The 57,671-nt window shown below is 56.9% G+C and carries 42 protein-coding genes (1 of these 42 running past the window's edge); 26 read left to right on the top strand and 16 right to left on the bottom strand.

Annotation, left to right across the window (positions count from 1 at the left end; translation table 11 throughout):
* Positions 1 to 3,007: the 3' portion of an FHA domain-containing protein gene (locus NHH03_RS02185; protein ID WP_253154097.1), read on the top strand. 704 nt of this gene lie to the left of the window's left edge; only the last 3,007 of its 3,711 coding nucleotides appear in the window; the start codon falls outside the window, past its left edge; the stop codon is at positions 3,005 to 3,007.
* Positions 3,008 to 3,021: 14 nt separating this feature from the next.
* Here the strand turns inward: NHH03_RS02185 and NHH03_RS02180 are convergent, their stop codons facing one another.
* Positions 3,022 to 3,471, bottom strand: a complete 450-nt coding sequence (locus NHH03_RS02180; protein ID WP_253154096.1) for a response regulator — start codon at positions 3,469 to 3,471, stop codon at positions 3,022 to 3,024.
* A 71-nt stretch (positions 3,472 to 3,542) separates the two neighbouring features.
* Complete coding sequence (locus NHH03_RS02175) at positions 3,543 to 4,805, bottom strand: serine hydroxymethyltransferase (RefSeq protein WP_253154095.1); 1,263 nt, start codon at positions 4,803 to 4,805, stop codon at positions 3,543 to 3,545.
* 482 nt (positions 4,806 to 5,287) lie between these two features.
* On the opposite strand from NHH03_RS02175, the gene NHH03_RS02170 reads away from it, so the two are divergent.
* The 3 genes from NHH03_RS02170 to NHH03_RS02160 all read left to right on the top strand — a co-directional run bounded on the left by NHH03_RS02170 (position 5,288) and on the right by NHH03_RS02160 (position 11,392).
* Entirely contained in the window at positions 5,288 to 8,266 is a 2,979-nt protein-coding gene (locus NHH03_RS02170) for a zinc-dependent metalloprotease (RefSeq protein ID WP_253154094.1), read from the top strand.
* 60 nt (positions 8,267 to 8,326) lie between these two features.
* On the top strand, positions 8,327 to 8,614 hold the full coding sequence (locus tag NHH03_RS02165) for an acyl carrier protein (protein WP_253154093.1): 288 nt from the start codon (positions 8,327 to 8,329) through the stop codon (positions 8,612 to 8,614).
* A gap of 198 nt (positions 8,615 to 8,812) precedes the next feature.
* Complete coding sequence (locus NHH03_RS02160) at positions 8,813 to 11,392, top strand: sulfatase-like hydrolase/transferase (RefSeq protein ID WP_253154092.1); 2,580 nt, start codon at positions 8,813 to 8,815, stop codon at positions 11,390 to 11,392.
* Between the two features lie 12 nt (positions 11,393 to 11,404).
* On the opposite strand, the gene NHH03_RS02155 is transcribed toward NHH03_RS02160, so the two are convergent.
* Complete coding sequence (locus tag NHH03_RS02155) at positions 11,405 to 12,979, bottom strand: sulfatase family protein (RefSeq protein WP_253154091.1); 1,575 nt, start codon at positions 12,977 to 12,979, stop codon at positions 11,405 to 11,407.
* A gap of 352 nt (positions 12,980 to 13,331) precedes the next feature.
* On the opposite strand from NHH03_RS02155, the gene NHH03_RS02150 reads away from it, so the two are divergent.
* Positions 13,332 to 14,237: an alpha/beta hydrolase gene (locus NHH03_RS02150; RefSeq protein ID WP_253154090.1), complete on the top strand. Its 906-nt coding sequence runs from the start codon at positions 13,332 to 13,334 to the stop codon at positions 14,235 to 14,237.
* A gap of 13 nt (positions 14,238 to 14,250) precedes the next feature.
* Positions 14,251 to 15,291 (top strand): nucleoside hydrolase, encoded by a 1,041-nt coding sequence (locus NHH03_RS02145; protein ID WP_253154089.1) that lies wholly within the window; start codon positions 14,251 to 14,253, stop codon positions 15,289 to 15,291.
* 14 nt (positions 15,292 to 15,305) lie between these two features.
* On the opposite strand, the gene NHH03_RS02140 is transcribed toward NHH03_RS02145, so the two are convergent.
* Together NHH03_RS02140 and NHH03_RS02135 are read right to left on the bottom strand one after the other, a co-directional pair.
* Positions 15,306 to 15,518: a hypothetical protein gene (locus NHH03_RS02140; RefSeq protein ID WP_253154088.1), complete on the bottom strand. Its 213-nt coding sequence runs from the start codon at positions 15,516 to 15,518 to the stop codon at positions 15,306 to 15,308.
* A 171-nt stretch (positions 15,519 to 15,689) separates the two neighbouring features.
* On the bottom strand, positions 15,690 to 16,877 hold the full coding sequence (locus NHH03_RS02135; protein WP_253154087.1) for a DUF1559 domain-containing protein: 1,188 nt from the start codon (positions 16,875 to 16,877) through the stop codon (positions 15,690 to 15,692).
* A 384-nt stretch (positions 16,878 to 17,261) separates the two neighbouring features.
* Between NHH03_RS02135 and NHH03_RS02130 the strand changes: the two genes are divergently transcribed.
* Positions 17,262 to 18,434: a helix-turn-helix domain-containing protein gene (locus NHH03_RS02130; protein WP_253154086.1), complete on the top strand. Its 1,173-nt coding sequence runs from the start codon at positions 17,262 to 17,264 to the stop codon at positions 18,432 to 18,434.
* A gap of 253 nt (positions 18,435 to 18,687) precedes the next feature.
* Positions 18,688 to 19,713, top strand: coding sequence for a hypothetical protein (locus NHH03_RS02125; protein WP_253154085.1), 1,026 nt, complete (start codon positions 18,688 to 18,690; stop codon positions 19,711 to 19,713).
* Between the two features lie 112 nt (positions 19,714 to 19,825).
* On the opposite strand, the gene NHH03_RS02120 is transcribed toward NHH03_RS02125, so the two are convergent.
* Positions 19,826 to 20,572 (bottom strand): AraC family transcriptional regulator, encoded by a 747-nt coding sequence (locus NHH03_RS02120; protein WP_253154084.1) that lies wholly within the window; start codon positions 20,570 to 20,572, stop codon positions 19,826 to 19,828.
* Between the two features lie 78 nt (positions 20,573 to 20,650).
* On the bottom strand, positions 20,651 to 22,276 hold the full coding sequence (gene pgi, locus NHH03_RS02115; RefSeq protein WP_253154083.1) for a glucose-6-phosphate isomerase: 1,626 nt from the start codon (positions 22,274 to 22,276) through the stop codon (positions 20,651 to 20,653).
* Between the two features lie 348 nt (positions 22,277 to 22,624).
* Between pgi and rplU the strand changes: the two genes are divergently transcribed.
* Entirely contained in the window at positions 22,625 to 22,939 is a 315-nt protein-coding gene (gene rplU, locus NHH03_RS02110) for a 50S ribosomal protein L21 (RefSeq protein WP_253154100.1), read from the top strand.
* Positions 22,939 to 23,955: a serine/threonine protein kinase gene (locus tag NHH03_RS02105; protein WP_253154082.1), complete on the top strand. Its 1,017-nt coding sequence runs from the start codon at positions 22,939 to 22,941 to the stop codon at positions 23,953 to 23,955. Before rplU ends, NHH03_RS02105 begins: the two co-directional genes overlap by 1 nt.
* On the opposite strand, the gene NHH03_RS02100 is transcribed toward NHH03_RS02105, so the two are convergent.
* Positions 23,952 to 24,383, bottom strand: a complete 432-nt coding sequence (locus NHH03_RS02100) for a 6-pyruvoyl trahydropterin synthase family protein (RefSeq protein WP_253154081.1) — start codon at positions 24,381 to 24,383, stop codon at positions 23,952 to 23,954. The genes NHH03_RS02105 and NHH03_RS02100 overlap by 4 nt on opposite strands.
* A gap of 233 nt (positions 24,384 to 24,616) precedes the next feature.
* Between NHH03_RS02100 and NHH03_RS02095 the strand changes: the two genes are divergently transcribed.
* The 3 genes from NHH03_RS02095 (at position 24,617) to NHH03_RS02085 (ending at position 28,249) form a co-directional block, all read left to right on the top strand.
* Positions 24,617 to 26,128 (top strand): APC family permease, encoded by a 1,512-nt coding sequence (locus NHH03_RS02095; protein WP_253154080.1) that lies wholly within the window; start codon positions 24,617 to 24,619, stop codon positions 26,126 to 26,128.
* A gap of 129 nt (positions 26,129 to 26,257) precedes the next feature.
* Positions 26,258 to 27,397 (top strand): helix-turn-helix domain-containing protein, encoded by a 1,140-nt coding sequence (locus NHH03_RS02090; protein ID WP_253154079.1) that lies wholly within the window; start codon positions 26,258 to 26,260, stop codon positions 27,395 to 27,397.
* A gap of 12 nt (positions 27,398 to 27,409) precedes the next feature.
* Positions 27,410 to 28,249 carry a hypothetical protein gene (locus NHH03_RS02085; RefSeq protein ID WP_253154078.1) on the top strand — a complete coding sequence of 280 codons (840 nt, stop codon included), beginning with the start codon at positions 27,410 to 27,412 and terminating at the stop codon, positions 28,247 to 28,249.
* Between the two features lie 310 nt (positions 28,250 to 28,559).
* Here the strand turns inward: NHH03_RS02085 and NHH03_RS02080 are convergent, their stop codons facing one another.
* Positions 28,560 to 29,375 (bottom strand): TlpA family protein disulfide reductase, encoded by an 816-nt coding sequence (locus tag NHH03_RS02080; RefSeq protein WP_253154077.1) that lies wholly within the window; start codon positions 29,373 to 29,375, stop codon positions 28,560 to 28,562.
* Positions 29,376 to 29,525: 150 nt separating this feature from the next.
* Here NHH03_RS02080 and NHH03_RS02075 point away from each other — a divergent pair, with 150 nt between their 5' ends.
* The 4 genes from NHH03_RS02075 to NHH03_RS02060 all read left to right on the top strand — a co-directional run bounded on the left by NHH03_RS02075 (position 29,526) and on the right by NHH03_RS02060 (position 36,938).
* A complete protein-coding gene (locus tag NHH03_RS02075; protein WP_253154076.1) occupies positions 29,526 to 30,161 on the top strand; it encodes a sigma-70 family RNA polymerase sigma factor in 636 nt (211 codons plus the stop codon).
* A gap of 91 nt (positions 30,162 to 30,252) precedes the next feature.
* On the top strand, positions 30,253 to 32,487 hold the full coding sequence (locus NHH03_RS02070; protein ID WP_253154075.1) for a serine/threonine-protein kinase: 2,235 nt from the start codon (positions 30,253 to 30,255) through the stop codon (positions 32,485 to 32,487).
* 156 nt (positions 32,488 to 32,643) lie between these two features.
* Positions 32,644 to 34,911, top strand: coding sequence for a sensor histidine kinase (locus NHH03_RS02065; protein WP_253154074.1), 2,268 nt, complete (start codon positions 32,644 to 32,646; stop codon positions 34,909 to 34,911).
* Positions 34,908 to 36,938 (top strand): EAL domain-containing protein, encoded by a 2,031-nt coding sequence (locus tag NHH03_RS02060; protein ID WP_253154073.1) that lies wholly within the window; start codon positions 34,908 to 34,910, stop codon positions 36,936 to 36,938. The genes NHH03_RS02065 and NHH03_RS02060 overlap by 4 nt, the downstream gene beginning before the upstream one ends.
* An 18-nt stretch (positions 36,939 to 36,956) precedes the next feature.
* Here NHH03_RS02060 and NHH03_RS02055 read toward each other — a convergent pair whose 3' ends face one another.
* Both NHH03_RS02055 and NHH03_RS02050 read right to left on the bottom strand, forming a co-directional pair.
* The gene (locus NHH03_RS02055) at positions 36,957 to 37,991 is read right to left on the bottom strand and encodes a hypothetical protein (protein ID WP_253154072.1); all 1,035 of its coding nucleotides are present in this window, start codon (positions 37,989 to 37,991) and stop codon (positions 36,957 to 36,959) included.
* Between the two features lie 99 nt (positions 37,992 to 38,090).
* Positions 38,091 to 39,599, bottom strand: coding sequence for a hypothetical protein (locus NHH03_RS02050; protein WP_253154071.1), 1,509 nt, complete (start codon positions 39,597 to 39,599; stop codon positions 38,091 to 38,093).
* A gap of 828 nt (positions 39,600 to 40,427) precedes the next feature.
* Here NHH03_RS02050 and NHH03_RS02045 point away from each other — a divergent pair.
* On the top strand, positions 40,428 to 42,098 hold the full coding sequence (locus NHH03_RS02045) for a sigma-70 family RNA polymerase sigma factor (RefSeq protein ID WP_253154070.1): 1,671 nt from the start codon (positions 40,428 to 40,430) through the stop codon (positions 42,096 to 42,098).
* A gap of 34 nt (positions 42,099 to 42,132) precedes the next feature.
* Here the strand turns inward: NHH03_RS02045 and cmoB are convergent, their stop codons facing one another.
* From cmoB to NHH03_RS02030, 3 genes are read right to left on the bottom strand one after another with little or no spacing between them, the layout of a single operon-like run.
* The gene (gene cmoB, locus NHH03_RS02040; protein ID WP_253154069.1) at positions 42,133 to 43,116 is read right to left on the bottom strand and encodes a tRNA 5-methoxyuridine(34)/uridine 5-oxyacetic acid(34) synthase CmoB; all 984 of its coding nucleotides are present in this window, start codon (positions 43,114 to 43,116) and stop codon (positions 42,133 to 42,135) included.
* On the bottom strand, positions 43,113 to 43,853 hold the full coding sequence (gene cmoA, locus NHH03_RS02035; protein WP_253154068.1) for a carboxy-S-adenosyl-L-methionine synthase CmoA: 741 nt from the start codon (positions 43,851 to 43,853) through the stop codon (positions 43,113 to 43,115). The genes cmoB and cmoA overlap by 4 nt, the downstream gene beginning before the upstream one ends.
* Positions 43,853 to 44,803 carry a DNA integrity scanning protein DisA nucleotide-binding domain protein gene (locus NHH03_RS02030; RefSeq protein WP_253154067.1) on the bottom strand — a complete coding sequence of 317 codons (951 nt, stop codon included), beginning with the start codon at positions 44,801 to 44,803 and terminating at the stop codon, positions 43,853 to 43,855. The genes cmoA and NHH03_RS02030 overlap by 1 nt, the downstream gene beginning before the upstream one ends.
* A 320-nt stretch (positions 44,804 to 45,123) precedes the next feature.
* On the opposite strand from NHH03_RS02030, the gene NHH03_RS02025 reads away from it, so the two are divergent.
* From NHH03_RS02025 to NHH03_RS01990, 8 genes are all read left to right on the top strand, one after another.
* Positions 45,124 to 45,858: a hypothetical protein gene (locus tag NHH03_RS02025; RefSeq protein ID WP_253154066.1), complete on the top strand. Its 735-nt coding sequence runs from the start codon at positions 45,124 to 45,126 to the stop codon at positions 45,856 to 45,858.
* Entirely contained in the window at positions 45,855 to 46,940 is a 1,086-nt protein-coding gene (locus tag NHH03_RS02020) for a M24 family metallopeptidase (protein ID WP_253154065.1), read from the top strand. Before NHH03_RS02025 ends, NHH03_RS02020 begins: the two co-directional genes overlap by 4 nt.
* Positions 46,941 to 46,979: 39 nt before the next feature.
* The gene (gene accB, locus NHH03_RS02015; RefSeq protein ID WP_253154064.1) at positions 46,980 to 47,462 is read left to right on the top strand and encodes an acetyl-CoA carboxylase biotin carboxyl carrier protein; all 483 of its coding nucleotides are present in this window, start codon (positions 46,980 to 46,982) and stop codon (positions 47,460 to 47,462) included.
* Between the two features lie 89 nt (positions 47,463 to 47,551).
* Positions 47,552 to 48,898 carry an acetyl-CoA carboxylase biotin carboxylase subunit gene (accC, locus tag NHH03_RS02010; RefSeq protein ID WP_253154099.1) on the top strand — a complete coding sequence of 449 codons (1,347 nt, stop codon included), beginning with the start codon at positions 47,552 to 47,554 and terminating at the stop codon, positions 48,896 to 48,898.
* Between the two features lie 4 nt (positions 48,899 to 48,902).
* Positions 48,903 to 50,033: an MraY family glycosyltransferase gene (locus NHH03_RS02005; protein WP_253154063.1), complete on the top strand. Its 1,131-nt coding sequence runs from the start codon at positions 48,903 to 48,905 to the stop codon at positions 50,031 to 50,033.
* Positions 50,009 to 52,510, top strand: a complete 2,502-nt coding sequence (locus tag NHH03_RS02000) for an O-antigen ligase family protein (RefSeq protein ID WP_253154062.1) — start codon at positions 50,009 to 50,011, stop codon at positions 52,508 to 52,510. The genes NHH03_RS02005 and NHH03_RS02000 overlap by 25 nt, the downstream gene beginning before the upstream one ends.
* A 73-nt stretch (positions 52,511 to 52,583) precedes the next feature.
* Positions 52,584 to 53,789, top strand: a complete 1,206-nt coding sequence (locus NHH03_RS01995; protein ID WP_253154061.1) for a DUF1573 domain-containing protein — start codon at positions 52,584 to 52,586, stop codon at positions 53,787 to 53,789.
* A 45-nt stretch (positions 53,790 to 53,834) separates the two neighbouring features.
* Positions 53,835 to 55,796, top strand: a complete 1,962-nt coding sequence (locus NHH03_RS01990; protein ID WP_253154060.1) for a multiheme c-type cytochrome — start codon at positions 53,835 to 53,837, stop codon at positions 55,794 to 55,796.
* 541 nt (positions 55,797 to 56,337) lie between these two features.
* On the opposite strand, the gene NHH03_RS01985 is transcribed toward NHH03_RS01990, so the two are convergent.
* Both NHH03_RS01985 and NHH03_RS01980 read right to left on the bottom strand, forming a co-directional pair.
* Complete coding sequence (locus NHH03_RS01985; RefSeq protein ID WP_253154059.1) at positions 56,338 to 56,664, bottom strand: type II toxin-antitoxin system RelE/ParE family toxin; 327 nt, start codon at positions 56,662 to 56,664, stop codon at positions 56,338 to 56,340.
* Positions 56,665 to 56,907, bottom strand: coding sequence for a ribbon-helix-helix domain-containing protein (locus NHH03_RS01980; protein WP_253154058.1), 243 nt, complete (start codon positions 56,905 to 56,907; stop codon positions 56,665 to 56,667).
* Between the last annotated feature and the right edge of the window lie 764 nt (positions 56,908 to 57,671).

Genomic DNA, 57,671 nt, shown 5'->3' with positions numbered 1-57,671 from the left:
ATCAGAACTATGGACCCGAGCGGAATTTTTGCAGCAGCGTGAAGGCGTCTTGATCGGACAAGAAGCCGCGGCCAAAGAGATCCAAGCGACTTATGCGGAAACGCAAGAAGAGTTGAAAGCGTTGCGGCAGCGGCAACAAGCGGCTGCCGAAGAGTTGCTGGAAAAAGAGGCCGAACTGGAGCAGAAGAATGAACTCCTGCGCGAACGGCAATTGGAACTGCAACAACGCCAAGCGGAATGGCAGGATCGCGAACAACAGTACTCCGAACGTTTCGCCGATGCCAACGAGGAACTCGAGAAAACGCAGCAACAAGCCAAATCGGCCAGCGCGGCTGTGCAGCGAATGCGAGCGGATTTTTCCGCGCTCAACGAACAATTGACTGAATTGCGTGAGCGTCATAGCAAACTGCAACAGCGTGAAAAACGTGAGCAGCAGGAACACGAGCAACTGCGGCAAAAATTGGAAACCGAACGTGACGCGGCGATCGACGGCCGTGCCAGTAGCGAAGCCGAACGCTCGACCATTGCGACAGAACTGCAGCGTGTCAGCGATGAACTTGAACTGACCCGCAATGAATTAGCCGAAATTCGTCAGCAGAGCAAAACCAGCCAACAGGAATTGCTGGAGAAGATTCGTAGCACCAGCGAAGAAATGCAAACCACGCGGGAGCAATCCGACAGGGCGCGACGCGAGGCTGAAGAGGAACAGGCCTACAACGAAAAGCAGATCGAAGACCTGCAGCAACAACTTGCCGACGTCCGCTGCGACCGCCACACCGCCGAACAGGGTCGCCTGGCGGCCGAAACCGTTGCCGAAGAACTGCGGTCCAATATCCAGCACTTGCAGGAAAGCGTGGCTCAAGCGACTGCGGACGCCGACCAACTGCGTGACGACTATGAAGGCGCCAATGCATCGATTCGGCAGCTGGAGCTGTTGGTCGACCAAACCAAGCACAGCCAGTCGTCGCATCAGGATTCCTGGTCCGAAGAATCCGAGCAACTGCGGCAAACCATCGAAGACCTGTCGGTGCAATTGGCCCAGGCCAACGCGGAACTGGAACAACTGCGATCCGCTCATGAAGCGTTGTCCCAGGAGCTCACCCACAGCCAAAGCGAATCGGAATCAGCCGATTCGGTCCAGCAGTCACTGACCGATTCGGCACAGTTTCAGCAGCTTCAAGACGAACTTGATTCGGCTAAACGAGAGCTCGATCGGTTGCAGACGACGCATGCCGAAACGATCGCTCGTTTGCAAGCCGAACGTGAACTCAGCGAGTCGGAACTGCGTGATGAAATCGAACAATTGCGCAATGAGATCGCATCGGCACAGGCCGCCGTGCTGGAACACAGCACCCAGCACTTGCCCGGTGGGACAGCCATCGCCAACGACCAAGAGTTAGAACTGGAGTTGGAACTGGAGCAGGACGCCATTGCATCGGCTTCAGCGGACACCGTCAAAGGAAATCTATCGGATACCGCACGGGCGTTGTCCGGCGAAACAGAACTCAACCCGATCGAAGACGACCTCGCCAGCGAACGACTGGTCGAATCAGGCGATAGCGTTTGGCGGTTGGAATCCGAACAACCGGCCGAGAACCATAGCCATTTAGCCAGCTGGCATGACGAAGCCCCCGAGCATGGCGTCGACGATGTGATCGATAACATCGAACACCATGTCGAACAGGCGCTTTCGGACTACGACCAGGCATCCGATTATGACCAAGAATACGATCGGCTGCCGGAATCCGAATGGATCGATCCGGAATCCAAATCAACCGACTCGATTGATCCCACCGAGAGCCAATCGATCGATGATTTGCGTAGCACGACCCGACGTTCCAATGATGAACCATTGGACTGGTCTGCGTATATGCCCGGCGGCGATGCGTTGGAAGATGACGATGCAACGATCGATCCACGCGACGAAGCGTTTGATTCCGCTGTCGTGCAGCACGACCACGATGAAAATAAAACCGTTGGGCCACTGGAACAACTCGATAACGCCGCTGCCGCTGAAGAGACTGACGATCACGACGACGGGGAAGCGGCTGGCAGTCTGGCGGCAATGCTGATCCGCGATCTGGACGCTGGCGCTCCCGAAGTCGACTCACATGATTCCGACGATTCGGACCCGAACTTGGATTTGGAACCGGCCTCGGAATCGACCGCGTTGGAATCAGAGGAGTTTGACGAACCGGCCGATGACGACGATCCGACGTTGGTGATGAAGGCCTATCAAGCGGAAACAGACGACCCATCCAGCGACGAATCGCTCGAAGACAGCGAAGGAGCATGGAACTTTCATTCTCCCGAGCTGGAGTCCGACGATGACGTGATCGCCGACGATGACCCAGCGTCGCTAGAGAATCACGAAGATTCGCAGCCAGATGTCTCGCAAACGGCAGCCGCAGCGGGCAACGAGACCGTCTCCAATTCTGACTCGGTGCCCGACGATTCGATCGAAGCCTACATGAGCCGTCTGCTAGGCCGCGTGCATGGCGACAGCGCAGATTCCTCGTCCGATGCAAACCATTCGCGTGAGGATTCGTCCGCTCCGTCGGCGATCTCGGCCGACGCCAATCCTGGCCCCGATCCGGTCAACGACAGTGGCCCGATGGTCCCGCGTTCGCCGGCGCCGGAATCCAAACGCGATATCGGTGCGATGCGTGATTTGGCCAACCAGTCGGCGCGCAACGCCGTGGCCCGCAGCATCCGTATCCAAGCCCGTGACACGCAGATGCAAGCGGCTTGGAAAGGCGGCATGGCGATGAGCTTCTTGGCGATGGCGATCGGCGTCTACTTCTTCGTCAGCTGGTCTTCGACGATCAAGATCTCGATGGTCGCAGCATTCATGGTGCTGGCCGGAGTTTTCATCCAAGAAGGGTTCGTACTGTCACGCGAAGCACGTCGGCGACTCAAACTGGCGGACAGCAATTCGGTCGACTTGAAGAACGACGCCGCAGTCGCCGCGGAAATGCGAGCGATCCAAAAATCGGGCGAAGAGTGAATACGGGGGCTAAATTAGCTGGCCCGCTGGGCGTCTTCCATCGCTTGAATGTACTGCTGCAAACGCTGCAATTCGTCGGTGACGCCCTTGAGTTTCAGCATGTTCTCGACGCGCTTAAGCAACTGGACCTTTTGCACCGGCTTGCTTAGAAAGTCGTCGGTCCCCGCGCTGACGGCGCGTTCAATGTCGCCGAGTTCATTCAGCGCCGTGACCATCAGCACCATCACCCGCGAGGTTTCGGGTTTTTCCTTGATCTGTTTACAGACCTCAAACCCACTCAACTTGGGCATCATCACGTCCAACAAGACCAGGTCGGGTTGAAAGGACGCGACCTTGTCCAACGTGTCCTGGCCGTCGACCGAGGTTTCGATTTCGCACTCGACATCCACCAAGTAGGCCTCCAACAACTCGCGATTGGCAACGTTGTCGTCGGCGATCAAAATTCGATGGGGCGTATCGGGCATGGGACCAGGGTCGATCGGTGGGTGAAAGAGGCGGGGAACACGCGTGCGGGGATTCCTCCCCGCGTGCCGCACTAGGTAATCGTGGCGAACGATTCGCGGTCAGCCGGGACCGGAAATCCCTCGCACATTTCACGGATCTCGCTACGAATTCGACCGTGTAATTCGCTGTCTTCCGAGTTCGACAGAGCGTTGTGGATCCAAGTCCCGACGCGGCGCATTTCGGTTTCTCCCATGCCGCGACTGGTCAACGCGGGAGTTCCGATGCGGATTCCGGATGGATCCATCGGTTTGCGTTGATCGAACGGGATCATGTTCATGTTGACGGTGATACCACAGGCATCAAGCACCGACTCGGCAACCTTGCCACCCAGACCAACCGCGGTGACATCAACCAAGAGGAGGTGGTTGTCGGTTCCGCCGCTGACCAGACGCAAACCGGCGGCGGTCAGGGTTTCGGCCAACACTTTCGCATTGTCGACAACGGATTGGGCGTAGACGCGATAGTCGTCCGCCAGGGCTTCGGCAAAACACACGGCTTTCCCGGCGATCACGTGCATCAGCGGTCCACCCTGGGTACCGGGAAAGACATTGCGATTGATCAATTTGGCGTGCTCTTGCTTGCACAGAATCAAACCGCCGCGAGGGCCCCGCAGGGTTTTGTGCGTGGTCGTGGTCACGTAATCCGCGTACGGGACAGGACTATTGTGGATCTTGGCCGCGACCAGACCCGCATAGTGGGCCATGTCGACCAACAATTTCGCTCCCACTTCGTCGGCGATCTCGGCGAACTTGTCGTGAGGGATTTCTCGCGGATACGCGCTGGCACCGGCAACGATCAGCTTGGGTTTGTGCTCCCGAGCCATCGCAGCGATTTGGTCAAAATCCAATCGATGAGTGTCAGGCGTGACGCCATACGAATGAAAATTGTACAGCTGGCCGCTGATGTTCAGCTTCATGCCGTGTGTCAGGTGCCCGCCTTGGGCCAGGTCCAATCCCAACACCGAATCCCCTGGATTCAGACAGGACAGGTAAACCGCCGTGTTCGCTTGGGATCCGCTGTGCGGCTGGACGTTGGCGACTTCTGCGCCAAACAGTTCTTTCGCGCGGTCGATGGCCAACGATTCAACGACATCGACGTATTCGCAGCCACCGTAATAGCGGCGTCCCGGGTAACCCTCGGCGTATTTATTGGTCAATACACTGCCGGCGGCCTGCATCACGGCATAGCTCGTGTAATTCTCGCTGGCGATCATTTCCAAACCATCGCGCTGACGGACGGCTTCATTTTGAATGGCTTCCCAAATCTTGGGGTCTTGTTGTTGAAGCAAATTCATCGGGGCCCTGCGGTGGAAGAAACCTGGGAAAAAAACGGGAACACAGCAAGCGCTGGTGGCTTCTAAGGGATTGTTGATGGGGAACGAAAACGCGTCAATGCTCGACGAATCGGATTGCGACCAAAGTTCAGCCCCGAAAATCTCGCCCTGGGGCGACTAACTGGGTACAATCAACTGGTTGCTTTAGGCAGTTTTTGCCGGTTGAGCCCAAATTTGAGCCTTTTGAGGTTTCACTTTTGCCTGGGGCATTGGTTTTTGGTAACCCGAAGCGTCAGCAAGGGATCCCATTAACACCCTCAATCCCTCGCTCACGCGTCGGGTTGCGACAAAAACGCAACGTCAACAGTTGAGTCCCTGGAACAGCCCCGAGAGAAGTCCAGATCGATAGCCTCTCGCTGACCGCCCCCGCAACCATTGCCCCGCCCAAAGCGTGACCTACGCTTGCTACGTCAAAGTATCCACCCGATCCGAGTGTGCCTGGAATGAAATACGCCGTCGCCGGTTTTGCACTGCTGTCTTGCCTGCTAACCAGTCCGATCCGAGCTGTCGCAGCCGATTTGCCTGCGTTTGACAAAGTGTCCGAGGGCTACGAGGAAGTTGCTGTCTCGGATCAACAGAAACGCAAAGGTTTTTTCAATGTGTGGCAACGGGCCAAAGACGCGCAGCTACTGGGCGAATTGCCCAAGAACTTCGAGTCAAAAAGCTATTTTATCGCGCTGACGCTCAGCAGCGGTGACCGCTACGCCGGACTGCAATCGGGCGAACTGGTCGTCAAGTGGCGGCAGTATGACAATCGTTTGGCCCTGATCGCTCCCAACCTGTCGATCCGGGCGACCGGCGACGCGGAATCCAAAGCGTCGGTCAAACGACTGTTTACCGACCAAGTGCTGCTGGACATACCGATCGTCGCCAAAGGCCCCGCCGGCGGCCCGGTGATCGATTTGGATTCGCTGTTGATCGGCAACGCAGGCACCTTTTTCGGTCGCTCGGTCCGCATCTCCAACTCGCGAATCAGCAGCATCGATTCGGTCAAAGTGTTCCCATCGAACGTGGAAATCGCATTGGAAATCGTCGGCACCGGCGGACGATTCCAGACCCTGCACTATTCGTTCAGCGAAGTCCCCAGCCCCAGCAGTGGATTCAAACCACGGCCGGCCGATCAACGCATCGGTTACTTCATCACCACCTATTCGGATCTCAGCAAATACACCGACGACGAAACACGAATTCGCTACATCAATCGCTGGAATCTGCAAAAGCGTGATGCCAAGCTGAAACTCAGCCCGCCGAAAGAACCGATTCGTTTCTACGTCGAACACACCGCCCCGGTCCGCTATCGCCGCTGGATCAAAGCCGGCGTGGATTACTGGAACAAGGCGTTTGAAAAAGTCGGCATCGTCGACGCCGTGGTGGTCGAATACCAAGACGCCGAAAGTGGCGCTCACATGGAAAAGGACCCCGAAGACGTTCGCTACAACTTCATTCGTTGGTTGAACAACGATGTCGGCACCGCGATCGGACCGAGCCGCGTGCACCCGATGACCGGCGAAATCCTGGACGCCGACATCATCTTGACCGACGGATGGATTCGCTACTTCAATTACAACTACGACGACCTGATGCCAAAATTGGCGATGGAGGGCACCAGCCCGGAAACCCTCGCCTGGCTCAGTGAGCACCCGTCGTGGGATCCACGCGTACGCATGGTTTCCCCCTCCAGCGTCTCCGGTGTGCGAGAAGAAATCGCCCGCTCGGCGCGCCAGCCCTTTGCCGGATTTTCGATGGCCGCCGCCGACAATACGCTGATCGGCGATGACGAGTTTGATGGCCTGATGGGTCATCTGAGCCAAAAGAATGGCATGTGCATGGCCGCTAATGCTCGCAGTCTGGATCTCGCCCTGGCCCGCATGGATTGGGCATTCGCGTTGATGGATGACAAGGACGACGAGGCTGAGAAACTCAAAAAAGAAAAGGAAGACGAACAGAAAAAACCAGACGCTGATTCATCCAAGGCAACCGCCACAGACAAGCCAGACGACGCTGCGGCGGACGACGCGGATGACGACGACGACAAGGAGGATGACGAAGACAAAGACGACGATCAAGCAGACAGCGATGACGACTCCGCCGACATGCTCGATGGCATGCCCGATTGGTTTGTCGGTCCGCTGTTGGCCGATTTGGTCGCTCATGAAGTCGGCCACACGCTGGGACTGCGACACAACTTCAAAGGCTCCGCGCTGCACTCCCTGAAGGACATCAACAGCGACGACCTGAAAGGAAAGAAGACGATCACCGCTTCGGTGATGGATTACTCGCCGATCAACTTCCGTTACGAAACCGGCGACGTGCAAGGCGATTACGCCATGATCGACATCGGTCCCTACGATTTCTGGGCAATCGAGTACGGCTACACGCTCGAGGATAAAAAGCTGCCGGAAATTCTGAAGCGCTGCGTCGAACCCGAACTGCAATACGCCACCGACGAAGACACCAGCGGCCCTGACCCACTGGCACGTCGCTACGATTTTTCGGCTGACCCGCTGGACTATGCCCAAGAACAAATGCAGTTGGCAAAACTGTACCGCAGCCGGATCTTGGACAAATTTGTCAAAGACGGACAGAGCTGGTCCAAAGCGCGTCGCGGTTACGAATTGACGCTTTCGATCCAAACACGTGCCGCCAGCATGATGGCCAACTGGGTCGGTGGAGCGTTTGTCAATCGCGACAAGAAAGGTGACCCGGAAGACCGTGCACCGGTCGAGGTCGTCCCCGCCGCCCAACAACGCGCGGCCTTGCAATTCGTCATCGACCAGACCTTTGCCGACGACGCCTTTGGATTGACTCCCAAACTGCTCGAACGCATGACATCGGACCAATGGCTCGACTCCGGCGCCCACTTCGGCGTCTCCGGCGAAGCGACCTGGCCGATTCACGATCGCGTGCTCGGCTTGCAAGCTTCCGCACTGACTTGGTTGATGAACCCGACCACGTTGCGACGCGTCTACGACAATGAACTGCGGTTGTCGGCCGACGAAGACACGTTGACCCTGCCGGAATTGCTAAACACGATCAGCAGCGCCGCTTGGACCGAACTCGATTCGGAATGCCCCGAGAATCGCAGCAATCGCAAACCGATGATCAGCTCCTTGCGTCGCAACTTGCAGCAGGAACACGTGCAACGGTTGATCGATTTGATTCTGGAAAAGAACGATCGCACCGCGGCCTACAAACCGATTAGCGATTTGGCTCGGATGCAATTGATCGACTTGCAAAGCAAGATCGAAAATCGGATCAAACAGTGCGAAGAAAAAATGGACGCCTACTCGCGTGCCCATTTGCTGGAAGTCTCGATGCGAATCACGCAAGCTCTGAAAGCGGGCTACACGTACAATTCGACGCAACCAGTCAGTCAGCTGATGATGATCTTGGGTGAAACACCCGAGTCCACACCGCGCTGATCGACCGCCATAGAAACGTGAACATGCCAAGCGTTTGATGTACCCATCAGGACACGAAAGATGAAGCTGGACGGTTTCTTAATTCGTGTCCTGATGGATCCCTACTGCATCACGCTGATCACCGTGGCGGTGTTCACCACGCTGGTGATCCTCTCTGCCAGGCGAAGCCGACGCAGTTTCAACGAGCGTTGGCCATCTCTTAGCGACGAAGAATTTGTCGCAAAATGCTCACCCGGTGTATCGCCTGACACCGCGCTGCGAGTACGACGAATCATTTCCGAGCAACTCGGCATCCCCTACGATCGCATTCACCCCGATCAAGACTTCGTTCGTGATCTTGACTGCTGAGGGTTCGCCCGCGAAGCACAGCAGGATGCGGCATTCGGGCGATACCCGATTGACCCTTTGCCATTCATTTGACTGGCCGGTTTCGCGGGGGCACCGAGATTTGACTTGTGAAGTGAGAATGATGAAACTGCCGGGGGAACTGAACTCGGTTCCCTGGCGCCGAGGGATTGAGAGACGGTTCAAACAATGGGATTCAACATGATTCAGTTTCTTGCCGAGTCGACACGCGTTGCTGCATTCAAGGGTTGTCGCCGGCCATTCCCGCGTCGTTTGCAACACCGTGTGAGCACGTTTGCCTTTTTGACGCTGGCGGCGCTGTTTGCGCAATCTCTGTCTATGACGTCGGCGAATGCCGAATCCGCCGCTCGCCCGAACGTGGTCTTGATCCTGACCGACGATCAAGGATGGGGTGACCTGGGGGTGCATGACAACCCAATCATCGCAACTCCAACACTCGATCGACTGGCCGCAGAAAGTGTGCAGTTGCAACGATTTTATGTCTCTCCCGTTTGTGCGCCGACGCGCGCGGCGCTGTTGACCGGCCGCTATCCCGAACGCTGCGGTGTCAGTGGTGTGACAGGTCGCCGCGAGGTGATGCGCAGCAGTGAAACAACAATTGCGGAACTCTTTCACGATGCCGGCTACGCGACCGGATGTTTCGGAAAATGGCACAACGGCCAGCAGATGCCGCTGCATCCCAACGGCCAGGGTTTCGACGAGTTCTTTGGTTTCTGTGGCGGTCACTTCAACCTGTATGACAACCCGCTGCTAGAGCGAAACGGTCGTCCGGTGCAAACCAGCGGCTACATCACCGACTTGCTAACCGACGCAGCCATCGAGTTTATCCAGACGCCGCGGGAGCAACCGTTTTTGTGCTATGTGCCTTACAACGCACCTCACGGACCGTTTCAAATCCGCCAGGATCTGTTCGACAAATACAACACCGGCGAGATCCCAGAAAAAACGGCAGCGGTTTACGCGATGGTCGAAAACATCGACACCAACGTCGACCGAATCCTGGACAGCCTTGACCAGCTTGGCCAATCCGACAACACGATCGTTCTGTTCTTGACCGACAACGGCCCCAACGGAAAGCGTTTCAATGGTGGAATGCGAGGAATCAAAGGCAGTGTGCACGAGGGCGGTTGCCGCGTTCCGTGCTTCGTCCGCTGGCCGGGCAAACTGACGCCCAAGACCGTGTCGCCGCTGACGGCTCACATTGACCTGCTACCGACCTTGGCCGAATTTTGCGGCATCACAGTCCCCGACCGATTGGAACTGGATGGGCGTAGTCTGGTGACACTGATGCAAAATGGTTCCGATGCCTCGCTCGATCATCGCCACCTGCTGACCTATCGCCCCAACCAATTGCATCTGGAAAAATTTGGCAAAGCCGCTGTCCGCACCGATCGCTTCCGGCTGACAATCGAACAGGGCAAACCCGCCTTGTTCGATCTGTCTGTCGACCCCGAACAAACAACGGACATCGCAGAACAACAGCCGCAAGTCATGCAGCGCTTGCAAGACGAGATTCGACAGTATGTCAAAACGATTGGTCCCAGTATCACCGCGACAGCCTTTGTGCCTATCGGCCAACAACGGCCAACGTTTATTCCCGCTGTCGATGCCATGCTGCAAGGCAACCCACAGTTTGCCGATGGAATCAGTTGGGCACACAGTTGGATTGACAACTGGTCCGCCCCGGCCGATCAAATCAGCTGGCCGGTCAATTTCGAACACGCCGGTCGATACCAAATCAGCTTGCATTCGGTTTGTGATTCTAACGATGCAACGGTGAGCGTCACCGTCGCCGGACAAACGGCACAGACGGACATTCAGCGCTACGCATCAAAGGCCACTGTGCGACCCGATTTGGATTCCGAAGCCACGCCCCGGCGAATGCAAACCTTCCGCGAGCAACCTTTGGGGATCATCGAAGTCGATCAAGGCCAAACCACGATCGCGTTGACGCGGTTGGACAACAGCGGTGCCAAGATGGAAGTCGGCGGAATCACGATCGCCAGTGCTGACATCCCTGACAAATCACAGTTTCATCTGTTCCTACTGGCCGGGCAATCTAATATGGCCGGACGTGGCAAACCAATCCCGGCGGACAAACTACCGGACACCGGCATCCTGATGCTCGACCGTTCCGGCACCTGGGTTCCAGCCGTTGATCCATTGCATTTTGATAAATCCGTTGCTGGCGTGGGACTCGGACGCCAATTCGCCCGACGGTATGCCCAGGCCCACCCCGGTGTCACGGTGGGGCTGGTCCCATGCGCCGCCGGCGGATCTCCCATCGCAAGTTGGACTCCGGGCGGTTTTCACAATCAAACGAAATCGCATCCCTATGACGACGCCATGCGGCGGATTGAAATTGCATCCCAGTCAGGTGTATTTCATGGCATCCTGTGGCATCAGGGCGAATCGGATAGCAAACCGAACCTGGCTCCAGAATACAAAACCGCCCTGGCGCAGTTGATGGAACGTTTTCGAGAGGTACTGGGGCAGACGACGCCGATCATGATCGGCGGCCTGGCCCAGAAAAATCGCCAGGACTGGAGCGAAAGCCGCGTCTTGGTCGATCAAGCACAGCGTGAACTGGCCGACGAATTGCCGGCCTGTGAGTTTGTCGAATCAAATGATCTGACGCTCAATCGTGACAACGTGCATTTCGACCGCGAGTCGCTGATGGAATTCGGCCGCCGCTATGCCGATGCGCTGGCACGCATCGAATCAAACGCACAGGCTGATGCAGCGACATCAGCCGACTGAGGCTGTCCCGGATCATTTGCGTTTCGCACGTGGTTTCGCAATCGGTTTTTCCATCACGACATCGGTGTCGTTTTGAAGTGTTGGTCCGGGTGTGGTCCGTCCATTGACGATTGCGGTCATCAGCATCGTCTTCATCTTCACCACTCGCGATGGATGTTGGTCGACAAGATTGGTTTGCTCGCCCGGATCCGTCGCCAAATCATACAGTTGCATCGGTGGTAATTTCGACAGATCATCACGCCCCGGACGCGGGCTACTCCAACCGCCTGATCCCGGACACACGCACAGTTTCCAGTTGCCGTCGCGGATGGCAAATTGACCACCGATCGATTGCGAAATGATCGAGTCACGAACCACCGGTTCAGGCTGACCGAGCAAGGTCGGCAAAAAAGAAACACTATCTTCGGCTTCATCGGACGCCACGGTGGCTCCCGTGATCGCAGCGGCGGTGGCTAAAAAATCGAGTTGCCCGACCAAGTGCTTGGTGCGGGATCCGGGTTTCACCTTGCCCGGCCAGCGGACCAAAAAAGGAACCCGATGTCCGCCTTCAAAGATGTCGGCTTTATGGCCGCGATAGATATAATTCTGGTCGTGGCCGGCGGCTTCCAATTCAGCAATTTTTGCCGAGGGCGAACAACCATTGTCCGTCGTGAACACCACCAGTGTTTGATCGCTGATGTCGTTCTTGTCCAGCGCGTCCAAGACCTGACCGACCGTCCAATCGACCTGCATCGTGAAATCGCCATAGACGTTGATCCCGCTTTTTCCTTGCCACTTTTTGGTCGGAACAATGGGGGTGTGCGGGGCATTCAGAGGAAAGTAGATGAAAAACGGTTGCTCCGAAGCAGCATTTTCGTTGATAAAACGGACGGTTTCGTCGGTGAGGGTCGGCAGAACATCCACCGCCTCGAAATCCGCACCGGCGGGACCTTTGCGAGGGAATGCTTTCTCCACCGTCGCTTTCTCGGTGGGCACGCGGTTGCGAACAAAGACATAGGGCGGCATGTCGAGTGAGGCGCTGATCCCAAAGAAGTAGTCAAAGCCAACATCGTTGGGACCGCCGGTGATTTCGCCTTCGTAATCAACATCCCAACCCTTGGCATAGCTTTTCGAGAAATCACCCTGGTCATCTGCGACGCCGCCCTGCTTGAGCGGCCAATCCCACCCCAAGTGCCACTTGCCGATACAAGCCGTTTTGTAGTCTCGGTCTTTCAGCATCGACGCGACCGTCAACCGATCTTCGGAAATCAATGGTTTGGAAAACCCACCCAATACTCCCCGTTGCAAATGGGTCCGCCAGTGATAGCGACCGGTCAGAACAGAGTACCGCGTCGGTGTGCAGACTGACGATGAACTGTGTCCGTCTTCGAAAATCATTCCCTCGCGGGCAAGGCGGTCAATGTTCGGTGTGGGAATCTTTGAATCCGGGTTCAATGCGCCAACATCACCAAACCCTTGGTCGTCGGCCAGAATGAAAATCATGTTGGGGCGCATCGGTTTGGCCGCATCGGCCGACGGCATCGATAGCGATTGAATCCAAGGCGTGGCAAACACGACCAGCGTCACGATTGCCGGCGACAAACGCATTGAACGACAGATCGATCGGAGAAAAACAGCTGGGGAGCTGGAGGGGGAAAATGGCATCTTACATCCCAGTGACAAGCACACGTTGTTTCAAGCGCCAACTTGATGTCGTGCGCAGTCGTTGTTAGCGGTGATTGATAGCAGCGCCCAATGTCGGGAAACACTGATTTGGCAAAACAGGCCGCCGCCAGTGTCTGCTTTCTCGCAACGGAAGTCAAATTTTGACAACCGCCATCTCGGACCTATCAGTTGGCCAGCGACAGAGCCTGCATTGACACCCGGAGTTCAATTCGGATTACACTGCGGGGCCAATTTCACTGCTTGATGAACTTCACTTGCCCGCATCCCTCCGGTCATGAATATGAAATCTGCTCGGTTCTGTCTTCTGTTTCTTTCTCTACTGCCACTGCGTTCTGCGGATGCCCAGTCCTCTCATCACAGCGTTGTCTATGACGACCGGACGGTGCATAGCGATATTTTGAACGAGGATAGAAAATACGCGGTGTATTTGCCGCCGGGCTACGAAACGTCGTCACGCAGTTATCCGGTGTTGTACTTGTTGCATGGCGCCGGTGACGACCAAACCGGATGGGTCCAATTTGGCGAAGTCCAGCATTTGGCAGACAAAGCCATCGCCGATGGATCGGCGACACCGATGGTGATCATCATGCCGGATGCCAACACTGGCAAACGCGGTTATTTCAACGACATTCGTGGCGACTGGAATTACGAAGACTTTTTCTTTCAGGAACTGATGCCACACGTGGAACAGAAATACCATGTGAAATCTGAGAAGCGGTATCGCGCGGTTGCCGGGCTGTCGATGGGCGGCGGCGGATCGTTCATGTACGCCTTGCATCATCCCGAACTGTTTTCGTCGGCATGCCCCTTGAGCGCCTATGTTGGCCCATTGAACTTAGACGACGCCAAGAAGCGGATTAACGCAAAACCCAAAGACGACCAAGAAGAAGCTTTGGAACCGGTGCCGGACGACCAGATCCAGGAATACCTGAAAGAGCACAACGCCTTGGAATTGGTGAAATCGATGCCCGCCGAAAAAGTGGGTAGCGTTCGTTGGTATATCGATTGTGGCGACGATGACTTTTTGTACGAAGGCAACTCGTTGATCCACCTGGAAATGCGAAAGAAGGAGATCGAACACGAATACCGAGTGCGTGACGGCGGCCATCGCTGGAGTTACTGGCGCGGTTCATTGCCATCGGTCTTGAGCTTTGTCTCCGAAGCCTTTCACCAACACTGATCTTTTCTTGCAGATGAAAAAAATGATTCCGTTGCGGACGATCGCCTTCCTTGCGATCAGTTGGATGGTGTCCCTGGCCGATCCGACGGCTTCCGCCCAAGACCAACAATCGGCCGCATTCGATGCCCCGGTTCACGTCATCTTTGACACGGACATGGCCAGCGACTGTGACGACGTCGGGGCATTGGCGGTGCTGCACGCGTTGGCCGATTCCGGCGAAGCGGAGATTTTGGCGGTGGTCACTAACCGCAAGTGCCCGGCCAATGCTTCGGCGGCGGTCTGTGATGTCGTCAACACATTTTACGGGCGTCCCGACATTCCGATCGGCAGTGACAAAGATGGTGCGAAAGTGACCTGGAACAAACCCAGCAGTTTCACGCCGTCCCTGCGAGACGAGTTTCCGCATGACATGCCGGCCGATGATGCCGCGCCAGACGCATTGGAGATCTACCGTAAAACCCTGGCGTCCCAGCCAGATCGGTCCGTGGTGATTTGCAGTGTGGGTGCGCTCAGTAATCTGGCGGACCTGTTGGATTCGCCCCCCGACCAGCACAGCCCGCTGCATGGAGACGCCTTGATCCGACAAAAAGTAAAACAGACCGTCGTGATGGGCGGCCACTTTCCACGCTCGGCGCAACCGGAGACCAACATTCGTCTGGATCCTGCGGCCGCCGTCACCGTGGTGAACCGCTGGCCGACCGAGATCATCTGGCAGGGCTATGAAATCGGTGCGGTCTTGCATTGCGGCAAAACACTGCGGCAAGAAGCGGCCGATAATCCGGTGCGACGCGCCTTTGAGATCAGACCGTTTTTAGGCGGTAAAGCGATCGACCACGGGAAACCAGCCCACGACCAAGCCGCCGTATTGATCGCGGTACGCGGCATCGATCCGAAACGATGGAAGCTCAGTCCGATTGGGCATGTGGTTGTCGATTCGGACGGTCACACCGAGTGGCGTCCGGAACAGAACGGACGCCATCGATTCGTGCAATTTGCCACACGTCCCCAGCGGATCGCCGAAACGATCGAAACGCTGATGCAACGCAAGCAATAGTGGACCGACCGGAGTCAGTTGCCCGGCGGCGGTGCCATCTCGACCGCCTGTCGTTTCATCTCTGCTTTGAAGTCGGCGATCGCTGCGGCGTCGGCACTGTCGGTGACACTCGACGTTTGGCTGCTACCGCAACCGGAAAGCCCAGTCATCACGATGCCTAAACAGACGGCGACCAGCCATCGAGAACGGCGACTGGACGGGGAAGTCATAGCAAACGAACGAAGCATTGAATCTTTCATTGGATGGATGTGAGAACTGTTGTCGTGTGAAGGGACGGTGACAGGTTGGATCGACCGGGCGATCCATGAGATTGATTTTGCAGGCTGTGGCTGATCAACAGCACAGCGATCAACAGCACAGGGATCGGCGACCGGCCCGAGGGCGACCGCGGTGACGAACTACAGTGATTCGCTGATCACTTCGCGGTTGGCTCGAGTGCCGAGGGCTCCCCACAATCCGTAGGGACTTGGTGCCCCAGGCAAATGGTTTCCAGCACCACCATCGACGGCCTGGCGAACCATTGGATTGTTGGAGTTTCCGGCGTCGATGGAATCGGTGATGAAGGTTACCGATCCGTCGCACAGCAGGATGTGACATCCACCTTGGTGACGGCTTGCCGGTGGCAACACTTCGGCGTTGGCCCAGTTGGTCGAGGTACAGAACTCTCGGTTGGGCGGCAGAATCGTATTGAACGCAGAGAAGGGATTGTAGGCCGACGCCCAACGGTAGCCACGACCATTTGTGCTGGCGGTGCGGCCCGGCGCGGTAGGTCCCCAGAATTGCGGTCGCTGCGGGTCCCTGAACCCCAGATCCGTACAATCGTTGGGGTTATCCAACGGATTGGCTCCGCCAGCGGATCCCAACGGAATCGTGCGCACGTCGTCGTCGCCCAAGTCGGTTGCGATCTCGCCCATGCAGATCGTATTGGAAAGACCATCAAGAACGTCGCGGAATTTCAGTTGACGGTGAAGCACGAATGCTCCGCGGTGAGAGGCCCGCGACTGCGCGGAACGATCGGCGTTTTGATGCAGCCACACCGTCAGTGCTCCCTGGTTGATCAAGTAACCTGAATCGCCGACACAAACCGCATAGTTGGTTCGCCCCAAAGCTGGCAATCCGGTACCGGGGTCACTCGGACACCGGTACGTGGGAATCTCACTCGTCCAAGGCTTGTAATCAATTTGTTCTTGCGTGGGGCCCATCGCCGGCCAGTTCCCGTTATCGGTACTGGGGTTAGCAATCGTGTCCCACAGTGCTTGTTGTTCGATGAACGGTGTCAGCGAAACCAAAATGCTAAGCATCTTGCAATTGTAAACATCACTCTGTTGGTACCAGTACGCGATGTAGGCATTGGAATTGTCATCGGTGCCAGCGCCCTGCATCGGCAGTGATTTAAACGCGCTGTGGTAGTTGTGGATCCCCAGACCGATCTGTTTGAAGTTGTTGCTACAACTCATTCGCCGCGCTGCTTCTCGCGCCGCCTGAACGGCCGGCAGCAACAAACCGACAAGAATGCCGATGATGGCGATGACCACGAGAAGTTCCACCAGGGTGAAACCTGAGGAAGAAGAACGTCGATGACTCATACTGGCTCCAAAGAAAGCTGACGATTAGAAAGGGCTGGAAACCCGAATTCGATTGCCCCGGTGAAGAGTTGTATCTACGAGGACAGCGAGTCACTGTGCCCATCGGTATGCCTGATTTGCCGTTTCGTTAAGCCCAGAAGCCTAGGTACCGCAGGAATCCTTTAGCATCACTTTGCGGTGCGATGAAAAGATCTTGCAGAGGCAACTTTTTTTCAAAATCTGAATCGCTGATGAACCGGCGGATAGGTTTGATCACAAACAGGCAAGCATCGTTGCCATTCTCGGGGGGCCAGACTTGCCATTTCGTATAAACTGGTTTGCTGTTTCGTAACGCTTGATGTTGGTGAGATGGATACCAATGGATTGCGAGCTCCCAGGTGGCAGATGGCCGACAACCCAATTCCCATTGCAGTGATCCTGCCAGCCGGACAAGAGTTCTCGTCTCGACTGATGACCGGCGTGAATCACTATCGGGATGAGTTTCCGTGGATTGAACCGATCGAACTGCATTACCGCGACGGGGACGATGACCCGATGGGCAAAGTTCCCATCGACGTTCTCGGTGCCTTGTTATGGGTCGACCGCAGTAGCGATTGGACGCGGAACATCGTTCAACAGGGCATCAAGGCAATCAATTGTTGTTTTGACTGGCGTGGTGAACGCGGCATCGTCTCGCTGGGAATCGATGTCGATGCCAGTTGCGACCTGGTGTTGTCTCACGTCGCATCGATCGCTCCACGACAGTTCGCCGTCGTGGGCGTGAACTTTTCCAAACGTCCGCATTCGGCGGCTCTCTGCCAGCGACTGGTGACGCGAGCCGCTGAAGACGGCTGGCCGGCAAGAACGCATGAAATCCAGGGCATCCACCCCGATGAACAACGCAGCCGAATGACTGAAGTCGACGGTGAATCAGAACTGCTGGGTTTCCTGAACGATCTGAACAAGCCCGCGTTTGTTTGGTGCGAAAACGATCACGTCGCGCGGATGGTCTGCAATGCCGCAGAACACCTGCGATTGAAGGTGCCGCAACAGATCGCGATCATGGGATCGGGTGACTACCGAGTCGCCTCGCACTACTCGCCTGCGCTGTCGACACTGCCGCGACCGGCCGAAGAAATGGGCTACGCCGCAGCCAAGTTGTTACACAAATGGATTTTGCAGAACGGGCCACAACCGCCGGATGTCGAAATTGCTCCGCGACCGATCCTGATGCGTCAGTCGACGGTCGATTCGACGAATTGGGAAAAGATTCGCCAGGCCCGCGAGCTGATCGAATCCGAAGCCTGCTTGGGGATCACCGTCGAACGAATCTGCCGACGCGTCGAGCTGTCGAAAGTAACATTTACAAAACGCTACACGACACTCTACGGAGTGACACCGGGCGCCGACATCAGCAACGTCAAAATCGAAACAGCGAAACAACTGCTGCAAGACTCCAACCAGAGCGTGGCTCAGGTCGGCAACACAATCGGCTTCAGTGAACAATCGAAGTTCAGCAAGTTCTTCAAGCGCCAGACGGGTCTGACTCCCACACAGTACCGACGATCGGTCCAGTAGGCCTCTGCCCTCGAACGGTTCTATCCGTCCCTGCCACCCGGTCTGGCTCGGTGATTCTGATGATCGCTTATCAATCGGCCTGAACTGATTGCGATCCTGAAATCCAGCAAGCGCGGTCAAAATCTTTCATTCCAGCCGCTTGAGACAAGCCGATTGCGGATTGGCACATCGCTTGCATGGCTCAATTCTCGCGACGCTTGCTACCATCATCCCTCTCCCGACTGTCGAACGGATTCTTTCGAGGACGAATCAAATGAATCATCTGTTCCGACTCACTGTGCTGTTGGGAATCCTGATCGGGACAGCGGGACCGACCCGCAGCATCGCCGAGGACCTGGGTGGGGCATCGGTCGTCGTCCGCTTGTCCGAAAATTTTGTCCGCGATCAATTTAAACGCGACATCGTAAAACGTCACGATGTCGACACAGTGATCCTGGGCACGCGTGCGATCGGCCATGCCAAGACAACAGCCACCATGGATGCATCGCTTTCGCCCTGTGCCTCGGGGATTCAAGTTCGAATCTGTGTCAAAGGTCAAACCATCGCTTCGACGGAAAGCAACAAGGGACCGGTTGTGTTCAACTCAGTCGCGACAACGGATTTCCACGCGACCACTGAATTGATCGCTGATGAAACAGGCATCCGGTTCACACCCATCGAAGTGTCTGGAACCACCAATTCGGAAACCAAGTCAATCCGATCCAAACGATTGTTAATGCGAAACATCGTGCGTCGAATCGCATCCCGAAAGATTGATGAACTGCGACCGAGAGCCGAACAGATCGGTCATCGACAAGCGATGGATCAGATTGCCGCAACGCTAAAAAAAGAATTGGACACAGAGATTCAGAAAGCGCAGGTCGCGTTCGCCGCACAACGCATTCTCACTCCTCAAATCGTTCTGCAACTGGGTCCGGACACTCAGATTCAGACCACCGATGACTCACTGGTGGTATCCATCCACTCTTCGAATTTAGAACCGGTCGGTCACCCAACCACTGAAATCCGTCGCGGTGGAACGGTTTCGATACGCAAGTCATTGCTGGACAACATCGCCATCGCCCCCGCGAACCCAAATCTGTTCGAATTTGTCAACCAACCGATCAGTCTGATCAGCGACCCATTTGTTTCGACTGATCTGTGGAGTCTGCAACCGCCCGAGAAAACGCAGCAGCGGTCCTCAGCGGATCCCGACCACTGGGTCACATTCGATTTAGATCCATCGATGTTCACCAGCGGCGCATCACGTCTAGCGGACAACGCGTCCGATCATCCTTAAAGCGATTCGAACAATAAAACTTCAATCCGGACGCCGACTATGGCGACTAGGGTCACGGCTTCTTGATGAGCGCGGAGTTTGTTTGCCGAGGTGATGACACCTGACGAGTTTCCTAGTGAACAAATCGCTTTCGATAGGCCGCGGGTGTCATCCCGGTGACTTCGCGAAACCGTTTGGTGAAGTGACTCTGGTCGGTGTAGCCCACGTCCAAAGCGATTTGAGACAAACCCAGCGAAGTCGTCGTCAATAACCGCTGGGCAGCTTGGATGCGAACCGCACGCAGGTATTGCATCGGAGTCATTCGCAGGATTTGGCGAAAGCGTCGATTGAAATGAGTCGACGACAAACCGGTCAGAGCGGCTAGTTCAGCCATCGAAATCGATTCTGCGAAATGCCGCTCCACGAATCGTGCCGCCGGCAGAATTTCCTGCAGATAGTTCGCCAATTCGTTCTGCTGCGCGATTCGATACATCGCTCCGGCGATACCGATCACGGCGCCGTCCACATCCAGCAACGGTGTCTTGGTTGACACGTACCAACGCGGCACGCTGCGACGGTGCATCACCAACCACACTTGCCCACGCAGCGGTTGCCCACTGGACATCACCCTGCGGTCTTCGCTGATGTAGGCTTCGGCCATCAGCGGCGGATGAAAATCATGGTCTGTTTTACCCAGCGCCTCTCGCTCGTCGCTCAGACCATGATTCTCCAGAAACAGCTGATTGACTTTGACGAATCGACTGTCGCGATCCTTGGCATAGAAATAGGTTTGTGGCAGCGCATCGAATAACTCGATCACCGTGCGAGCCAAGGGAGACTGTGCGAAGAACCGGGCTTGATGCTCGTCTGCGTCAGACATCGTCAACTTCGTTTGCAGGTGGTGGATCTTTCACAAGATCCACCACGCTCACCCCAATGGTTTACCTTTGACGCACCCCTAGGCCTTTAACGAACGATACCGTTGAATCAAACGGTTGGTCGAACTGTCGTGGGCTAGCGGCTGGTCGGTGGACTCCAATTCTGGCACGATCTTTTTCGCCAGCACTTTCCCCAATTCGACGCCCCACTGATCGAACGGGTTGACCTGCCAGATGACGCCTTGCGTGAACACGCTGTGCTCATACAAGGCAACCAATTTACCCAGCACGGCGGGTGTCAGCGATTCAATCAACAGTGTGTTGGAGGGCCGGTTGCCTTCGAACACGCGGTGTGGCGCGAGTTCTTCCGAAGTGCCTTCGGCCAACACTTCCTCGCGGGTCTTCCCCATCGCCAGCGCCTCGCCTTGGGCGAATACGTTGGCCGACAGCTTGTCGTGGTGGTCACCGATCGGGTTGAGAGATTTGCCAAAAGCGATGAAGTCACAGGGGATCAAATGGGTCCCCTGGTGAATCAACTGATAAAACGAGTGCTGGCCATTGGTCCCCGGTTCGCCCCAATAGATCGGGCTGGTGTCATAGTCGACGCGATCACCATCCAGGGTGACAGACTTGCCGTTACTTTCCATCGTCAGTTGTTGCAGATACGCCGGGAAACGACTGAGGTATTGGTCGTAGGGCAGCACGGCGGTGGTTTGCGAGCCAAAGAAATCGGTGTACCAGACGGTCAACAATCCCATCAGCACGGGCAGGTTTTTGTCTAGCGGTGCGGTGCGGTAGTGCTGGTCCATCTCGTGGAATCCAGCCAACATCTGATGAAACTGTTCCGGCCCGATCGCCAGCATGGTCGACAAACCGATCGCCGAGTCCATCGAGTAGCGTCCGCCGACCCAATCCCAAAATCCGAACATGTTGTCGGTGTTGATGCCAAACTCGGCCACTTGTTGGGCGTTGGTCGACAAGGCAACAAAGTGTTTGGCGACCGCCGACGGGTCGGCCCCCAATCCGTCCAACAACCAAGTCCGCGCGGTGTGCGCGTTGGTCATCGTTTCCTGGGTGGTGAACGTCTTGGAAGCGATGATGAACAGGGTCTCTGCCGGATCCAAATCACGCGTCGCTTCGGCAAAATCGGTGCCGTCAACGTTGGAGACAAATCGCAGCGTGAGGTTCCGGTTGCTGTAGTGACGCAGCGCCTGGTAGGCCATCACGGGCCCCAGATCCGAACCGCCGATGCCGACGTTGACGATGTTTCGAATCGGCTGGCCGGTGTGTCCGGTCCATGAACCACTGGTGATGGCTTCGCAAAAGGCCGCCATTTTGTCCAGCACCGCGTGCACATCGGGCACGACGTTGCGGCCTTCGAATTCGATGTTTGCCCCGCTCGGCGCGCGTAGTGCGGTGTGCAGTACCGCGCGGTCTTCGGTCGTGTTGATTTTCTGACCGGTCATCATCGCTTCGATGCGGTCCTTGAGTCCGGCGGATTCGGCCAGCTCGATCAACAGCGACAGCGTTTCGTCGGTGATGCGGTTCTTGGAGTAATCCAGATACAAACCGACCGCGTCCAGACTGAACGTTTCCCCTCGCTTGGGATCGTCAGCAAACAGATCCCGCAGATGAGTCGCCTTGATCGCCTCGTAGTGGGAATTCAGTTTTTTCCAAGCCGGCTGGGTCGTCAAATTGGCTGTCATCGGTATCGAATCGGTTTGAAGTTAAGCGAGCGACAAAAGGGGACGAAGCAGGCCAGGTGCAACCCGGCGGTCGGCAACCTGACCTAAACTTCCATCAGCGGGCAGTTTAGCGGTTGCGAGGAAACCGTCGACCGCGCTGGGAAAACAGGGCAATCGGAAGACTACTGGGGGGAGAATCCTAGCCATTGGGGGCCCAGCAAGTGTTCTGATTCGGGTCACGCAGCAACGGTGCGGACCCTGGCAAACGGTTATGGATTCCAGGGAGATTTTAGCCCTGTACGCCTGGCGAACCGGCCGATAGACTCTGGGGCTCGATTTCAGACAATCCAAATGAACTTTGACGAAGCTATGTACGCCATTATCGTTGACGGTGGTCGCCAGTACCGTGTTGAACCCGGAATGGAAGTTGACCTCGACTTTCGCGAAACTCCCGCCGGAGAAAGCCTGACCTTTGAAAAGGTGCTGGCCGTTCAAGGCGATTCGGGGCTCAAACTGGGCACGCCGACCGTAGACGGAGCCACCGTGACCGCATCGGTGATGGGCCCCAAACAGGGCCAAAAAATCTACGTCCAAAAGTTTCGCCGACGTAAGAACAGCAAGAGCCGAATCGGCCACCGCCAGCTGTTCACACGCGTCAAAATCACGGACATCGCGGGCGTCTAATGCCCACCAGCCAGCTCTCCGACTACGAGCTGGGGGAAATCCTGGGCGTCGGCACAGTCGGCACGATTTATCTAGCGACCGAAAAAGAGAACGGTCGCACCGTTGCCCTGAAAAAGCTTCACCCTCGGGTCTGTCAGAACACGTTGATTCGTGCGCGTTTCAAACGCGAAATGACGATCCTGGAGCGACTGCGGCACCCGAACATCGTGTCGTACCTGGGTGGCGGCCGCGCCGACGACGACCAATCGCTGTTCTACGTGATGGAAGTCGTCAGTGGTGGCACCGTCGACGACTTACTGAACTACTCCGGGCCGTTGCACTGGACCGCCGTGGTCGAAATCACGCGCCAGGTCTGCAGTGCCCTGCAATTCGCGCACAATCATGGCATTGTGCACCGCGATCTCAAGCCCAGCAATCTGTTCCTGACACCAGCCGGTGTCGTCAAACTGGGCGATTTTGGTATCGCACGCGATTTGTACGCCGGCGACTTGGCCGGCAGCGGGATCACCGTTGGCACCCACGCCTACATGGCGCCCGAACAGATCACGGGCGATCAATCGGTGTCCGGCAAAGCCGACTTGTACGCGCTGGGATGCTGCATGTTTGAGATGCTGACCGCGCGAAAGGTGTTTCTTGGCGAAAACTACGCACAACTGTTCGACCAGCACCTGAAACAGCGACCTCCGTCGGTCCGCGATTTCTGCGACTGCCCGGAACCGGTCGAACAGATCATCAACCAACTGCTGGCAAAATCCGCCGATGATCGCCCCTTTAACGCTCGCCAAGTCCAAGCGGTGATGCTGGAAACGGCTCGTCTAGCCTCTCCCAAAGCAGAAAACGCCGACCCCAATGAGCACATGTTCTATGCCGGTCGGCAAGAATTGGTCGATCGCATCCGCAACCGCCTGGAGCCTCAGACCCGGGAGATCAGCGGCAAACGACTTGCGATCATCGTGGGCATTTTTGCCACCATCGTGATCGCTCTGATTGCGATCTCGGTGTCGACACAGCCCTAATCGTCTAGCGAGGCTTCGGCAAACGCTTCGTCGGTTTCCCAGATCCGCACCTGACAGGCTTTGGCGCCGGTGCCCTCGAGCACTTCCGGGCACATCACCTCCAGCAAGTACTTGGCCATGTTTTCGGCTGTCGGGTTGTACGGCATCACAAACAACCGACAGGGTTTCACCATCTCCAGGGCCTCGCGGGCATTCTGGTCATCCTGATGAATCAGGAAACTGTGGTCCCAGTGCTCGTCGATCCAGCCTTTGACAGCGCGTTTCAGGTCAGAAAAATCGATGATCCGCCCGACCTCGTCCTGCTTTTCACCTTGGACAAAAAAGTCAGCGACGTAATTGTGACCGTGAAAGTGCTCGCATTTGCCGCCGTGACCGTACAAGCGGTGGCCGGCGCAAAATTTGATGCGGCGCATGATGGTCAATGCCATGAAAGCTCTCAAAACGTGGACAGAAGAAGGGCTGACGAAATCGGATCGGTGCTTAAGTATTGGCAATCGACAAGCGAGAACAAGCCGAACCGTGCTTTTCGTGGCGGGATCCGCCAGGATTCAGACCCAATGCCCCCTGGCGGGGCGGGCGGCCACACTGATCGCCCCGACGTCCTAAGATGGGCCGTGCTGCCAGCCATGTTCTGACTCAGATCCCCCAGGCATCCAGGAGAATGACAATCAATCCGTTTCGCCCCACCGCCGGCCCGCCGCTGGATCCCGGTCAAAAACCGCAAACCACCGCGACGATGAACTTGCCCTCGGCGGCAGCGGTGGTCGCAGCCAGCATGATCGGCGCGGGCGTCTACACGACCAGCGGATTCACCCTGGCCGACCTAGGATCGCCCGGTTACGTGATCCTAGCCTGGGCGATCGGCGGTGTGATCGCGATCTGCGGCGCGGTTTGTTACGGGGCGCTGGCGAGACAATTCACGGAATCCGGTGGGGAGTATCTGTTTCTGGCGCGCGCCCTGCATCCGGCGGCGGGGATGGTCGGCGGCTGGGTTTCACTACTGGCCGGATTCACCGGCGCAATGGCGTTTGCCGCCACCGCAATGGAGTCCTATGCACGGGGACCGGACGGCGATTCCTGGGCCTTCTTGCCCGGCCACTCGATCGCGATCGGGATCGTCTTGATCGCCGCCATCGTTCACAGCCTGGGCCTGCGACGAGGGACACAATTTCAAAACACGGTTGTGGTCGTCAAACTAATCTTGATCGGATTCTTCATCGCCATTGCCTACGGCACACTATCGACGTGGCAGGGAACTTTGGCTGGATCTACCGCAGGAACCACGCTGGGACCGGCCGAACGGATCGCAGGTGATCAAACGGTAGTCGCGAGCGAGAAAATGCTTGGCTGGGAGTTTGCCTTGGTCTTTGCCAACGCACTGACCTGGATCTCGCTCAGCTACAGCGGGTTCAATGCGGCGGTCTACCTGACCAGCGAGATTGCCGACCCGCGCCGCAACGTGCCGCGGGCGATGCTCTGGGCGACGATCGCCGTGACCGCGCTGTATTTGTTGCTCAACACGGTGTTTGTGTTGGCACCGACCGCGGGCGAAATCGCCGGCCAGCCCAACGTGGCCGGGATCGCCGCCGACGCGATCGGCCGCCAACTGGAATCACGCGGCCTGGGGTGGGGCCACCTGACCGGCGATTTGGTCCGACTGGCGATTGTGATCGGGCTGGGGACTTCGGTACTGGCGCTGATGCAGACCGGACCTCGGGTGCTGCAGAAAATGGCTGCGGACGGACTATTGCCCGCTTTTTTAGCTGGCAGAGTGTCGCAGCCGACCGGCGACCAGGGTGACATAGACCGCCCTACCGGCAAATCGTTGACTGCGATTTGGACCCAGGCAATCCTGGCGGTCGTGGTGATCAAGATCTCCACGCTTCGCGAACAATTAGACTATCTTGGTTTGACCCTGTCGGTTTGTGCAGCCCTGTGTGGCAGCTTGGTTTTCTTATTCCGCAATCACCCGAAACATCCCGTGCGTGCATGGGGCTATCCTGTGATCCCGCTGATCTATGTTGTCGGGACACTGGGTATCGCGCTGTTGACTGCTATCCGTGCTCCGGCCCAAGCGGCGGTTTGTGCGGGGACGCTGGCAATCGGCCTCCTGGCGTACGCCTGGTCTCGATTGATGTGGGGTAGGCGGACGTTAGGGGATGGTAGAAACTAATCGCTCTGCGGCTGACGGCGCAGAGCATCACGACAAGGGCTGGTTCCGTCAGTCACAAGATGCGATTCGGGTTCCACACGCGAGCACGATTCGTCCTATTCACTGGTTTCTTTTGATACAGAATAGCGCATGAGATACGCATTTCGATTGGCCGAACTGTTGGGTCACACTCCTGATCGTCGCAAACGGCCGGGAACGATTAAATCAATCGTTGAACACACCGGGCTCGATCGTCACCAGGTCGCGTCGTTATTGAAGAACGAAGCCAAGTACATTCCGCTGGACGCCCTATCGCGTCTGTGTGACTACTTGATCGATCAAGGCCATGCGACGGCAGACCAATTGCCGGGCGCATTGTTCGCGGTCAATCCCGAGAATTTCTGGGAACTGATCGCCCGCCGCAGCGAGATCGAAATCGTGATCGGCGTCCGTGCGACCGACTCTAACGCAACACCCGAAGGCGCCGCAGTGGTTGCCAGTGACTCGGTCCTGGTCGGTGAAGTGCTGAGCGGCGTTTCAACGCTCGGCGGCGTCGCTAAACACAAAGACCAAGACGGAGACGAACCGGGCCGCGAAGTCCCCATGCCGGATCGTTTTCAACAGACATTGGTCTGGAGCCCCGGCCAAGTCGAGCAGGAAGACGTGCGGGCACGCGCCGACGATGTCTTCGACGGATTTGTCGAAGCCACCGGCGATCGCGGCATGATCTGTATCGGCAGCATCAAAAGCAATCCCGTCGTCGAACTACTGTTCTCTGACGTGTTTGGTTGCACACCGTTTGTCACCGAAGACGACGTGGATGACGTTTCGGCCCGCTCCTGCCCGTTCTTTCTGCGCTACCGTGACACCGACCCTAAACCGGGCAGCGCCTCGGCCGGTGTGCGATTGAGTAAAAACGAAGACGCCGTCGAACCCGGTTTCTATTACGAAAAAGACGACGGGACCTGGGAGTTTGCCGGTGGAAAAGACAAAGACACCGCGATGGTGTTTTACATCTACCGCGAAGCGCTGGGCCGACTGGACATGGTTCTCAGCGGGTTCTCCGGCCGTGCAACCCGGTTGCTGGCCAAGACGCTGGCCATCCGCGGCGAAGAATTCTGGCCACCGGTTTACGAAAAGGGCGGCGACATCATCGGCGCCTACCTGGTGACCTATGGGCAGCCCGAAGACGAACAGACTCGCGATGACGCGCTGTTCAATCCCGGCGGGCCGGCCGAGATCATGCCGCTACCGACCGAAGCGATTGCACGTCGACTCGCACGCCGGTAATCAAGACGCGTTATGGCAAAGCGAAAATCCAAATCGTCTGGCAAAACCATGGCCCAGACGGCGGACAAATTCGATCTGTATCAACAATCGGTGCAAACCCCCGATCACGAGGTCGAATTTTTCGAGCAAGCCTATCGCGAGGCCTACAAACGCAAACCCTACGTTTTGCGCGAAGACTTCTGCGGTACCTTTGCCGTCTGCTGCGAATGGGTTGCCACCAGCCCACGACGGACCGCTCATGGCGTTGACCTGTGTAGCGAAACCCTGCGATGGGGACGCGAGCACAACCTGTCCAAGCTCAAACCGAAACAGCAATCGCGTGTGACGGTGCTGGAACAGGACGTCCGCGAAAACCAGACACCGCCGGCCGATGTGCTGGCGGCCCAGAACTTTTCTTTCTGGCTGTTCAAAACCCGCCAAGAAGTCGTCGACTACTTCCAAATCGCGCGGTCCAACCTGAACGCCCAGGGCATCCTGGTGATGGACATGATGGGTGGTGGCGATTGCTACACCGAAGAACTGACCGATAAACGCACGATCAAGAAAGGGAAAAAGGGGTTTGCGTACCACTGGACGCAAGAGTCATTCAACCCGATCACCGCCGACGCGGAATTTTCGATCTCGTTCAAATTTCCCGACGGCAGCAAACTGAAGCGGGCCTTTGAATACCAGTGGCGATTCTGGACGATCCCCGAAGTTCGCGAGATGCTAGCCGAAGCCGGTTTTAGAGAAAGCCACGTCTACTGGGAGATCGAAGACGAGGACAACCCCGAGCTTGACGGCACCTGGCATCGCTCTGGATCCGCCGTCAGCGACCCCAGCTGGATCTGCTACATCGTTGCGATCAAGTAAAGTAGTGGATCGCTCCGCCGATCCAACTTTGGCATGCCCCAATCACGATGGACAACAGGCCTTTCGCCCGCTGGACCAGGATGCTGCTCTGCCGTTTGCCCTTTTTCATCCCGTCTTTTCACGTAGGTTCAAATAGACACTCCAACGCCATACCAGCACAAGTCGCCAGAGCGATCAGGTTCAACAACAAAAATGAACGGTTCGTTTTTCGCCTACTAACCATTTTCTAAAAGCCCGCAGGCGTTCGCTCCAGAGAATCAATCCTGCGATTTGCTTAGCGGGGTTCACCCTGCTGTGTGAGCGTTTGGCATCACGCACCGGCAAGGTTCTTCACGAACGGCACGACATGCTCGTCGTAGGTGAAACCGATCGTGTCGCCGGCGTCGATGAATCGTTTGACCAATTTGCCGTCGGCGTCATAGACGAACACGGCGGGGATCGAGGGGATGTCGATGGCCGAGAACACATCGTCGCTGGGTGTCGTGCACAGGTAGTTGTCCAGATCCGCTTTCATCGCCGTCAGAAACTGGACGACTGATTCCCGGTTTGATTCGGGCGGGCGCGTTTTGCGACCGTCATAATCCACGTTGACGCTGATACAGGCGACGTCCTGGGGCATCGATTTGCTCAACCGAACCAGTCCGGGAAATTCTTTCAAGCAGGGCGCACAGGAAGTCGACCACACATCGACCACGGTGATCTTGCCAGTCGCTTGGGCTTGCTGCTGGATGTCTTCCCAGCTGGCCAATTGGATCTCGCGTGCCGCGGTTTGCTCGGCCGACGATTGATCTGCATCCGCCGGTTTCATGTCGGGCAACTCGAATCCGCCCTGATCCGATTGCGGCGTCGCGGAACCATCCTCGTTATCGCCGGATTTCGATTCCATCGGCGGCAACTCGATCGACGGTGTCGCCGCCGGATCAGTCACGTTGGCTGCCGGCGGTAGCTGTGGCGTGGCAGTTGTGGATTCGCCGGCCGGAGACGCGACCGCTGGTTCGTCGGGGGCGGCAACTGGATGCGACTGGTCGACGGTCTTGACACCGCAACCGGCAATCGAAGCCGCCAGGAGCATCAGGAACGTGGGCAGGAAACAGCGCAGTGGATTGCGGGTGTGATGCGTGGACATCGGAAAGCCTGTCGAAACGACGTGGTTTGGGGAAGCGACTGAGAAGAAACAAAAAAACGCTGGCGATGCGAAACGATTTTGCTTGAAGTGGGCGATTTCAGATAAACTGTGATCGATCAACCGCGACCCTGATTGTCTAGAATTTGATTGATGACCGCAACTGATGGAGATATGTCGACGACCCACTTGGTGATCGCATCGAAGCAGGGCGACAATGTAGCGCTCGGGCAACTGTTGGAGCAGTACCGTGGCTATTTGTTAATGCTGGCACATCGCAACTTGTCCGAACAGCTGCGCCGTCGTGTTGATCCGGTCGACATTGTGCAGGTCACGTTTTTAGAAGTGAAACGCGATCTGGAAACCTTTCGCGGCAATTCGCCGGGTGAGTTTGCGGCCTGGCTGCGGGGAATGCTCAAGAACAACGTGGCCACGGCGGTGACACGGCACGTGATGACACAAAAGCGTTCGGTCCGCCGCGAGGTCAATGCCGACGGCCGCGGCGGTGACTCGGCCGGCGCCCCGTGGATCAGCCAATTACCCGGCAGCACCACCAGTCCGTCGGGCGTGGTGATCAAAGCCGAAGCCGCGGTGGCGCTGCTGGAAGCCCTGCATCAGCTGCCCGAGACGCAAGCCGAAGCCATCCGCCTGCGTTACATGGAAGGTTTGCCGTTGGCTAGCATCGTCGAACGGATGGGAAAATCGGACACAGCGGTCGCCGGCCTGCTTAAACGTGGGCTACAGAAATTGCGGACAATCATTGACCCTAAAAACAATCCCTATATTTAGATCGCGCCCCCAGTCGCGGCAAATGCTGCCCTTGGTTGATGTGGTCCAACACGGACGTTGCCAAGAACCCAGTTCCTGATCCAGTGCCAACATGCCCGTGCCCTCTGACCCCGTGCCGTCCGAAGCCGACGATCCGATCGACGAAGCCTTTGCAGCGTACTTGCGTTCCTGCGACGAAGGCTCGGTCGGCTCGCGCGAAGAGTTCCTGGCACAATTTCCAGAGATGGCCGACGAACTGCGCAGCTTGATGGATGCCGCCGACGCGATCGATCGCTTCACCGGCGCTGCGAACGGAGATTCATTCACACTCGGCACGTCCCAACGGTCGGCCGCCGCGGCCGGTGCCGACACGATCGGCGGCATGATCGTCGATCCCGATGACTCCGGCGACGACCCGGCGGCCACGCTGCCCGAAGCCACTCGCCCCAAAGGCGATCCCGGCCCGACACTGCCCTATGACCTGGGCGACTACGAGTTGCTCGAAGTGATCGGCCGCGGCGGCATGGGCGTCGTGTATCGCGCCAACCAACGGATGCTTAACCGGACTGTGGCGGTCAAGATGATTCGCGGCGGATTGTTGGCCTGTGAAAATGACGTGCGACGGTTCTACACCGAAGCCCAGGCGGCGGCGGGTTTGCATCATCCAGGGATCGTGCCGGTGTATCAATTCGGACATCGAGCCGGACATCACTTTTTTTCGATGGCACTGATCGACGGCACCGATCTGCAGCGGAAGATCAATGAAAACGAGATGCCGATCGACGATGCGGTGCGCTATGTGCATGACGTCGCGCGGGCGCTCGAACACGCCCATCAGAACCATGTCCTACACCGTGACATGAAACCCGCCAACATCCTGATCGACGACAAAGACCGCGTCCACATCACAGACTTTGGGCTCGCCAAAAACCTGTCGACCGATAGCAGTGTGACCGGCAGTGGTGCTGCGGTGGGCACACCGAACTACATGGCCCCGGAACAGGCCGGCGGCCACAGTGATCGGGCGACGCGACAGAGTGACGTTTATTCGCTAGGCGCGATCTTGTTTGCCTGCATCACCGGCCGGCCGCCACTGGTTGGCGATTCGGTGGTCGAAACGCTGTTGCAGGTGGTGCATGAACCGCCACCGATGATGCGGTCATTTCGCAGCAACGTACCGGCCGATCTGGAAACGATCGTGGCCAAGTGTCTGGAAAAACAGCCCAAGAAACGTTACCACTCGGCGTCCGCAATGGCGGATGATTTAGATGCTTATTTAGAGGGCCGTCCGATTTTGGCACGACCCCGCGGACGGGTTTTAAAGACTTGGCACTGGGTGTCCGGCGTGCCGCTGGTGGGCGCATTGATCGGACGCAAAGTCGTCCGCGCCTCACCCGGTCACCGGCGTTTCCAAGCAGCGATGTTGTTGCTGTTGGCGATGATGCCGTTTTTTGTCGTCGGCGGCGCGATGTTTTGGAGTCACCATCTACAATTGATGCCAGAACAAATTGTGATCGCCGGCGGACTCGAACAAGGTGTTTACAACGAAGTCGCGGACGTCCTGGCTGAGCGGATCGGCAAGAACGCCGAAGTGCCTACAGAAGTTGTGGCGACCGATGGTTCGATCGACAATCGACAACGGTTGCTCAGCGGCGAAGTCCAGATGGCGCCGATGCAAGCCTCGGCAATCAGTGGCGACCATCTGTGTGTCATCGCACCGTTGTTTTACGAGGCGGCACATCTGTTGGTGCGCAATCAAGCCTTGTTGGATTCGGCGGCGGTGTCGCCAAGCGTCGGTTGGTTATCCGGCCAACGGATTGCAGTCGGACCATCGGGTAGCGGTTCACGACGCACCGCCGAAATGATTCTCGATTCACTGGATCTGCCCGCCCAGTCCACACCACGGGATGTCATCGCCTGGCCGCAATTGGATACCGACCAAGCACCTGATGTGGCGTTGATTTGCGTCGGCCGCGGTAGTTCACTGATCGCCGATCTGTTGAATCGAAACTGGCGGCTGGTTTCAATCCCGCAAAACATTTTGATCTCGATGCAGCATCCGACACTGCGACCGATGACGATCACTCGTGATCATTACCGGTCCGACACGATCCCCGCCGAAGGGCTTTCCACGGTTGGGACAACGGCGTTTCTGGCGACGCGTCGAAATGCACCGTCGGCGATGGTCGAAGCGGCACTCGAAGCACTCTACCAACCACCCACGATTTTTACCGGCTTGATCCCACGCGAGCGGGCTGCCGAGTGGCAGGGGCTGGATTTTCATTTGACCGCGCGACACTATTTTGAACTGCTGGCCGTCGATCACTCCAACGCCGGTGGCGATTGATCGGTTGGCCGCAAGTCGCCAACCGTAAAATCGTTGCAATCGGCACGATGACGGCTGGCAAATGTCCGCAAATGTCGTCCACCGTCACGCGCCGAGTTTGGCAATGCATCTGAAACCTAGGTTTGACCGACGAAACGGTCCCTAGGAATCATCGGCATGTTTTGGCAATCACCCCATCGAGACGACGAATCTCGTGTCGCTGCGAAAAAGGGCCAGAACAACGCATCGCGCGGTCGCGCGGGCCACGCCCGGGAAGATCGCACCGATGACTGGGCGGAACTGTTGAAATCGCACCAGGCCAACAACAGTGACGGCGACAGCGAAGACGATTCCGCCTGGCAACCCCCTTCCGAATTCAATCTTGAACGGCCGCCAGAGATCGCCACGGCTAATAAGGAGAGCCACCACTCTCAATCGTTGCGCAGCAAGTTGGTGCTGGCGCTCGCGCTGATGTTGGGCGTCGTTGTCGGCATCGATGAAATCGTCCGTCAACGTGTGATCGCTCCGGAATTTGCCAACCTTGAACGGGTCGCAGCGCTCAAGGACACCAACCGTGTGCTATCGGCCATCAACACCGATATCGACTTCCTGTCGGAAACAGCCACCTACAAGGCGCGGCAACTCGAGGCGCGTGTCAAACAATCCAGTGGCAAATCATTCGAGCACAGTGCCTGGGCACATTTCTCAACGGACGCCCAAAACATGAACGACCGCATCGAGTGGGATGCGATTGTCGATCAAGAGGGGAACTGGGTCTGGCTAACGGTTCCCGGCGGGCCGGCGCCACCAACGAATTCAACCTCAGCCGATAAACCGACGATCCCTGAATTCCTGAGAGTGCGCGACGAAATCGCCTGCCTAACCCCCGGCGTTGGAACTCCCGGGATTCGGGCCCCAGGTGTTTGGGCTCCCGGCGGTCGAACCGTCGGAGATCGGGCCTCGATCCAAGGCATGACACGTGGCAGCGACGGCGAGTTGTATTTCTTTGCCGCAATCGCACTGGCCGGCCACACGCAGCCGGGAAATCACGACGCACCGAAAACGGCACACGCCCTCGGTGGTGCCCCGTATTACGTGGTGGGCCAGCATTTTGGTGACGCGGTCCGAACCGATCTGGAGCAACGAACAAGCGTTCGATTTAGCATCGCACCGCTTCAACCAAAGTCGTCTCAATCCCCGGGGATAGAGATCCAACCACAAAACCATTCCTTTCTCAACGTCACTTCGCCACTGGTCAGCTGGTCTGGACAACCGCTGGCACAACTAAACGTTCATTTGCCCCGCGAAGTCACACTGCGCAGCAATCGCACCACCGCGTTTGCGCGGTATCTGTCGCTCTGTGGGGCTTGCGCGTCGTTGCTGTTGCTGTTGTTGTTACTGCAACGCATTGTGATTGGTCGATTGGAAACGATCCGCGAACACACCGAGCGAATCGCAGAATCAGGAATCATCTCGGGCGAATCGATCGCACCGGTGCTGCGGGTCGCCGGGCACGACGAAATCGGACAGCTGGCCAAATCGTTTGATCGCATGCGATCCCGACTCGGTGACGCCCAACGTCGACTGGCCGACGCATCACACGCTGCCGGAATGAGTTTGGTCGCCGACACGGTCATTCACAATGTCGGCAACGTGCTGACCAACGTCAATAGTTTGATCGAGACGGCATCACGTTTGGTCGACGGTCTGCGGATCGAACCGCTCGAAAAACTGGCAAATCGTCTGCGTTCGGACGACACCAATTCGGCACTGCATCATGCGATGCCGGGTTACCTGCGTCGATTGAGCGAAACTCTGGAAGACGACAAAGACGACTTAGCCGAGTTGCTTGAAACCCTGAATGACAACGTGCAGCACATCCACCAGGTCATTCGCGACCAACGGCGGCACGCCCAGCAACCGATCAAATGGGTCAAGTCTGATTTGCGTGCTATTGTTGACGAAGCAGTCAAATACAGCCATGCGAGATTGGAACAAGACAACGCCTGCGTCAACGTCAACAGCGATCTGAATGTTTGTGTTTGGACCGATCGATCCCTGCTGCTGCAGATTTTGATCAACATCATCGGCAATGCGAGAATCGCGATGCGTGACGTCAGCGATCGCCGGCCGACGCTGGAAATTGATTTGATACGGACGGTGTCGACGGTGCACATCCGCTTGCGCGACAACGGCTGCGGGATGACGAACGAAACATTAAAACGCGTCTTTGATGCGCACTTTACAACACGCTACAGCGGTAGCGGATTGGGGCTGCATTTCTGTGCCATCGCGGTCAAACGGATCGGCGGCACCATCCATGGCGAAAGCGACGGCCTGGATCAAGGCGCCACATTCGTGATTGAACTGCCGGTCAACAAACCCACACTCAAACTCATGCCCGAACCAGCAGGAATGGATAGCAACATTGGGGCCGATAAATGACCGATTTTGAAACCGAACGACGGATTTTGATCGTCGATGATTTGACACAAATCCACGAAACGTTCACCAGAATATTTCGCACGACCAAACGCAAAGAAAATGATCTGGATGATTTCGAAGCGAGGTTCTTGAGCGACGCGACGGTGACCTATCCGTCACACAGCACCAGCAGTCCGGTGTTTTCGCTGACCCATGCCTACAGCGGCGAAGAAGCTGTGCATGAGGTGCAAAAGTCGATCGACGGGGCGATCCCTTTTTCGGTCGCGTTCGTCGACATGCGGATGCCCAAGGGCATGGATGGGCTGGAAACGATCAAACGTCTGTGGCGAATCGACCCACGATTGCAGGTGGTGATTTGCACCGCCTATAGCGATCACACCTGGGACCAGATTGTTCAAAGCCTGGGCTACAACGACCAACTGCTGCTGCTGCGTAAACCATTCGAACACGACGAAGCGAGGCAACTCGCGTTGGCGCTGAGCGAGAAATCACGACTGGCAGTGCTGCAGGCCCAAAAGCTGACCATCCTGAAAACGGAGGTCATGCGGCGGCGAAAGGCGGAAATGGAACTGCGTGACATGGCCCATCGGGACGCTTTGACCGCGCTGCCCAACCGCCCGTTTTTACTTGAAAAACTGGAACAGGTGATTGCCAATCAAGGTCCCAAACGTCGCAGCCATGATTCGATTCTGTTCTTGGACCTAGACAATTTCAAAATCATCAACGATTCGCTGGGGCATGATGCCGGTGATGACCTGCTGAATCAAGTCGCGATCCGTCTGCAGGAATGCGTTCGCGAACACGATCTGGCCTCGCGTTGTAGTGATGCCGAAGACTCGGTGTCCGAATCCAACGGCGACGAAACCGTGCGTCTGGGCGGTGATGAATTTGTGGTGCTGTTGGAGGGCTTGGAACATCGCGATGACGCCTTGCGGGTTGCACGACGAATCGTCCAGCGCATTTGTGAACCCTTCAATTTGGATGATCGGTTGGTCACTGTTGGAACCAGTGTCGGCGTTGCGTTTGTCGACGAATCCATCAGCGACGCCCACGAGGCGCTTCGCAATGCAGACACCGCGATGTACCAAGCCAAGAATTCAGGCAAGGGACAGATCGCCGTGTTCGACCAAACCATGCACGACGCGGTCGTTGCACGTCACGAATTGGAAGCCCAGTTGCGGGTCGCACTCAAAGAAGAAAAGTTTGAACTGCGCTACCAACCGATCGTAAATCTAAAGAATGGTCAAATCCAAGGCGTCGAGGTGCTCTCACGATGGCGTGGCGGCGACGGTGAATTCGTCCCGCCCTGTGAGTTTGTTCCTGTCGCCGAAGAGATCGGACTGATCAGCCAATTCGGCGAGTGGGTTCTGGAACGGTCGATGCGTGAGTTCAGCGCGCTGATGGCGTCGCTCGACGATGCCCAACGCCCCCAAGTTTATTTGGCGGTCAATATTTCAAGGCGACAATTGGCCGATCCCTTTTTCATCGACCGCCTGCAGGCGATTATCGATCGGGCCAAATTCAAGGGAGCCTTGAAACTAGAGATGTCCGAAAATGGCGATGCCCGCCACAACGAGCGGACGCTGAAGACGATGCTGGAATTACACCACAGTGGCGTCGGCATCCACATCGACGACTTTGGCAAAGGAAACTCGTCGCTGACTTGTTTCCATGATTACCCGATTGAAACCGTCAAAATCGACCGCACCTTCACCGCATCGATCACCCGGGATCACGGACACGCGATCATCACTCAGGCGATCGTTAAATTGGCGCACCATTTATTGGCCACCATTGTTTGCCAAGGCGTTGAATCACCCGAACAACTGAAACTGCTTCAACAGTGGGGCTGCGATTTGGGGCAAGGCTACTTCTTTGCCCCGCCGCTGGACATTTTTGAACTCGAAAGTCTGCTGATCAAGCCCGACGAGAGTGTCGGTATCAAGGTCTTGAAGCAGTCCATTGCGGCGCCGCTTCACCTGCCCGCTGCGACGGGATCCTTGCCCGGCCTGCCGGCCTCGTCCTAGCGAGCTGCCATTTGTGGGTCAGTTGACCGTGCGGAACACCCAGCGATAGTGCAGCGGTTCTTTCTGGTTGTACTTTTCCAGAATGTACGCTTGCTCGGCCTCGTCCTCAAACGACGGCACGCCAAAACGAATCGTGTCTTCGGTTTGCCCCATCGCGTCACCGGGACGAAAGAAGTTCAGTTGAAGTGCTTTGCGTCGATAGGGAGCATCGTCGCCTTCGCCATCTTGTTGGAAGGCATTGGTCAGACCCGAAACGTACAGCGACAGATAGTCGATGCTGGGATTCACATCCATCCAAGTCAACACGCCCCAAACACCAGGCGCGTTCTCATCGCTCGAGTAGGGAATGGGCTGTCGAGCAATTTCGACGCTGTTGTAGAGTGGTGCGGTGATCTGTTCACGGGCCGCGATCTTTGCTTTGGCGCTGGGCAGAATGCGATCCAAATACTCTTGACCGCCGACTCGGTCTTTGAGCGTGACCAGCGGGAAGAAACGTCGGGATTCATACGAGATCGTTTCCAACCGTTGATACAACTTGGAACCACCAACCTCGTCGGCCACCGGGCGCAGATCGTTGCCGCGATAGCGAACACGATAGACCATGTACCAAACCAGTTTTCGTTGCAGCCGTCCACTACTGACGGGCACATCAATGTACATCTGCCGCAACGGTTTGAAGGAAAACTCCAAACAGTAAACCTCACGCCGCAGCACGACCTGTTTTGCCATTTCGACCAGCGTCCGACTGCGAGGATCGAAGTGTGGCGAATTGCCTGGGAACTTGTCCGCCTTCCATTCCAGTTCGGGGTGAGCAGCCAAAAAGGTCTTTAGCGTCAGCGGACCATCAAAGGTTTCTTCGGGACTGGCATCACTGGGGATCACCGTCACCACGCCGGGAGCAAATTGCGTGTGCTGTTCGCTGGACGGATCGAGTGTTTCCGCTGCGGCTGCAGCAGGTTCCTGTGCAACACTCGGCGTCGTGTTAACCAACGTCGAACCCAAAAGTATCCCGGCGCAAATTGCGACGGTCATTTGAAAACGAGAAATGGTCATAACAGGGCTCGGTCGGTGAATTTGGAATGGATAGGTGATGTGCGAGCGATAAGCCGAGCAACGCGGCGGCGGTGGTTTGCTAGGTGGATTAGCTGACCGTTAGTTTAAATCGCTGACACGAGGTGGATCGCCCGGCAGGGCAACGCTATCGGGTTCGTCGCTGGGACGGTTTGCGATTTGAAGACTCGATTCGACCTGACCGGCCAGCGGCTCTGACTGCGGTGACGGTTCGGCGGGCAGATCTTCTCTTTCCAAAAATCGCAACGAATCCCCAAACTGGGCATCGTTACCGGCAAATGTTTCGACTTTGTCCCCCGACATCGTAAACGTCGCTTGCACGCGGCGGCCGGCGTCATCGGAGAAGTGCATCATAATCCAACGAATCGGGATGCCTTGGGTTTCTCCGTCGGCAACGATCCGCAAAACACGTAATCCTTGTGCACTGACGCCCTGATCCCCCTCGATTAGCTGTCCCAGCTGGTCGCCCAGCGTTTGCCGCACGTCCGCTTCAAACGCTTCCAGCGTCCACTGTTTGCCCTCGGGCAGTGTGACCAGTGGTCGCAAGTTGCACTGAGCGATGCTTTGGTCGTTCTCAATCATCCGCATCACTGCGGCCGCGGGGGTTTCCTGGATCATCCGCCATCGGCGATCCATCATTGTCCCCACGCGATGCTGTCGGCTTTGCAGTTCGACATACAAGTGCTCCGGCGGAATCGGATTGCCGAATGCGACCGCGTGGGGTTTGGCGGGCATCGCGACGGGGCTGGCCAACGGCTGCCGGACCATCCGAATCGTTGCCGAAACGTCAAATCCCGGCTCGGCTTTGCCGATCTCGCGGGTTTCGTGGACGCCCAACGCCAACCAGGTGCAGGTATTTATTCGTCGATCGAAGGTCATTTTCCCGATCAATCGCAGCCGGGTGCCGACCCCGTCGACCGAGCCTTCCAAATCGCCTTCCAGCTTGAAACGGACCGCGTCGTCAGTGACCTCGACCACGTGGCTGTCCACTTTTCCGCTGTCGACACTGGACAGGTTCAACACCGAACAGAGCACGTCCGAGGCGATTTCGTAGCGGTCGCCGGCGGTCACCGGGGCACCCGGCAGCAATCGGTTCACCGAAACGCTGGAAACCGGAGATCGCAACAACGACAATTCACTGTGCGTAAAAAAGTTATCCGGCGAATAAATGGTTTCTGGCAACGATTCACGCCGCACCAAGGCATGTCGCATGTCGGGGCGCAGCGACTGCGCGATTTCGCTTTTGTTCAGCACACCGGTGCTAGACGCGGTGTGGTAGTAGCGCTCGGCAGCCACGGTTTCCGATTTGATGTCGGCGTTACCGGGTCGAAGCGAGCGCTCCTCGTAGTCCAACACGGCTTTGGAAGTCACCGGAAACGTTTGCTGTGCCTTACGCGATGCCAACGCATTGTCAGAAACCTTGACGTTTCCTTTGACATCGATTTCGATTCGCACCCGCATCAATCCGTCTGCGACCGGTACGACATCCGCAGCGGACAGGGATGGTGCCGAAACCATTCCGGCCGAGGCGGCGGCCACAGCGGCAGCGAGAAAGGAGCGACGATCAGTGCAGAATTTTTGAGCGGGCATTTGAAAAACCGTTTCCGTTGGCACGCCGAAGAAAACAACCGTGCGGGAGCAAAACCAGACAACGCGGACGAATTCGCTGGCCGTTGCAGCGATTCGCCTGTATCGAGTTGATCGACAGGCCGCGCGGAGTGATTCAATGGAATTAGCTGGCATCGGGGGATTCCCCGCCTAGAACAAGCCGTTGCTAGGCCTACAGTTTCCGCCGCCGTTAAAGTCGGCGACGCGACCGAAGTCGCATTCCGAGACTGCCTTTTGTGCAGCGCGCTTGCAATCTTTACACACCAAGTGACCAATTGACCGGCGACGAACTCCTGGAAAAAAATTCGCCAAATCGCCTAAACCATTCACAGAGAACGACTTGCGCTAAAAAACGGGCTTTTCCACCAAAATTATTTGGAGGTTTGGCCCAAGATTTCCTACAAGGTGTCCTGGACCTAGACAACCGCTGCCATTCCTGGTGGAACAAAATAAGTGCAAAAAAGCACGACGGCTTTGTCGCCAACATTCCACGGGAAATCGCGAATCGCTCCAGACAGAGTGAACCGCAAGGCGGGAGTTTTCGTCTTACAGGCATAGACAGTAGTAGACAACCACTTTTTTTGAGTTTCGTTGTCGGCTCACTGCCAAAACCTGCCGACACGGAGTCGGCGAAGGGCGTTTGACCAAAGGTGTCGTCGCGACCGCGACATTGACACTTAGGCCAAGCGACCAACATCACCCGGAGGATATCGGGTGACCCCGGGCAACCGAGGCAAAAGACTGGGCGATCCGCCGGGATCGCAGGGACGTTTGGCCAGTCACTGCCAATAGCGCTGGGAAACCATACTGATGCATACCAATTACCGCGATTCGAAAATCAAAGAGCTTCGTGATCAACTTCGTTTCAACCAAAAAACCAAGTTAATCGAGCAGGCTGCCGCTGCGGAAACGCTGCTCAGCGAAACCGAAGAGGACCGCGATTACGCCTACGATTTCTTATGCTTCCGCATCACCAACTATCGATCGGATCGCTCGAGCCGACACAATATTGCTTCTGCCGATCTGGCGCATGACCTGCGTCTGTTGATCGAGGACCTGAGTGAATTGGCCGATCTGTCGGTCGAAGAGATCGCCGAACAGGTTTACACCGTCCAGGATCTCAGCCGCCAATTCAACGTTTCCACCAAGACGATCAGTCGCTGGCGTGAAGCCGGGTTGGTCAGTCGGCGATTGCTGTTCGGCGGCCGCAAACGCGTCGGGTTCCTGAACAGTAGCGTCGAGCAATTCATTGCCAACAACAAAGCCAAGATTCAACGTGGAGAACGTTTCAGTCAGTTGACCGAAGACGAGAAAAGCGAAATCATCGAACGCGCACGACAGTTGGTCGAAGGCGGTGCCGCATTGGCCGACGTCACTCGATTGCTGTCTCAGCAAATGGGCCGCAGTGCCGAAACGGTGCGCTACACACTGAAGAACTTTGACGCCGACAACACGGCCATTGCGATTTTCCCGAATCATCGTGGCGTCCTGACCGATGACGATAAACGCTCGATTTTCAACCAATATCTGAGTGGCGTCTCGGTTCCACAACTTTGCCGGCGTTTCAAACGAACACGCACCAGCATTCAACGGATCCTGATCGAGATGCGTCGTCAACGGATCATGGAACTGCCGCTGGACTATATCTACAACGAAGATTTTGAAGACGCGTCGCGCGAAGCAGAATACTTGGGTGCCGAACCGGAACCGGCCAGTGCCCCACGGAAGGTCCGCGTCCCCAGTGATTTGCCCAGCTACCTGGCGTCGCTGTACGACGTGGCGCTGCTGACCCGCGAACAGGAATATCACCTATTCCGCAAAATGAACTACTTGAAACACAAGGCCAGTCGACTGCGTGAAACGATCGGTGATGAAGCCAGTGGCAAATCGGCGATCATGAACGACATCGAAGCGTTGTACGATCAAGCGGTGAAAGTCAAAAACCGCGTGGTGCAATCGAACTTGCGGTTGGTGGTTTCGATCGCCAAACGGCACATCGCCGGCGCCGACGATTTCTTCTCGCTGGTCAGTGACGGAAACATGTCGCTGATCCGAGCGGTCGAAAAATTCGATTACTCGCGTGGCAACAAATTCAGCACCTATGCATCGTGGGCGATCATGAAGAACTTCGCGCGGACGATTCCGAACGAGTTCAAACATCGTGATCGATTCCGCACGACCACCGAAGAATTGTTCTTGGCACGCCAAGACGAACGGTTGGATCCCTACATGGAGGAATCCGCCCAACGCAGTCGCAAACGCGAATTGTCAAAGATCCTGAACCGCTTGGACGAACGAGAGCAAAAAATCATCTCGGCCCGTTTCGGTCTGGAACGTGGCAGCGAACCGTTGACACTGAAAGAGGTCGGCGCCGAAATGGGTGTGACGAAAGAACGTGTGCGTCAGTTGGAGGCTCGGGCGCTGGCCAAATTGCGAACCGCCGCGAGTGAGAACAACATCGAAATCGATTTTGATCAATAGACATTCCGGGGCGCGGCGGAGCGATTCTGGACGCTTACTCCCGAAACGTTGCGACCAGCGTCGCGCGAAGCGGCGCCGGGTAGCCTTCGATGGTTTTTGATGGGTCCTCGGGATCCAAAAAATCCGACAGCGACTGAAACGTCATCCAATCGGTCGATCGCTGTTCAGCGGTGCTGGTCGCTGTCACATCGATTGTCTGAATCGATTCAAACCCGGTCCGACGTAGCCAACGCTGCAACATCGCCAGCGAGGGCAGAAACCAAACGTTTCGCATCTGAGCGTAACGGTCCTCCGGCACCAACACGCTGGGTTGGTCGTCGTCAACGATCAGTGTTTCTAAAACCAGTGTTCCGCCAGGCTGCAGTGCCGCGGCCAAACTGCGGAGATGATCGATTGGCCCGGTGCGGTGATACAACACGCCCATTGAGAACACCACGTCGAACGCAGCAAGCTTCGCTGGTAAATCGGTGTCGATCATCGGCAGCACAAAATGACGACCGGGTTTGTTCGCATAGCGGTGAAAGACTTCGAACTGCATCAGGAATCGCAGGACCGGATCAAACCCCACCACCATCTCGGCCCCAGCGGCCAACATCCGCCAGCCGTAGTAACCATTTCCACAACCCACATCCAAGACCGATTTGCCCTGTAGATCGATCGCCCCGGAAATGCGATCCCATTTCCAATCGGAGCGCCATTCGGTGTCGATCTGCAACTGCAAAAAACCGAGTGGTCCCTTGCGCCAGGGATGAAACTTCATCAACGTTTCTCGCAGCACCGCGTTGTCATCCGCCGCTGGGCCGACGACTCGCACACCCTGCGCGTCGAATTTCAACGAACGACCTTCGGCCGCCGGCAATTGATCCAGCGCCGCCACCCAGCGTTTGAGATCACCATTGGTCGGTTGGTCCAATCGCCGGGCACAGGTCAGGGCGACGTGATCGGCAAAGTCATTCAATCCACGACCACGCAACCAACGATCCAGCGGCGCTCGATCAAACCACTCAGGCGGCATCATGTGGACTGTTTGACGGCCAAGATGGAAACGAAATTAAAGCACTGGAACCAGGGCGTGACGACGTCAAATCCGACATCGCGTAAACGCGTTGTATGCGTCGGGATCGATTCGGGAATCAACGTGTTTTCCAGTGAGGTGCGTTTTTGGGCGATTTCTAATTCGCTGTATCCGCAGGCCCGTTTGAAGTCCAAGTGCAGATCGCCCAGCAAGTCCTGTTGACCGGGTTCGTCAAAACAAACCTTTTCGCTAAGCACCAACGCAGCGCCGGGCACCATCGCATCAAAGCAGTTTTGCAGCAACCGGCCACGCGCCGGGGCGGGCACAAATTGCAAGGTAAAATTCAGGACGATCATCGACGCGTTGCTCATTGCGACCTGACACAGGTCGGCCAGATGCAATTCAACCCTGCAAGCCTGCGGTGCCGCAGGCAGCTCGTGCAAACGCTTGCTCAATTGATCGATCATCGCCGGAGAATTATCGACCGCGTGAATCGTCGCATCGATCGGTGCCTGTTGGCGGATCAGCATGGTCGCCGCGCCAAGTGAACAGCCCAAGTCATAAACATTCGTGCCGCTGCGAACATAGCGACCGGCCAATTGCTCGATCACCGACAAGATGGACGCATACCCCGGAACAGACCGAGCGATCATGTCGGGAAAGACATCAACCACCTGCTGGTCAAATTGAAATTGGCCGACGCGGTCACGTGGCAAGGCGTACAAGTTGTCTCGCGACATCAGTCTTCGCCGCTAGCGCTCGGCGGCTTGAACGAAATTTCCTGCCACTTGATGCCCTTGTCCATCGGTTCGATTTGCATTTTCAGGAACCCGTTTTGGTACAACCGAACCGTGCCGGTCGATTGGCTGACGACGATCCCGACGGCTTTGGTTCGCCGCGTGATCGCGGCGGCCGCCCAGTGTCGCGATCCCAGACCCTTGGACATGTTCAAGTCTTCGTGCAGGACTTCTAACATTTGGCGGCTGCGTTCGATCACACCGTCGGCGTTGATCAAGAAGGCGCCGTCCAGTTGGGACAGTTCTTTGGCATCTTCCTGGACGCGCCCGTCCAGCAGGTTGCGGGCTTTGCGATTGTAGCCGCGAAAAGGATCCACGCCGCTGTCGTTGGCATGTTTCAAGACATTGCGAGTGTCCCCGACGACAAACAAGGCCCCGACGGGTTTCCCCTCACGGCCTTCGACACCGATCTGCACCGCCAGGTCGACGACCACCTTCAACGTTTTCAGCGGCACGCTACTTTCGAGCGATTGCAAATCACGAGTGCTCAGCCGTCGCATCCGTTCGTCCAGCTTGAGATGGCTGATCGAATCGAGCCGGCCGGAAGTGAATCCACCATAGAGCGCAACGACTTCATCGTTGGGTTTAATGAACTCGTCGGCCGCGGCTTCTAGAAGTGCGTGTTGTAGACGCTCCAGCAGCGGCGCTTTTTCTTTGTTGAGCGCCAGCGGTTTCAAACCTGCTTCGGCGGCCCCTTCAAGCTCTTCTTCGGTGTTGACGGCCACCACAAAGGGTTTGTCAAAATCAAATTTGGCGGCCAATTCGGACAGCCGCTGCCAATCGCTGGAACCTTCCAGCAAGACCACGATTGCGTCCGCCGACAACTCCTTGACCAACGTCATCGCCGATGCCAGCATCGCCGTGTTGTGTTTGGTCAATCGCAGTGTCGCCATCGCACGCTTTTCGTCAGAGGAGGCATCAGGTTAGTTATTTTCCATTCAACTGTAGCTCACCGTTAAAACCACGCACAGTCGATCGGCAACCGAAAATCGTGATTTTTGCGGGATCGCAACGACGTCTTGAACGCCAACTGGCACGTCATCATGCCGGCCTGGCAAGCATCGACAGGTGAAAGTTGCGGGTCACCTATCCAATCGATAGACTTCTGGCGATGAACACCGCCGGACCTGACACTTGCGTGTCGATTGACGATTGTCGCGCAGCACACCGCCCTCCGAACCCTGCCCAGCGATGCAGTGTCCGCTGGCAACCAATGCGATCACTGGGACTCGTCGGGGTCTGTGTGATTGCGATCGGCTGTGGGTCCTCGGATCAGCCCGATCCCCCCGATCACTCGTTATCTCAATCGTCATCCACCACCGAGCCACTGAAAGCTCCGTGGCCGGAAACATCGTTTGGCGATCAAATCATTGCCGGCCGGCAAGCGACCAGCGATCGGATCGAACTGATCGAGACCGTAGCCGACGACAGCATGCTGAGTGATCTTTCGCCTGACGACGAATGGTTGGAAGTTTTGATTCTGGATGCCGGTCGGATCACCGACGCAGGAATCGAATCGATCGCCAAACTCCCCAAGCTATGGCATCTGCGTTTGCGCAGTTCGCCGATCGGCGACGACGGACTACGCCAACTGACCGGATCTCAGACGATCCAGATCTTGAACCTGCCACAATCCGAGGCGACAGCGGCAGGGGTGGCCGAGCTGGCCAAATTGCCGAACTTGAGAAATCTGCGTCTGGGCGGCAATCGTTTGGCTGCCGACACGGCCGCGGGAATCGCATCCATTGACAGCTTGCGTAACCTGCATCTGATCGGCGTTCCGATCGACGACCAGGGATTGCGACAGATCGCCTCGCTGCCCAAACTCCAGTCGCTGTACTTGGACGATAGCGCCGTGACATCGGCGGGGTGGGATTGGTTGTTCGAAACCCATCCCGACCTGCACGTTCATGTCAACCAAAAACACTTGGACCGTGGCCATCAATGACCCCTCGAATCGCACAACTCTCTCGCCAGCTGTCGGATTTGAATGTCGACGCATTCTTTGTCACCGACGAAATCAACGTCCACTACCTGACCGGATTCACCGGCGACAGCTCCACGCTGCTGGTCGGTTCATCATCAGCGACGATGATCAGCGATGGGCGATACAAAGCACAATTGCAGGAGGAGTGCCCTGACCTGGAGGCCGCGATCCGCACGCCAGCCGATAAACCGATGGATTTCCTTGCCCAGGTGCTCGGTGGGGTCGGTGCCACACGAATTGGAATCGAAGCCGACCAGATGACCGTGGCGACGCTGCACGAGTTGTCTCGGCGGATGCCGACGGTCCAGTGGGTCGAGACCGCCGGGGTGGTCGGTGGACTGCGGATGATCAAGGACGCTCAGGAAATCGAAACCCTTCGCAGTGCGGTGCGGATCAACCAGCGGGCCTTGCAATCCGTGCTCGCCAAACTCGGGCCGGACTGGACCGAACAAGAAATCGCCTACGAGCTCGAGTCGACGATTCGCCGTTTGGGCGCGACCGGCTTCAGTTTTGACCCGATCGTCGGTGCCGGCCCCGGCGGAGCCAAACCACACTACCAAAGCGGCCACCAGCGGGTGGGCGACCACCCGACCTTGCTGGTCGACTGGGGCACCAAACTAGGGGGATACGCAAGCGATTTGACCCGTTGCTTCCATTTTGGCAGCCCACCGGCACGATTTTTTTCTGCTTACGAAGCGGTTTTAGAATCCCAGATGGCGGCGATTGACGCGATCGCGCCGGGTGTGTCGGGGTCTGAAATCGACGCCATTGCTCGTGGTGTGCTAAAGAAAGCGGGGCTGGCCGAGTATTTTGTGCACGGGCTGGGGCACGGCGTAGGCCTGCAAATCCATGAATCCCCGCGTCTTTCCTCTGTCAGTGACGATACGTTGCAACCGGGCATGGTGATTACCATTGAACCGGGCGTTTATTTTGAGGGTGAGTTTGGAATTCGGATCGAAGACGACATTCTGGTGACCGAGTCGGGGCATGAGGTTTTAAGTACCATGCCAAAGGGACTCGATGATTGTCGATTGATCCTGTAAAACCTCGCTCGATCTTCTTTTTCTCGTGATGAGATAGGTATGAGCAAAGGTAAACCACAAGACGATAGCGTCTTTGATATTCAACGAATCCGCGACATCGTGAAGCTGATGGAAGAGCACGAGTTGACGGAGGTTGATCTGCAGCAAGGCGACGATCGCATCAAACTCGGTCGCGGTGGACAACAGGTTGTGATGCCAGCATCACCGCCACCGGCGTATTCTGCCGGCCCAGCCCCCGCTGCAGCGACGCCATCACCGGCCGCGTCGGTCGATGATGGATCCATCACCATCAATTCACCGATGGTGGGTACGTTCTACGCCAAGGCCACTCCGGAATCGAAGCCGTTTGTCGAAATCGGCCAGATGGTCAGCCCCGAGACAATCGTCTGCATTGTCGAAGCGATGAAGGTCTTCAACGAAATTCCAGCCGAATGCAGCGGAAAAGTGATCGAAGTCTTGGTCGCCGACCAAGAAGCGGTCGATTTCGGCAAGCCGATGTTCCGGATTCAACCGAATTCATAGCTCCCAGCGCCAGTGATCGAATCGACTCGGCCCTCGATGCGTGATCGTGAGGCGGCCGAGCTGGATCATCGGACATGTTAGAGAAAACAGTGTTTCAAAAAGTATTGATCGCCAACCGCGGCGAAATTGCGGTCCGAATCATTCGCGCCTGCCGTGAAATGGGTATTCAATCGGTCGCGGTCTATAGCACCGCCGATGCCGATTCAATGCACGTCGAACTGGCCGATGAAGCGTATTGCATCGGCGGCCCGAAAAGCGCCGATAGCTACCTGAAGATCGATCAAATCATCGCTGCGGCAGAGGTCGCCAACGTCGATGCGATCCATCCCGGTTACGGCTTTTTGGCTGAAAACGCGCATTTCAACGAAGTCTGTCGTGAAAGCGGTTTCGAATTCATCGGTCCCAGCGCCAGCGCGATGGACAAACTGGGTGACAAAAACACCGCCCGCTCGATGGCCATCGCCAGCAAGGTGCCGGTCGTCCCCGGCAGCGACGGATTGATCGATGATGATCAAGCCGCCATTGGAATCGCCCAAGAAATCGGGTTCCCCGTGCTGATCAAAGCCACCGCCGGTGGTGGCGGTAAAGGCATGCGGGTAGCCGAAGACGTCGATTCGTTGGCAAACGCGCTCAGCCAAGCACGCAAAGAAGCCCAAGCCGCATTCGGCAACGGCGGCGTCTATCTGGAACGCTATGTCACCTCGCCACGGCACGTCGAAGTCCAAGTCATCGCCGACACCCATGGCAATGTGTGCCATTTGTTTGAACGAGATTGCAGTGTCCAACGTAGACACCAAAAGCTGATCGAAGAGGCACCGAGTCCGAATCTGCCCGCCGAAAAACGCGCCGCGATCTGTGAGGCCGCCGTGCGGATGATCCGCGGTGCCGACTACAGCAACGCCGGCACGGTGGAATTTATCGTCGATCAGAACGATGATTTTTTCTTTATCGAAGTCAACGCACGGATCCAGGTCGAACACCCGGTCACCGAAATGATCACCGGCGTGGACCTGATCAAAGAACAGATTCGTGTCGCCGCCGGCGAAAAATTGTCGTTCTGCCAAGACGATGTGACCATCACCGGGCATGCGATCGAATGTCGAATCAACGCCGAAAACCCCGACAAGAATTTCATGCCGAATCCGGGCAAGATTCAACGATTCTATGCACCCGGTGGGTTCGGCGTGCGGTTTGATTCGCACGCCTATGGCGGGTACACCGTCCCGCAGCACTACGATTCCATGATCGGCAAATTGATCGTGCATCGTCCGACCCGCGACGAAGCGATCGCAACGATGCGACGGGCTTTGGCCGAGGTCATCACCGACGGAATCTCGACCACCGCCAAGTTCCACGACGCGGTCTTGCAACACCCCGAATTCGTTTCGGGCAAGCACGACACCAAATTTGTCGAACGCGAATTCACAGGCAACTGATCACTTGGACGCTTCGCTGATCGGATGGCTGATTGGATTGGCGGTGATCCCACCGCTGGTGATCAGTTGGATCAGCTTGTATCCGGTCCGCCGCAACGCGGTGCGACTGGGGTTGGTTGCCGCTCCGGGCGGCCACAGCACCCACACCACGACCACGCCGCTCGGTGGCGGAATTGGGATCTGGTTGGGGATCATGATTCCGATGTCGCTGGGGACGCTGCTGGTCCTGGCCGCCGGCCACAGCGAATCGGTTGCCGACTGGTTGCCCGACCGGCTGACCGTTTTCTTCGCCGGCATCTCGCAGCGTCTGGGTGAATTATGGGGCTTGCTGGCTGCCGCCACGGTGCTGTTTGCGTTGGGGATTTGGGATGACCGCCGCGGGGCACCGGTGCTGTTGCGACTGGCGGTCGAATTCGCCGTCGCCGCCTATGTCGTTTACTATCTGGGATTCGGATTGACCGCGTTCATCGGCGCAACTTGGTTGACGAATCTGTTGTCGGTGGTCTGGATCGTGGCCGTGATCAACTCCTTCAATATGCTGGACAACATGGACGGTCTAAGCGGTGGCGTGGCGGCCATCATCGCCGCGTCGATGGCGGCGGTGATGTTGACCACACCCAGTCCCGGAACCAGCCAACCACAATTATTCGTCGCCGGTTTGCTACTGTCGGTCTGTGGATCTTTGCTGGGATTTCTGTGGCACAACCGTCCGCCGGCTCGAATTTTCATGGGGGACGGTGGCAGTTACCTGGTCGGGTTTTTGATCGCTGTTTCGATGTTGATGGCGACGTTTGCCAGTGAGCCACGGCCGCACGCGGTGCTGGCCCCACTGTGTGTGATGGCGATTCCGATGTACGACATGGCAACCGTGCTGTGGATTCGTCTGCGCGAACGCCGCAGCCTGTTTGTCGGCGACCGCAGTCATTTCTCACATCGCTTGGTCGCGCTGGGACTCTCGCGGACGCAAGCGGTTCTGACCATTTATTTGGTCACGGCGACCTGTGGACTTGCGACTCTGCTGTTGGTTCACGTCACGATGCTGCAGGCGATCGCGGTGATGGGGATTGTTGCCTGCATGTTGTTATTGGTCGTGATCTTGGAATCGACCGGATGGCAAAAGCAAAACGACGACTGAAACACGACCGATCGCGGGCGACGGAGCCGTCGATAGCCACAGTTGCCCACACGTTGTCGGTGCCGGCCTGGGCTATCCTGTGCCGTCGCTGCGCCGCTGCGCTGCTGGGCGCGATGGTGGTGTACACCGCTTATTTTCCCAGCGACAGCTTGCAGGTCGAAAGCGGCGACGCGCTGTGGTTCACAGCGCTGGCGCTGATCCTGTGGACAACCACATTGGCGACTCAGCCGATCCTTGCCGCGGCAACAGCCTTCTCTCGCGCGGACGGCGCCCACAGGGACAACGCAACCACACTGCTGGGGCGCGGTTTGTTGATCGACGTCCTGGTTTGGAACTTGGCGCTGTGGATGATGTTGGCCGCACTCGCCACCTGCCCGCCAGGGAATTTGCGGCAGGCGACCAACGAGGCCTGGTTTTGGATAGCCGCCGCAGCGGTGATCAGCGCCGCGCGGCGACTGGTCTGCGATCGCGCCAGTCGAGTGATGTTGTTGTCGTTGCTGTTTGCCGTGGCGATCGGATCGTCCGTTCACGCGCTGCACCAACAATGGTTCAGTTTGCCGCAAATGCGAGTCGAGTATTTGTCGAACCCCGAGGCGACCTTGCAAGCTGCTGGAATCGACGCACCACGCGGTTCGGCCCAGCGGATGGTGTTCGCCAACCGCTTGCTGGACGGTGGTCCGACGGCCAATTTTGCGTTGGCAAATTCGCTGGCTGCGGTGTTGATGATCGCCGTGGTCGTTCCGATCGGCCTGCTGCGACGATCGACAGGCCGATCGCAGCCCGGCAGTCCGTTTCAGACCGAATCCCATGCCGGCCGTTTTGCAGCTGGGTTGTTGACACCGCAGTCGTTGGCAATGGGTTTGCTGGCGCTGGTTGGCGCAGCCGCGCTGCTTGCGACGCACAGCCGCAGCGCCCTGGTCGCCTGCTTGTGCGGTGTGATCTGGGTTTGGTTTGCCGGGCGGACCCACAAACCATGGGCACGAGGCTTGATCGCCGCCTGCATTCTCTCTGCGGTTGGAATCACGGCGCTGATGCTGTTTGGCGACGACGAGTGGATGTCGGCCGCACCGGCTTCGCTTGAATTTCGTCTGCACTACTGGAAATCAACTCTGGCGATGTTGATCGACCATCCCCTATTTGCTGCCGGCCCCGGTGGATTTCGCGCAGCCTATCTGCAGTACCGATTGCCGGTGGCCAATGAAACGATTGCCGATCCACACAACTTCGTTTTCGAAACCCTCGCTGCCGGTGGATTCATCGCGGGTGGGTTGTTGCTGGCGACGGGGATCGCCTGCGCCAAAGTCATTCGTATCGCAAGCATCGATGCTGACGGTGATGATACCGACGGCCCGGCGGCAACCGACGCGGCCTGGATCGGTTCCGGTGCCGGTGTGTCGCTAGGTTTGATCTGGCTATTTTCGCTGGCTTCCGGGCAATTGCTGGATTTCCAAGCCGGCGTGTTCGCGGTGCCCGTCGCAATCGCGGCGTGGTGGTCGGCCAACCGCTGGCTGGGAACACGCTCAACAGCGGACCTGCGGCGGATTGAAATCGGTTGTTTGGTCGCAATCTTGACTCACCTGACCGTTTCTGGCGGCTGGACCGTTCCCGGGGTCGCATTGCCGATTTGGTTCATCCTCGCAATGTTATGCCGCCTGCCGTTGCCGATCACCTCGGGCACGGCGGGTGCTGACGCCGGCGAACCGGATCTCCGCACAACAGCTGATTCGATCGATCGCACTCGGACGGTATTCCGTCTGGCGCTCGCAGCCTTTGTGATCGGCGCGGGGCTGTTGCTGACATTGCGATCGGCGTCAATCGATCCGGTGCAGACCGCGCAAACGGCTTTGGCAAACGCGACCGATGCAGCTGGGCAGGGGCTGACGCAGCGTGCCGATCGTGAAAGTCAGCGTGCGATTGCCGCCGACAGCTGGGATGATTCGGCGTCCATCTGGCGGTCGCAATGGCTATGCGGCCGACTGGTTGCCGAAGGCGATGATCCGCGGGTTCGCGATCAATGGCGTTCTGCAATACAGATCACGCTCGACCGCTGTGGCGATAATCCGCTGGCCTGGCGTGCCCTCGGCGATCAGTGTCTGCATCTGTACCAGCGATTCGGCCTGAGCGACGACCTGCAACAAGCCGAACAACTCATTTTCCAGGCGATGGCTGGCAATCCGACCGATTTATCACTGGTCGCTCAGGCCGCCGTCATCGCCGACCAACAAGGCGATCGGCAAACCGCCCTGACGCTTGCCAAGCGGGCACAGGGGCTGTCAAAACTGGGGGATAACATCGTCCGCGATTTAGGGTTGCAGCAGATTTACGTCGTTAGAAAATTAGGGACCAGCGCCGCTCGCAGCCCGCAGCGGCGGCCGGTCAAAGATTTGTTTCGTGAGCGACTCGGTCAGATTGCCGAACCAGGTGACACGGCCGAGCGTAGCAACGACACCGCGAATACTGTGAAACTCGTCGAATAGGTCTGATCTCGTGAATAAAATCTGGTTGCTACTGCCTCTTTCGCTGGCCCTGGGCACCACTTTTGCTTGGGCAATGAACTATTCCGCTTACGGATTTCGCAAAGCAAAATTCGGCGAGATCACGATGGATGGCACGGTCACGGCCGACAACGTAATGGAGAAGCTGAAGGAATTTCATTCGGATTCCGCCGCCATCGCCGAACTGCAGTCCGACAAGAACTACGACTTTGGTGCCATGGCGCCGGGCACAAAGGGCACGCATGAATTTGTGATCAAAAATACCGGTGCCGAACCGCTGAAACTGGAACTCGGTGCGTCGACCTGCAAATGCACGCTCGGTTCTCTCAAAGACAGCGAATTAATGCCCGGCGAATCGACTTCGGTCGAACTCGAATGGACCGTCAGTTCTGACAAGAAAACGTTCAGCCAGTCTGCGGAACTGCGCACGAACGACCCCACCCAACCGGCGATTCGTTTGCAAGTTTCCGGGTTGGTGATTCGCGAGATCGAATTCGAACCCAAAGAGGTTTCGTTTGGCGAAGTCCTGTCAGGTGACGAATTCCAGTTCACCACCAAAATGTACAGCTACTACGAAACGCAAATCGAGCCGACAAAGGTTAGCTTTGGGAGTGAAGAACTGACAAAACTGTCTGATTTCAAAATCGAACCCTTTGAAGTCTCCGATGCCGACGGTGTCCACAAGCAAGCCAAGCAGGGCTTCAATGTGATCACTACCGTTCAACCAGGCCTGCGCCAGGGCCCCATGGTGACCACGATGAACGTCGGCTTCAAGAACCCCGATTACAAAGCCCCAACCGACGCGACCGCCACCAACAACGTCGACGACAAGGACCAACTGTATTACGCATCCGCCGAATTAGCCGGTCGTGTCATCGGATCGTTGACGATGATTGAGTCGTCGAAACTGAAGTCGACTTCGGGAGGGGGGTACTACTGGAGCCTTGGCCGTTTGGACAGCGAAGATAGTTTGGAGTTCAAAGCTTTAGTGGCTTTAAAGGGTAGCGAAAAAGACACAACAAACCTTACGATTGGGGAGGTCTACCCAAGTGACGTAATCCAGGCCGAGTTTGACGCCCCGCTGGGCAAAGGTTCAATGCAACTTTTCCCGCTGAAACTCAAGCTGACACCGGGTGACAAGACGATTGACTTGCTAGGTAAAAACAAAGACGACTTCGGATGGGTCTGGATCGAATCCGATAATCCGAAGGTCAGCCGCATGCGAGTGGCCGTGAAAGTGTTGATCGAACCGAGACCTTAGCTCCCGTCGCAGTCTGAACTGCGGCAAACTTTCGGCAGATGTGACGTGAAACAAACAGAGCACTTCGAAACGACCGTAGGCAGACGCTATCAAAGCCGACAAACATTGCCCGCTGCCGCGGCGGCGTGGTTTGCTGTCATTTCACTCGGCGTGATCAGTGGTTGCGGATCCGAACCACCCTCGGTCGCCCTGCTGGAACGGCAAACGCCGGCCGAGTTCGATGCCCAGTTGGCTAGCGGTCAGGTGGACTTGGCGACACCCCAGGCCACACCACCGCAACCGCCATCGGATCACGGCGACGCCACCCGATTTGCCTCGTTTTCCCACCGGTTCAAACGTCCCATCGAATGGGATTTTGTCGGTTTTGACGCGGCTACGGGATCACAAAACAGCGCCCGTCGCCGCCGCGCTGAAGCGGTGCAACTGATTCAATCCGCTCAGCAGGGCACTGCCTCGACACCACCGGTTGAAGTGGTGCCGACGCCAACGGCACAGCCGGAGGTCAAAGCGGAGCCCATTCCAACGCCACAGGGCGCCCCCGAACGGGATTCGATGCGCGGTCAGGCCACCGCCAACAAACCTGCCTTGATCGACGCAGCCAACGAACTCGGATTAGTCGGCACACCAACCGGCCCCGAGGACTATCGCAAATGGCCGCAACCTGACGTCGTCTTGTTCATCACCGGCGACCAACACGGTTACATCGAACCCTGTGGATGCACGGGCCTGGACAAACAAAAGGGCGGCGTCGCGCGGCGGATGACCTTTATGAATCAATTGCGCCAGTCCGGCTGGGAACTCGTCCCCATCGATGCGGGCAATCAAATTCGCCGGATCGGCCAGCAAGCGGCGATCAAATTTGAAAAGTCCGCCAATGCCCTCAAGCAGATGAAGTACCAAGCCGTCGGTTTGGGGCCAGCCGACATGCGATTGAGCGCAACGGACTTGATCTCCGTCGGTTATGCCGACACGCCCGACGAGGCGATGTATGTCGCTGGCAACGTCGTGTTGATCGACCCATCCTTTTTGCCCGACCACAAAGTCGTTCAACAAGGTCAGTGGAAGATCGGTTTGACATCGATCTTGGACCCCAAGGCCTTGGAAGCGCCACTGGGAGACGAAGTGCAGGTCAATCCGATCAAGGAAGCCGCCACCAAGACGCTGAAAGAAATGAACGCCGCCGGTGCAAATTTCCGTGTGCTGACGTTCTTTGGCACAGAAGCGGATGCGAAACAATTGATGATCGATGTGCCAGGCTATGACCTGATCATTGTCTCCGGCGGCTACGGCGAACCGACCTACCGCCCCCAATCGATCGACGGCAGCAAGACACAACTGATTGTGACCGGCAACAAAGGCATGTTCGCCGGACTGGTCGGCTTGTATGGCGACGAGCCGATGAAGTACGCCCGCGTGCCACTGACACACGAATTCAGTGATGCTCCCGAGATGCGTCAACTGATGGCAGACTACCAACAGCAGCTCGAACAACTGGGGCTTTCGGGGTTGGGGATTTCGCCGATCCCACACCCATCGGGCGAAAAATTTGTTGGCACCGCAACCTGTGCCAAGTGTCATGAATCAGCGTTCGACGTTTGGGAGAGTTCGCCCCACGCCGAAGCCACCGACCACATCGTCGAACCGACCGAAGGCCGGGGCGATATCCCTCGCCATTTTGATCCCGAGTGCATCAGTTGCCACGTCACCGGATGGAATCCACAAAACTACTACCCCTATGAATCGGGTTATCTGAGTCTGGAAAAGACGCCGCATCTGACCGGCAGTGGTTGCGAGAACTGCCATGGGCCGGGAGCGAGTCACTCAGCGGCCGAAGCCGAAAATTCAGGCGTCAGCGAAGAACGCAAGAAGAGCTTACGGTTGGCGATGCAATTGCCTTTGGAGCGAGCCAAGGAGCACTGCATGCAGTGCCATGACTTGGACAATAGCCCAGACTTCCACGAAGAAGGCGCCTTTGAGGACGAGTATTGGCCGCAGGTCGAGCACTAAACGTCATCGCCCGGTCAACTGTCGGTATTTTTACAACCCAGTGAATCCCGCGTCGGCCGCCGGCCTGAGGTGCTGCCGTTGGTGTGGAGGATTTATCCGACCTCTTTCGTTCTGCGTCTTGCCACCGAGTACTTTCGCCCGAGATGACGCAGTCGTGATGGCCCAAGTGGTGGATCGATCGCCTTGTTTCAATCCACTTTGATTCTCCGTGCCTTGGTGCCTCCGTGAGATCCATTGGTCCGCAGTCTCTCACAGAGGCACCAAGGCACGGAGACGAGATAGCAATCGGTCAACGGTGCAGTTGCCCGCACGTTGCGTTGCCGAGAATCTCTGGCATCACCGGATCCGTTGACGGGATTTATTTCGGTCTGAAGATTAGCGGTGTCCGTCGTAGTATGCGGAGCTTCCGTTGCAGGAGTTCCGACAGCATTGGGACAGGCAATGGGTGCGGGACAGACCGATGGGTACCTAGAAACGCAGGTAGAAGGTGCAAAGGAATCATCGCCCGCAGCAACCTCTCCATCTCTCCCGCTGTCGGCGTTTAGTTACATTGCAGTGCAATCTGATCAAGTTCCTGACCGCCTCGGATGACACGCGCAACATCGATTGTTTCAGCCGTCACAAAATAGAGAACGACATAGCTACGGAAATCGTTTACCAACTTCGCCCGAAGCCCTTCTGCTTCCTGACGTATCGTCGGCACTGCACCGCCAGCTTCGGGAAACTGGCATAATAATTCGACGGTTTCTTCGATGGCATCAAGAAATCGAAATGCTGCATCAAGGTTCGTTTCCGCAATACGGTCTGAGTGTCCAGCGATATCTTCAATTGCGAGCTGCCGGCGGTACGGTACTTTCCGACCTGTCATCTAACTTCCGTGCTTGGACTTTAATCTTTCGCGGATAGCATCAATTTCTTTTCCATCCCAAGGCTCACTTGGACCGCTCTGAAGGCCTTTGATTGCAAGTTCCTCAACCTCGTTCTGTCGCTCCGAGATTCGCAGAATGAACTGTGACACGAACTCGTTCACGTCTGAATACCCACTGTTTTTTGCGCGTTCAGCAATCGCAGACATAATCGGATCGGGTACTTTTACGCTGATCGTCGACATTTTCGGCTCCATAGTGATTGGCACGCCCCTATTCTACACTACGGCCAATGCATTTCAGACGCCACGCTTCCGCGATTCAACGCTGCGGCGAAATCGGGTAGGGACGCCGGCCTCCCGGCGCACTCCCCACACCACCGTACGTGCGGGTCCGCAGACAGCGGGTCAACGAAGCGGAGCAAGTTCCGCCCACAGAGCCTTGAAGCTCAAGATGCCCTGATCCTGCAACCAATTGTTCGGCATGCCCACGCCGCTGGCGATGGTCTTGGCCATGTGCCAAGGTCCCTTGCGACTGCGTGCGTGGCGAATCGCTTGACGACGTGGAACGCCCAACCGGATCAAGTTTCGCGCGACGCCACTTGTTGGTGTGGAGGATTTATACGACTGAATCGAAAGGAGGATGCGTCATGCTTGGTCGGATAAATCCTCCACACCAACGAAGCACCCGAAACGACGGGTGGTCATCAATCGCTTTGTTTGGATCAACATTGATTCTCCGTGTCTTGGTGCCTCCGTGAGATCGATTGGTCCAAGGTCTCTCACAGAGGCACGAAGGCACGGAGACGAGATAGCAATCGGTCGACGGTGCGGTAGTGCGGTAGCCTGCACGTTGCGTTGCCGAGAAACTCTGGCATCATCGGATCAGTTGGCGGGATTTATTTGGGCGTGAGGATCAGCGATGTCTGGCGTGGTATGCGGAACTTCCGTTACGGCGTTCCGACAGCATTGGGACGAGGCAACGGGTACGGGATATACCGATTGGTACC

This window comes from Stieleria tagensis (assembly GCF_024129865.1).
Lineage (GTDB): Bacteria > Planctomycetota > Planctomycetia > Pirellulales > Pirellulaceae > Stieleria > Stieleria tagensis.
The sequence above is the reverse complement of the archived record's forward strand: the minus strand, read 5'-3'. Positions and strand labels throughout refer to the sequence as shown.

What these genes read in the sequence shown, in the direction of transcription:
- NHH03_RS02155 (WP_253154091.1), bottom strand. Translation starts at nt 12,979, where the DNA reads ATGCGTTTGTCGCCGGCAATCGTGACGCTGGTCGTGTTTGCCACGCCT.
- NHH03_RS02125 (WP_253154085.1), top strand. Translation starts at nt 18,688, where the DNA reads ATGAATCATCTGTTCCGACTCACTGTGCTGTTGGGAATCCTGATCGGG.
- NHH03_RS02085 (WP_253154078.1), top strand. Translation starts at nt 27,410, where the DNA reads ATGGCAAAGCGAAAATCCAAATCGTCTGGCAAAACCATGGCCCAGACG.
- NHH03_RS02030 (WP_253154067.1), bottom strand. Translation starts at nt 44,803, where the DNA reads ATGGCGACACTGCGATTGACCAAACACAACACGGCGATGCTGGCATCG.
- NHH03_RS02060 (WP_253154073.1), top strand. Translation starts at nt 34,908, where the DNA reads ATGACCGATTTTGAAACCGAACGACGGATTTTGATCGTCGATGATTTG.
- NHH03_RS02025 (WP_253154066.1), top strand. Translation starts at nt 45,124, where the DNA reads ATGCGATCACTGGGACTCGTCGGGGTCTGTGTGATTGCGATCGGCTGT.
- NHH03_RS01985 (WP_253154059.1), bottom strand. Translation starts at nt 56,664, where the DNA reads ATGACAGGTCGGAAAGTACCGTACCGCCGGCAGCTCGCAATTGAAGAT.
- NHH03_RS02120 (WP_253154084.1), bottom strand. Translation starts at nt 20,572, where the DNA reads ATGTCTGACGCAGACGAGCATCAAGCCCGGTTCTTCGCACAGTCTCCC.
- NHH03_RS02165 (WP_253154093.1), top strand. Translation starts at nt 8,327, where the DNA reads ATGAAGCTGGACGGTTTCTTAATTCGTGTCCTGATGGATCCCTACTGC.
- NHH03_RS02135 (WP_253154087.1), bottom strand. Translation starts at nt 16,877, where the DNA reads ATGAGTCATCGACGTTCTTCTTCCTCAGGTTTCACCCTGGTGGAACTT.
- NHH03_RS02055 (WP_253154072.1), bottom strand. Translation starts at nt 37,991, where the DNA reads ATGACCATTTCTCGTTTTCAAATGACCGTCGCAATTTGCGCCGGGATA.
- NHH03_RS02075 (WP_253154076.1), top strand. Translation starts at nt 29,526, where the DNA reads ATGACCGCAACTGATGGAGATATGTCGACGACCCACTTGGTGATCGCA.
- NHH03_RS02090 (WP_253154079.1), top strand. Translation starts at nt 26,258, where the DNA reads ATGAGATACGCATTTCGATTGGCCGAACTGTTGGGTCACACTCCTGAT.
- NHH03_RS02145 (WP_253154089.1), top strand. Translation starts at nt 14,251, where the DNA reads ATGAAAAAAATGATTCCGTTGCGGACGATCGCCTTCCTTGCGATCAGT.
- cmoB (WP_253154069.1), bottom strand. Translation starts at nt 43,116, where the DNA reads ATGATGCCGCCTGAGTGGTTTGATCGAGCGCCGCTGGATCGTTGGTTG.
- NHH03_RS02180 (WP_253154096.1), bottom strand. Translation starts at nt 3,471, where the DNA reads ATGCCCGATACGCCCCATCGAATTTTGATCGCCGACGACAACGTTGCC.
- NHH03_RS02150 (WP_253154090.1), top strand. Translation starts at nt 13,332, where the DNA reads ATGAATATGAAATCTGCTCGGTTCTGTCTTCTGTTTCTTTCTCTACTG.
- NHH03_RS02140 (WP_253154088.1), bottom strand. Translation starts at nt 15,518, where the DNA reads ATGCTTCGTTCGTTTGCTATGACTTCCCCGTCCAGTCGCCGTTCTCGA.
- NHH03_RS02175 (WP_253154095.1), bottom strand. Translation starts at nt 4,805, where the DNA reads ATGAATTTGCTTCAACAACAAGACCCCAAGATTTGGGAAGCCATTCAA.
- pgi (WP_253154083.1), bottom strand. Translation starts at nt 22,276, where the DNA reads ATGACAGCCAATTTGACGACCCAGCCGGCTTGGAAAAAACTGAATTCC.
- cmoA (WP_253154068.1), bottom strand. Translation starts at nt 43,853, where the DNA reads ATGTCGCGAGACAACTTGTACGCCTTGCCACGTGACCGCGTCGGCCAA.
- NHH03_RS01980 (WP_253154058.1), bottom strand. Translation starts at nt 56,907, where the DNA reads ATGTCGACGATCAGCGTAAAAGTACCCGATCCGATTATGTCTGCGATT.
- NHH03_RS02170 (WP_253154094.1), top strand. Translation starts at nt 5,288, where the DNA reads ATGAAATACGCCGTCGCCGGTTTTGCACTGCTGTCTTGCCTGCTAACC.
- rplU (WP_253154100.1), top strand. Translation starts at nt 22,625, where the DNA reads ATGTACGCCATTATCGTTGACGGTGGTCGCCAGTACCGTGTTGAACCC.
- NHH03_RS02105 (WP_253154082.1), top strand. Translation starts at nt 22,939, where the DNA reads ATGCCCACCAGCCAGCTCTCCGACTACGAGCTGGGGGAAATCCTGGGC.
- NHH03_RS02045 (WP_253154070.1), top strand. Translation starts at nt 40,428, where the DNA reads ATGCATACCAATTACCGCGATTCGAAAATCAAAGAGCTTCGTGATCAA.
- NHH03_RS02065 (WP_253154074.1), top strand. Translation starts at nt 32,644, where the DNA reads ATGTTTTGGCAATCACCCCATCGAGACGACGAATCTCGTGTCGCTGCG.
- NHH03_RS02095 (WP_253154080.1), top strand. Translation starts at nt 24,617, where the DNA reads ATGACAATCAATCCGTTTCGCCCCACCGCCGGCCCGCCGCTGGATCCC.
- NHH03_RS02000 (WP_253154062.1), top strand. Translation starts at nt 50,009, where the DNA reads ATGGCAAAAGCAAAACGACGACTGAAACACGACCGATCGCGGGCGACG.
- accB (WP_253154064.1), top strand. Translation starts at nt 46,980, where the DNA reads ATGAGCAAAGGTAAACCACAAGACGATAGCGTCTTTGATATTCAACGA.
- NHH03_RS02080 (WP_253154077.1), bottom strand. Translation starts at nt 29,375, where the DNA reads ATGTCCACGCATCACACCCGCAATCCACTGCGCTGTTTCCTGCCCACG.
- NHH03_RS02130 (WP_253154086.1), top strand. Translation starts at nt 17,262, where the DNA reads ATGGCCGACAACCCAATTCCCATTGCAGTGATCCTGCCAGCCGGACAA.
- NHH03_RS02160 (WP_253154092.1), top strand. Translation starts at nt 8,813, where the DNA reads ATGATTCAGTTTCTTGCCGAGTCGACACGCGTTGCTGCATTCAAGGGT.
- NHH03_RS02100 (WP_253154081.1), bottom strand. Translation starts at nt 24,383, where the DNA reads ATGGCATTGACCATCATGCGCCGCATCAAATTTTGCGCCGGCCACCGC.
- NHH03_RS02020 (WP_253154065.1), top strand. Translation starts at nt 45,855, where the DNA reads ATGACCCCTCGAATCGCACAACTCTCTCGCCAGCTGTCGGATTTGAAT.
- NHH03_RS01995 (WP_253154061.1), top strand. Translation starts at nt 52,584, where the DNA reads ATGAACTATTCCGCTTACGGATTTCGCAAAGCAAAATTCGGCGAGATC.
- NHH03_RS02070 (WP_253154075.1), top strand. Translation starts at nt 30,253, where the DNA reads ATGCCCGTGCCCTCTGACCCCGTGCCGTCCGAAGCCGACGATCCGATC.
- NHH03_RS02050 (WP_253154071.1), bottom strand. Translation starts at nt 39,599, where the DNA reads ATGCCCGCTCAAAAATTCTGCACTGATCGTCGCTCCTTTCTCGCTGCC.